The organism is Chitinophaga tropicalis (assembly GCF_009758205.1).
Classification (GTDB): Bacteria; Bacteroidota; Bacteroidia; order Chitinophagales; family Chitinophagaceae; genus Chitinophaga; species Chitinophaga tropicalis.
Genome location: NZ_WRXN01000012.1, coordinates 230,686 through 280,973, shown reverse-complemented (window position 1 = coordinate 280,973; position 50,288 = coordinate 230,686). Strand labels below are relative to the sequence as shown.

The 50,288-nt window shown below is 45.2% G+C and carries 37 protein-coding genes (1 of these 37 running past the window's edge); 20 read left to right on the top strand and 17 right to left on the bottom strand.

What is annotated here, in order from left to right; all coding sequences use genetic code 11:
- From GO493_RS23890 to GO493_RS23875, 4 genes are all read right to left on the bottom strand, one after another.
- A partial coding sequence (locus tag GO493_RS23890) for an IS256 family transposase (protein WP_198315818.1) occupies positions 1–622 on the bottom strand: 622 nt, incomplete at its 3' end.
- A 362-nt stretch (positions 623–984) separates the two neighbouring features.
- Entirely contained in the window at positions 985–1,407 is a 423-nt protein-coding gene (locus GO493_RS23885; RefSeq protein ID WP_157308751.1) for an ester cyclase, read from the bottom strand.
- A gap of 121 nt (positions 1,408–1,528) precedes the next feature.
- A complete protein-coding gene (locus GO493_RS23880; protein ID WP_157308750.1) occupies positions 1,529–2,452 on the bottom strand; it encodes a ClpXP adapter SpxH family protein in 924 nt (307 codons plus the stop codon).
- Positions 2,453–2,523: 71 nt separating this feature from the next.
- A complete protein-coding gene (locus tag GO493_RS23875) occupies positions 2,524–2,931 on the bottom strand; it encodes a nuclear transport factor 2 family protein (RefSeq protein ID WP_157308749.1) in 408 nt (135 codons plus the stop codon).
- Between the two features lie 64 nt (positions 2,932–2,995).
- On the opposite strand from GO493_RS23875, the gene GO493_RS23870 reads away from it, so the two are divergent.
- Positions 2,996–3,307, top strand: a complete 312-nt coding sequence (locus GO493_RS23870) for a winged helix-turn-helix transcriptional regulator (protein WP_157308748.1) — start codon at positions 2,996–2,998, stop codon at positions 3,305–3,307.
- Between the two features lie 67 nt (positions 3,308–3,374).
- Here the strand turns inward: GO493_RS23870 and sov are convergent, their stop codons facing one another.
- A complete protein-coding gene (gene sov, locus GO493_RS23865; protein ID WP_317165464.1) occupies positions 3,375–10,568 on the bottom strand; it encodes a T9SS outer membrane translocon Sov/SprA in 7,194 nt (2,397 codons plus the stop codon).
- A gap of 442 nt (positions 10,569–11,010) precedes the next feature.
- Here sov and GO493_RS23860 point away from each other — a divergent pair, with 442 nt between their 5' ends.
- Both GO493_RS23860 and GO493_RS23855 read left to right on the top strand, forming a co-directional pair.
- A complete protein-coding gene (locus tag GO493_RS23860) occupies positions 11,011–15,645 on the top strand; it encodes an MBG domain-containing protein (RefSeq protein ID WP_198315817.1) in 4,635 nt (1,544 codons plus the stop codon).
- A gap of 36 nt (positions 15,646–15,681) precedes the next feature.
- Positions 15,682–20,787: an MBG domain-containing protein gene (locus GO493_RS23855; protein WP_198315816.1), complete on the top strand. Its 5,106-nt coding sequence runs from the start codon at positions 15,682–15,684 to the stop codon at positions 20,785–20,787.
- A 72-nt stretch (positions 20,788–20,859) separates the two neighbouring features.
- Here the strand turns inward: GO493_RS23855 and GO493_RS23850 are convergent, their stop codons facing one another.
- Together GO493_RS23850 and GO493_RS23845 are read right to left on the bottom strand one after the other, a co-directional pair.
- On the bottom strand, positions 20,860–22,179 hold the full coding sequence (locus tag GO493_RS23850; RefSeq protein ID WP_157308745.1) for a hemolysin family protein: 1,320 nt from the start codon (positions 22,177–22,179) through the stop codon (positions 20,860–20,862).
- Between the two features lie 42 nt (positions 22,180–22,221).
- Positions 22,222–22,581, bottom strand: a complete 360-nt coding sequence (locus tag GO493_RS23845) for a winged helix-turn-helix transcriptional regulator (RefSeq protein ID WP_157308744.1) — start codon at positions 22,579–22,581, stop codon at positions 22,222–22,224.
- 97 nt (positions 22,582–22,678) lie between these two features.
- Between GO493_RS23845 and GO493_RS23840 the strand changes: the two genes are divergently transcribed.
- A complete protein-coding gene (locus GO493_RS23840; RefSeq protein WP_157308743.1) occupies positions 22,679–23,422 on the top strand; it encodes an SDR family NAD(P)-dependent oxidoreductase in 744 nt (247 codons plus the stop codon).
- A 77-nt stretch (positions 23,423–23,499) separates the two neighbouring features.
- The gene (locus GO493_RS23835) at positions 23,500–25,650 is read left to right on the top strand and encodes an alpha-galactosidase (RefSeq protein WP_157308742.1); all 2,151 of its coding nucleotides are present in this window, start codon (positions 23,500–23,502) and stop codon (positions 25,648–25,650) included.
- 1 nt (position 25,651) lies between these two features.
- Here GO493_RS23835 and GO493_RS23830 read toward each other — a convergent pair whose 3' ends face one another.
- A complete protein-coding gene (locus GO493_RS23830) occupies positions 25,652–26,014 on the bottom strand; it encodes a DUF1304 domain-containing protein (RefSeq protein WP_157308741.1) in 363 nt (120 codons plus the stop codon).
- Between the two features lie 26 nt (positions 26,015–26,040).
- Here GO493_RS23830 and GO493_RS23825 point away from each other — a divergent pair, with 26 nt between their 5' ends.
- The 3 genes from GO493_RS23825 (at position 26,041) to GO493_RS23815 (ending at position 32,320) form a co-directional block, all read left to right on the top strand.
- Positions 26,041–27,564: an OmpA family protein gene (locus GO493_RS23825; RefSeq protein ID WP_157308740.1), complete on the top strand. Its 1,524-nt coding sequence runs from the start codon at positions 26,041–26,043 to the stop codon at positions 27,562–27,564.
- Positions 27,565–27,765: 201 nt separating this feature from the next.
- Complete coding sequence (locus GO493_RS23820) at positions 27,766–30,894, top strand: SusC/RagA family TonB-linked outer membrane protein (protein WP_157308739.1); 3,129 nt, start codon at positions 27,766–27,768, stop codon at positions 30,892–30,894.
- 10 nt (positions 30,895–30,904) lie between these two features.
- Positions 30,905–32,320, top strand: coding sequence for a SusD/RagB family nutrient-binding outer membrane lipoprotein (locus GO493_RS23815; RefSeq protein WP_157308738.1), 1,416 nt, complete (start codon positions 30,905–30,907; stop codon positions 32,318–32,320).
- A 39-nt stretch (positions 32,321–32,359) separates the two neighbouring features.
- Here GO493_RS23815 and GO493_RS23810 read toward each other — a convergent pair whose 3' ends face one another.
- A complete protein-coding gene (locus tag GO493_RS23810; RefSeq protein ID WP_157308737.1) occupies positions 32,360–33,703 on the bottom strand; it encodes a sensor histidine kinase in 1,344 nt (447 codons plus the stop codon).
- A gap of 148 nt (positions 33,704–33,851) precedes the next feature.
- On the opposite strand from GO493_RS23810, the gene GO493_RS23805 reads away from it, so the two are divergent.
- From GO493_RS23805 to GO493_RS23790, 4 genes are all read left to right on the top strand, one after another.
- A complete protein-coding gene (locus tag GO493_RS23805; RefSeq protein ID WP_157308736.1) occupies positions 33,852–34,355 on the top strand; it encodes a DUF4251 domain-containing protein in 504 nt (167 codons plus the stop codon).
- Positions 34,356–34,449: 94 nt separating this feature from the next.
- A complete protein-coding gene (locus tag GO493_RS23800; protein ID WP_157308735.1) occupies positions 34,450–34,716 on the top strand; it encodes a hypothetical protein in 267 nt (88 codons plus the stop codon).
- Positions 34,717–34,828: 112 nt separating this feature from the next.
- Positions 34,829–35,233, top strand: coding sequence for a nuclear transport factor 2 family protein (locus GO493_RS23795; RefSeq protein WP_232539008.1), 405 nt, complete (start codon positions 34,829–34,831; stop codon positions 35,231–35,233).
- 128 nt (positions 35,234–35,361) lie between these two features.
- On the top strand, positions 35,362–35,817 hold the full coding sequence (locus tag GO493_RS23790) for a PA2169 family four-helix-bundle protein (protein WP_157308733.1): 456 nt from the start codon (positions 35,362–35,364) through the stop codon (positions 35,815–35,817).
- Positions 35,818–35,876: 59 nt separating this feature from the next.
- Here the strand turns inward: GO493_RS23790 and GO493_RS23785 are convergent, their stop codons facing one another.
- The 3 genes from GO493_RS23785 to GO493_RS23775 form a co-directional block, all read right to left on the bottom strand.
- Entirely contained in the window at positions 35,877–36,230 is a 354-nt protein-coding gene (locus GO493_RS23785; protein WP_157308732.1) for an Hpt domain-containing protein, read from the bottom strand.
- Positions 36,231–36,250: 20 nt separating this feature from the next.
- The gene (locus GO493_RS23780; RefSeq protein ID WP_157308731.1) at positions 36,251–37,609 is read right to left on the bottom strand and encodes a sigma-54-dependent transcriptional regulator; all 1,359 of its coding nucleotides are present in this window, start codon (positions 37,607–37,609) and stop codon (positions 36,251–36,253) included.
- Positions 37,610–37,749: 140 nt separating this feature from the next.
- Positions 37,750–38,451, bottom strand: coding sequence for a DUF6304 family protein (locus tag GO493_RS23775; RefSeq protein ID WP_157308730.1), 702 nt, complete (start codon positions 38,449–38,451; stop codon positions 37,750–37,752).
- A 297-nt stretch (positions 38,452–38,748) separates the two neighbouring features.
- Between GO493_RS23775 and GO493_RS23770 the strand changes: the two genes are divergently transcribed.
- The 7 genes from GO493_RS23770 to GO493_RS23740 all read left to right on the top strand — a co-directional run bounded on the left by GO493_RS23770 (position 38,749) and on the right by GO493_RS23740 (position 44,654).
- Complete coding sequence (locus GO493_RS23770; RefSeq protein WP_198315814.1) at positions 38,749–39,009, top strand: hypothetical protein; 261 nt, start codon at positions 38,749–38,751, stop codon at positions 39,007–39,009.
- Positions 39,010–39,229: 220 nt separating this feature from the next.
- A complete protein-coding gene (locus tag GO493_RS23765) occupies positions 39,230–39,559 on the top strand; it encodes an ArsR/SmtB family transcription factor (RefSeq protein ID WP_157308728.1) in 330 nt (109 codons plus the stop codon).
- Positions 39,560–39,615: 56 nt separating this feature from the next.
- Complete coding sequence (locus tag GO493_RS23760; RefSeq protein ID WP_157308727.1) at positions 39,616–40,458, top strand: arsenite methyltransferase; 843 nt, start codon at positions 39,616–39,618, stop codon at positions 40,456–40,458.
- A 25-nt stretch (positions 40,459–40,483) separates the two neighbouring features.
- Entirely contained in the window at positions 40,484–40,900 is a 417-nt protein-coding gene (locus GO493_RS23755) for an arsenate reductase ArsC (protein WP_157308726.1), read from the top strand.
- A 2-nt stretch (positions 40,901–40,902) separates the two neighbouring features.
- Positions 40,903–41,979 (top strand): ACR3 family arsenite efflux transporter, encoded by a 1,077-nt coding sequence (arsB, locus tag GO493_RS23750; RefSeq protein WP_157308725.1) that lies wholly within the window; start codon positions 40,903–40,905, stop codon positions 41,977–41,979.
- 203 nt (positions 41,980–42,182) lie between these two features.
- Complete coding sequence (locus tag GO493_RS23745; RefSeq protein ID WP_157308724.1) at positions 42,183–43,583, top strand: hypothetical protein; 1,401 nt, start codon at positions 42,183–42,185, stop codon at positions 43,581–43,583.
- A gap of 99 nt (positions 43,584–43,682) precedes the next feature.
- Complete coding sequence (locus tag GO493_RS23740) at positions 43,683–44,654, top strand: hypothetical protein (protein ID WP_157308723.1); 972 nt, start codon at positions 43,683–43,685, stop codon at positions 44,652–44,654.
- A gap of 103 nt (positions 44,655–44,757) precedes the next feature.
- Here GO493_RS23740 and GO493_RS23735 read toward each other — a convergent pair whose 3' ends face one another.
- From GO493_RS23735 to GO493_RS23715, 5 genes are all read right to left on the bottom strand, one after another.
- A complete protein-coding gene (locus tag GO493_RS23735) occupies positions 44,758–45,432 on the bottom strand; it encodes a hypothetical protein (RefSeq protein WP_157308722.1) in 675 nt (224 codons plus the stop codon).
- A gap of 177 nt (positions 45,433–45,609) precedes the next feature.
- Positions 45,610–46,044: a hypothetical protein gene (locus GO493_RS23730; protein ID WP_157308721.1), complete on the bottom strand. Its 435-nt coding sequence runs from the start codon at positions 46,042–46,044 to the stop codon at positions 45,610–45,612.
- Positions 46,045–46,048: 4 nt separating this feature from the next.
- On the bottom strand, positions 46,049–47,224 hold the full coding sequence (locus GO493_RS23725) for a glycosyltransferase family 4 protein (protein ID WP_198315813.1): 1,176 nt from the start codon (positions 47,222–47,224) through the stop codon (positions 46,049–46,051).
- Positions 47,225–47,339: 115 nt separating this feature from the next.
- Positions 47,340–47,765: a response regulator gene (locus tag GO493_RS23720; protein ID WP_157308719.1), complete on the bottom strand. Its 426-nt coding sequence runs from the start codon at positions 47,763–47,765 to the stop codon at positions 47,340–47,342.
- A 215-nt stretch (positions 47,766–47,980) separates the two neighbouring features.
- A complete protein-coding gene (locus GO493_RS23715) occupies positions 47,981–49,249 on the bottom strand; it encodes a DEAD/DEAH box helicase (RefSeq protein ID WP_198315812.1) in 1,269 nt (422 codons plus the stop codon).
- Positions 49,250–49,408: 159 nt separating this feature from the next.
- Between GO493_RS23715 and GO493_RS23710 the strand changes: the two genes are divergently transcribed.
- On the top strand, positions 49,409–50,288 hold the 5' portion of the coding sequence (locus tag GO493_RS23710; RefSeq protein ID WP_157308718.1) for a mechanosensitive ion channel family protein. Its footprint extends 185 nt past the window's final position; 880 of the gene's 1,065 nt are visible here — the first part of the coding sequence; it begins with the start codon at positions 49,409–49,411; its stop codon lies off the right edge, out of view.

Sequence of the window (50,288 nt, the reverse complement as noted above, 5' to 3'; positions counted from 1 at the left end):
CGGAAACATACATGCCTAGTAGATCTTTGCGTCCTTCAGTATTTATCCCTAAAATATTGTAAACGCAGCGGCTTCTCACGTGCCCATCCTCTTTTACCTTGTAGAACATAGCATCCAGCCAAACAATGCAGTAGATGGCCTCTAAGGGCCTGTTCTGCCATTCTTTTACAAGGGGAATAACCTTGTCTGTAATAGCTGAAAGGGTACCGGCTGATATGTCAGTATCATACATGTCTTTGATATGGGCGGAAATATCGCGAAAGCTCATTCCATGCCCATACATGCCAGTAATTTTATGTTCAAGACTTTCTGCAAGGATTGTTTCCCGCTTTTTGACAATTTGCGGATCGAATGTAGAAGACCGATCACGTGGTGTTTCAATATTAATGGTACCGTCTGCTGTTTTAAGCCGTTTGGGTGTATACCCATTTTTACGGTTACCATCTTCGCGCTGGACATCATCTAAATGCTCATCCAGCTCGCCTTCCATGGCCGCTTCCAGGAACTCCTTTAGCAAGGGCGCAAAGGCTCCATCCTTACCAAATAGAGACTTACCTGAGCGAAACTGTTCTAAGGCCTTTTTCTTGAGGCCGTCATAATCAAATTGATCATTCTTGCTCATAAAAAGAAACTTGTGTTAAAGGTCAGAAAATTATTTTTAACCTTTGACACAGTTCATTTTACAGTCTCTTAGCATTGGCAATCTTTCCATTGGTGGAACGGGGAAGGCGCGACAGCGCCTTCCCCCAATTTTAAGCTGTTGTCATTATATCTTCGATTCCATAATATGTAGTATCTGCTTTGTTGATAAAGTTAATGTTTTACTGAGTTCCTTAAAGTATTTTCTCTACTTGAAAATAATAATCAGAGGCTGCATCAAATTAGCTAATGCAGCCTCCTGAATATAGAAATGTTTTGTAAAGTACAACATACCTAAATAAAAAGACAATAGTCCTTTTTCTTACTGCCTGATGAACACTACCTTTATTTAAGGCCCAAGTCAATTAACATTTGTTCAACGTCTGCTGTGCTCCATCTTTCTATTAATAATCCATCCTCCCAACGTTGAAAGTCATGTGTTCGGAAACTGATTTTTTTGCCTGTTGCCGGCACACCCAGGTATTCACCAGAATGTGTACCGTACCATGTTACGCGGTGGGCGACAATATCACCTTCCGCTATTATGCTGTCATTGACAAATTTCAGATCGGGAAACGCAGCCTTAAAACCTGGTAAATAATTTTTTATTCCTTCTCTTGTCGGATCCATTCCTGGTAAAGGATCATGATTTATAAAATCAGGATGCACCAATTCATCCACGATATCAAAATTCCATTTGTTAAATGCTTCATCGTCAAATTTCCAGGAACGCTCTTTAAGTTCTTCAGTTGTCCACTTTTTTTTCATCTGATTTGAGTTAAACGTTATACAAATTATTCGTTCTAAAGATTTTCTCCAGCGGTAGTCAAACATCAATACAAACCTTTCAGGGCACGTGTATATTTATGTCACTATTGTCCAATCGCTATCAGGGATTGGCATTCCTAAATGTCCAAAGTGCTCCGTTTTTTGTTATCAATTTATCTAACTTCCCTTTGGTAGTTAATTCGTCCAGGATACTTTCACTTTCGTTTCTTGCCGCTCCTGTTAGTTCTGAAAATTCTTTCGCTGTCAGTGAAGAATACTTTGAGAATACAGAAAGCCAGGTTTTGTCATACTGGCTTTTTACAGTAGTTGGGTAAAGATTCAGTAAGGCATTTTCATAAAAACTGTATGGTCTTGAACCATAAACAATTTCAGTCTTTCCTGCTGTGTCAGCAAAAAATATTGTAGGGAAACCTTTTACTCCTAATTCTCTGCCTGATTGCAAATCTTTATTAAAAAGTTCTTTTGCTTCTCCTTCATAAGACTTTTTAAATTGGACAATGTTCAACCCAACATTCCTGGCAGCTAATTCCAGGTGCTCCCATTTTGTTATATTCTTTTTTTTCAGGAATACCATTTCTCTGATTTCACGAAGAAATAAAATTGCTTTTTCGTTGTCTTGTAGTTGGGCTGCCTTAAAGGCAATTGAAGGTGGATAAGAAGATGTTAATGGGTCTTCTAACCAAATATCGCCATCTATGGGCATATCATAATACATACTTACTTCATCCCAGTGGTGAGCAACATCAGCAGGTTTACTAATTCCTCCACTATTATAACTCCAATCAGGTAACAAACCACCCATTCTGTACTCTATTTCAATACTTCCCCCATATTCTAATTTAAGTTTCCGCAATTGAGGCTCTACGCCCCAACAGGAAGAGCAGATTGGGTCGGTGTAGTAAATAATCTTTATTGGCTTCCTTTCTGGCTTATAATTGTTACTATCAGCCGATCTCGTGTCGTGTGCAGGAAGTTCACAAATGCCATTTTCCGGATTGCACAATAAAGGGTTATTATTTTCCATTCTTTTTGTTTGAGCCTGACAAATTTTATGACCAAATAAGAGTATTGATATTAGAAGATAGCCGGATAGCTTCATCTTTGAAATAATTGGAATGAGAAGGCCGTATTTGAAAATTCTTCTAGTCGGGTTATTAAATTATTTTCAACAGTATAAACCTGTACCCATTTTTGTTCTAAGACTTCACTATTATTTTTTATTTTTTGCTTTTCACTGCCTAATACAACAACTGTATTTTGATCTGCAATCATCTTTGTTATCTGAAAATCCAGAATGTCAACATTATTCATAATGTTCATAATGAAGTTTACAGCACCTTCCTTGCCCTGATAAGTTCCGTTATATGGAATACCGTCTACTCCGTGATAAATCCAAACGGTGTCTTCTGATAATGTTTGTTTAAGAGATTCCAAATCACCTTTACCAAATGCTGTTAACATTTCTTGCACTACAGTAAGTGCTTTTACCGTTTCTTGTATCATAAATATTATTACTTTTGCGTAAAGTTCAGCGTAATAATTTACGCCTCCAATAAGTCACTTTTTTATGACTACTAAAAGAGCAATGGGAAAAAATGAAACTTGTCCTGCACAGGCCATCTTAAAACAATTGTCAGGCAAATGGAAGCCGGAAATTTTTCGTTTGGCTGTTGATGGCTCTTTACGTTTTAATAGTTTGTTGCGTCAAATTGAAGGGGCCAATAGGCAAACATTGTCTGTCGCTCTAAGAGAGTTGGAAGAAGTTGGCTTATTGCAAAAGGTTGTTATAAAGGAAAAACCCCTGCATATTGAATACTATCTCACCGAAAATGGAAAGACCTTAATTCCTTTCTTTAAGCAGTTAGAAAATTTGAAGTAGAGAACGCTTTCTAAGCATTAAGGCCCCGGATGTTTAAACACGAAGCCTGATTCTGAAATTATATACATCACTGCCCCAGCATAAACCTCAACGTCAACCCACCACTTGTGGTAATAGTGGGACTTGCTGTAGACAACACCGGTATGGTCTGCTTCCTCGTATAAAAGAATTTCAGGTTCATCCGCTTATTAAGCACATAATCAACAGAAGGCGCTATACTGATCACCTTTTGACCTGATGTAGGAACAGACACACTACCATCCAGCTGATGGTTAACAGACTTCTCATCACGATATCCTATATCCATACGCAGGTTCAGATCATTATCCAGCTTCCTGGAACCATCAGGCCCTATAGCAAAAGGCAGTATTAATCCTCTTATCCTGTAGCCGCCTCCGACGGTGATCTCACCTGTATGCGCTTCCACTAACTGGTAATCCGTCAGGTTAAGACTAAGAGAACGTGTGGTCCTGTATTCAATCCGCATATTCAGGTTATTCTTCAACGTCATATCAATACCCAGTAATGGCGACATCTGTTCCATCATGGTGATATTAGGCACCGTGTAATAAGGGACGTAGTTACCGGAGAGGGTATCAATAAAGCTGGGATTACCGAGCGACCATTTATCCAGGTACGTAGAAGTGCTGTTAAATGAATTCATACTGATATTGCTCACATAAGCATGCGTCAGTATCAGGCTTTGCACCAGGCTGCTGAAGGGCTCCAGCCTGCTCAAACCATCATAGGTAACCCGCCAGTTAGGCAGGGGGATAATGTTCCGGAAGGGATTGCTCCGCACTTTATCCAATCCCGAAGTAGCTATCAGCCCTATCTTCTCGGGATCTTTCCCCGTGTAGGCAGCAAGGAAAGAAGAGATCAGCACATTCTGTTCATACTTGCCATAACCATACATATAACTGGCATCGCCGGTATCATACACCGGCAGGTCAGGATCTTTTGTATAGGGGTTCTGATTCCAGTACCGCCTGGAAAGAATGGTACGGTAATTCCGGAAGTTGGTAAAAGCCTTTGCTAACCCACCCTTGCCAAAGAACGTTTTCAGCATAATGGAAGTGACCTGGAAACCTCCTGTTTCATAGGGATCAAGATGTTCATAGTTACCAGCACCGTAACGGTCTTTGAACAGTTCTGTATGTGTTTTTGAGAACGTTTTTGTGAGTGACAGATCAATCCGCAAACTGTTGACAGGTTCTAACTGTGCCTGTACATTGAGCGATTGTGAGAACTGCTGGCGGAACTGTGAGTTGAACAGCGTATCCCGGCTTATCAGTCCCTTACGTGCTTTTTCATCCAGCCATTTTGAATCCGGCTGATACCCGAATACAAATGCCAGCCCTGGCTGCATACTGCGCCAATTCATACCTAATGCCTGTGTACTGTCCATATACCCCGGTAAACTGGTATAGTTATTTTCGGAGTAGTTAATGCTGATCCTTTTAACAGCCAGCAACGGCTTCAGTAATCCTTTTACCAATGGAGATATTTCTGGTGGCGGAGGCTCCGCCGGTTTCTTTGCAGCAGCTGTATTCTTGCCTGGCGTTGATTTAGCCGGTTGCTGCGGATTGGCGGTGACCTGTTTCAGGAATTTTGATTTATTATAAAGATCACTCAGTTTGAACTCTGCTACTATGGTAGTGGCCTGCGAGTTCTCTATTGTATTACCCTGTATCCTGTTGGACAGAGAAGCGGCCGTCCACCGGTACTGGGCAGTATAGTTCACGGCAATGCTGGTCCAGTTCAGTAATGGCAGTTTGTTCATAGGAAGTGCATACGTGGCATTGAATGTCTGGAAGTAATTGGTGGTGCGTCCCAGCTTTTTCAGGTTAGACCATAAGCTGTCTTTCTTTGCCTGTGTATTGATACGCCCTTCAGGTTCATCTACCCTGGCATTGTTGACTGCTGTAAGGTCAAAGCTGAGATTGCGGGTAAGGTCCCATTTCAGCCCATAATAACGGTCAAAGTTAAAGTATTTGCTGTACGTTTCCCTGAGCTTATAATCACTTCCCACATTCCGCAACCGGGTGGCGCTGAACTGCCTGTTCAGATCTGCACGGAAGTTGACGGAAGACGGCAGCGGATTGAAATTGAAATCTCTTATCAACGCCAGCCAGGCTGATTTGCTTTTGAACAGTTTTTTAAATGGCTGTATGTATTTGCCTTGTGTACTATAGTTGTAACCCAGCACACCCCTGTTCTTTGTCAGCTCATAATTTTCTGTGATAGGGTTGTGCTGCCTGGTGCCGGTATAGGCATAGGTAAGGTCCAGGTTCTCAATACTCCAGGGTTTGAGCTTCTTTTTCCCGTTACTGAGTTTTCTCATGTTGGTCACATTCAGGCTGGTGATAGTGGTCACATCCTGCGCCTGCTGCCGGATAGAGTCCCGCTGCCGCTTGCTGGTAGCCATGTTGAGCTTGTCTTTCAGTTTGATGTCTGCATCAAAAGGATCATATTCCGGCAGACTATTGGATTTCGACTGACCAGCATAAACAGGTATAGCTATATTGGCTTTCTTTGGTAATAACTTACCCATATCCAGGCTAAGAGAAGCATCGTATTGTGTCAGGTTATCCTGGAACCGTTCATTCACACTCTGGTTTACAGCGCCATAACCGGCGGTATGCATATTGCCGCTAAGCGCCAGCGTACCAAGATCTGCCAATTGCAGGTTTAAACGGCCGGTGGCGGCATAACCACCTTTCTCGTCCATACCGCTCAGCCGTAGTTCATCAAACCATATCTCGCCACATTTGGGTGAACCATCATTCTGTGGATTGTATACCGCTATCATCATTGCTTCCACATTTCCCAGGTTGGGGTTGCCTATTACAGCAATGGTATTGCCGCCTGTCAGCGTTTTTTCATAAAGTGTAGTAGTGGATGCTCCTGCATTGTTCCGTGTCAGCTTCAGGTTGCTGAAGTCTGTGAGAAGAAGGTTCAGCTCATTTTCAGTGGGCCATATGGCAGTTTGCGATTTAGAGCCGAAGGCCGTTTTTTTCAACGGGATACGGTATTCATAGAAGTTCTCGGTAAAGTCGCTTCCCAGGCGGATAACGGCTTCCAGGTCGTTATCATTCAGGGAGGCCTCGTTATCTACTGCTTCAGCGTGAATGAACATCTGCAGTTTTTTATAGCGCCGGAGGTCCATTCCCAGGGTTTTGTAAACGGCTCTGCCTTTGCCGTCCTGCAGGTTGCACACCTGCATGGAAAGAGATTGCTCATTGAGAAGAAGGGTAGTGTTGCTGGTGCTGACGGTTGATGAACGTTGCAATCCCGGGGGCAGCACATATGGTACCGGTGTACGGGAAGCATTTTCTTCTATGTTCACGGCGGTAGTGTTGAAGGTAGTAGCCGTGCTGGTATTTACCATATCTCCTGCACCTGTCTGCAGTTCATAACGGTATTGCCTCCACTGGTTGCGTACCAGTCCGAGTTTGCCGAAGCGCAGTACTACAGAGTCCTGGAAGTTGGTCAGGAACATGCGCATGAAGCGAATGGACTTGAAATCGGTAATACCGCCAATGGCAGCGTTGTACTGATCAACAGGTATCTTAAACTGGTACCATGTTTCTGTGGATGTGCTGCCATTGGCCAGTGTAACGTTGGTGTTGATCTTATCTACAATGTAGTTGGCGCCTATTTCCATATTGGGCTGCATATGCACCCGGTACTGGAAATAAGCTTCCGTTTCATTCATGGTGTTATCATTGTTAAGATCTTCCGATTCAGGAGTATTCGTTGCCGCGGAAGAGTAAGTGGCATTGCCGCTGGTGGCGGGCGAGTTGCCTTCCGGCATGCTGAAACGTTTGTACCGGCGTTGTATAGACAGTTGTTCTGCATCATAATCATCGCCCCGGTAGTAGTGGTAATTATCGTTGGAGGGATCTGCAAGCGCTGCCTGGTAGACAGGGGAGTTAGCGCCGAAATTGTTCCTCAGCTGTGTAAGGTAAGCAGACCGGAATGCCGCTTCATCTGCACTGCCCAAGCCATCATATCCTACGTCCTGGTACTGCCTTACGGAAGCATCATTATCAAACGCCCTGGTCAGCTGTTGCTCATAGTTAGGCACTCTGCCCCAGCTGCTGGAGTCATAGTTGATAGTGGTTGACGGGCTTTTCAACCCGTTCTCAAAGAACTTGCGGGAATCTTTCAGCACATCTTCAGAAATACTGCCCAGGTTGAAATAGAGATCGCCGCCGGTACTGGTAGGTGCTTTAATGAACGGGTCCTGCAACCAGAATTCTATGTACTGTATATTGGAATTTTCAAAGTCGGTATTATCCAGCGAACGCATGATCCCTGCCCAGCGTTTTTTAGGCGATTTAAGCGTACCATTATCATTCAGCGCTGTTCTGTCAGTCTCGAAGTTATAAGGGCCGCGCTGGTCAGGATAATACGCCAGATCAAGCGTAGGCAGCTGGGTCTGGGAATACCCGGTTGAGATATTCGGGAAGATCTCCTGCTGATATACGATACGTACCCTGGGGTCTGACTGGTCATCGCGGGTGATGCCTGCAGGCAGTCCCGTGGTGGATGTGAGCTGCAGGGTAGGCTCTATAATATACCAGGCCAGCAATGCCCTGTTCTTGCCATAGCCCAGGGAGTCTATCTGGGTAGCTTCGGGGAACATTATTGCCCCAGTGCTGTCTGTTGCACCGGCAGGAGTGGAGGCCAGCACCCAGCTGGAGGAGGGGCTTTTCAGGTCATAGTTGCTTTGAGTGCCTTCAAAATCGTCTATGTATATCTGTCCCTCGCTGGTGCCGAAGTTGTTGATCAGCTTACTGTGACCGGGAAACAGGCGGGCGCCTTCTCCGCTCAGGCTGATCATGGACGGGGTTTTAGTACTGTAATAGGGCAGCTTGTCCAGCAGTCTTGTCAGGCCCTTCCATTCGGAATTGTAATTACCATCTAAGCCTACTACGGTATTGTTGATAGGATCTTCTCCATAGTTCACTTTATTGGTATACGGGCGTTCACTCATATGCACGATAGTAGAGCCGATATTCAGCTTGTCATTGATGGCATAATCCAGCCGGGTGCCGCTGTAGTTACGTACCTGCTGACCATAAAGCCCGCCGTTCTCGAAAGATACGTTGATAGTGTTACCGGAGCTGAGTATACCATCGTTGATGATCTTCACCCTGCCCAGGTTATAATCCACCACATAGTCAATATTCTCTGTCAGCGTTCTGCCGCCGGAGGTAACTGTTACGGAGCCTGAAGGAATATTGAAGGCGTTAAGAGATACTTCTGATGAGCTGCCGGCCTTGTATGAGCCTTTGAGCAGGAAGCGGTTCAGAGCGGTGAACTGTTCTGCCGCTGTTTTGGTAGAGTCATACAGCTGGGTGTAGAGGTATTGTTTTTCCAGGGCAGCATCTCCCCCGAAAGCTTTAGCCAGGTCTTTACCAAAGGGCTCCAGCACAGGAAAGATGATCCTGCCGTTGGAAGGATCTATGGTATAACCGCTCACGAAGTCAAACACACCGTCCGGTTGCGGGTCGTTATTATTATTGAGATTATCGAGGTTGACTATGGAGATGATAGGAGCCCCGCTCCAGCTGTCAACCGCGTCCGGGAGATAACGTCGTTGGCTGGATGCGCGACTGTCATTGCCCGGATCATTGTAATAGATGTCCATCGTAAAGTCAGTATTACTGACCTGGTAGGCGCCGGTGGAGTAGATGTTCTTCATCATCAGGTCCCATATGGGCAGGGCTGGACGGGCGGCGGTAGCCTTCAGCATTTTCAGGAAAAGGACCCTGCTGTTGGCGCTGTTGCTTTCATCAGGGGGGAGGTCCTGGGCAAAGTCGCCCACCTTATAGGTACGCCCGTTGTAGCTATACTCGTATGCTACTGCCAGCACCTGGTCTGAAGCCAGCTGGCTATTAAGTGATATATATCCCAGTTTTCTGTTGACGGTGTACTCTGTACTGTCCAGCTTGCGGGCATAGGTCTTCTCATAATCCTGTACAGGCGCCAATCCGGCCGCCTGCAGCCTGCTTACTACTGTGAATGGGTTCCTGGCGGCATCGTCATTGAGGTTGCTGTACAGGTTATTAATACCGTTGAAGGGTAATTTGCCTCCTGAGATTACCTGCACTGCACTGGTATTATAAGGATTGTATTCTGCCAGGTCCATCAGTGCTACTACGTTCCGTGTATTCGTGGTGGTGCCGGTCTTGTTGGTGACCCATACTTCCAGCCTGGTGATATTCACCATAGAGCGTACGGAGGGCAGGTTGCCCATTGCGTAGTTGAAAGTATCCCTGAAGAACTGCGCCATGAGGAAGTGACGGTTGTCGTCATAGGCGTTGGCTTTGATGGTATAAGACTGCGATTGTGAGCCTCCTTTCAGCGTCAATGTCTGTTTTTCTGATTTCTGGCTGGAGAGTACGCTGGTTATCATTAACCGGCCGAACTGCAATTGTGTTTTTATCCCAAAGAGGGATTGCATACCACTGATGAGGGAACTGCTTAGTGGGAAGCTTACGTTCCCTGCTTCTATCTTTTTGATGATCTCATCTGAATAACCGGTGTATTCCAGTTTGATCTGGTTCTCAAAATCGAAGGTGGATTGAGTGTTATAGTTGGTGATGATCTTCAGTTTGTCACCTATTTTACCGGTAACGTTCAGATTAATGTTCATATCCATGGCAAGTCCTCCGCTTCTGCGGGCCTGTTCGGTGAGGACGGGGTTATTGATGTACTGTCCGTCGTAACCCAGAGAGACCTCCAGGAACCCCTGGGGTTTGATATCTACTTTATTACCGCCAAAGAGGCGGTCAAAGAGGTTGTTGCTTTTTACCAGGGCAGGTTCATTGCCGGTGCGGTTTAAATTACCGAGGGTAGCGGCGCGTTTGCGGAAATATTCTTCTTCGCTTTTACGGGACTGGAGGTCATAAAAATCCTTAAAGCTCATAAGGGTAGGCTGACGGTAGTAGCTGTCGCCAATCTTTTCTGAAATGGTATACTGTCCGGTTACCGGGTCATATTCTACTGACTGTTTAATACCGGAAGGATCTTTCAGATCCATAGTATTCCTGGCTCCTTCAATCAATTGAGGGGCATGCCTGTCAGTGATAGGATATTTCAGGGTATCGGGCGTTGCTTTCACAGGTATAACAGAATCGCGCGTTATGGAGTGTACATAACGTCGCTGTATGTCTCCTGCGGCAGTACCAGCAATAAAAAGGCATATCATACCTGCAATGCCGGCAGGTTTTCTAAGGGATTTCTTCACGAGTTCTGTCTGGTAAGCAATAGTTCCTTGCTGACAGCACTGAGATTATAGGGAATGGCATGTATAGAAACGGGGGAGTGGAAAACGTATTGTCTGCAAACTACAGAGAGGAAGATTCCATAGATGAACGGGGAAGAAAAACCGGTATACCCGAATAGAAGCTCCCTCAAGAGATATGAGCCGGCGCAATTCTTCAAAACTACATGCCGGTGTCAATTAATTCATGTGTTAAGGAGGGCGGCTCGACGTGGTTGTTTATAACGTGTTGATTATAAATAACTCTCCTTTCTGTAGTGTAACATTTTGTAACATGTATACACTTTGTCGATACCTGTTATTGGCTTTTTATAAATCTCTTTTTGAGCTTTGGGCCGTTTCTGCCTATGCCTTTGGCCCCAGGTCAGAATATCTGTTTCTCAAAATCTTACAGCAAAGTTATCTGATGAAGAAAATTTTACTCTTCCTTTTATTTATAGGGTACAGCCTGACAGGTATAGCACAGCGTACCGGCCTTTTTTCTTATACTCCCTCTTCCGGGCCGGTGGGAACCTTAGTAACAATAACGGGTTTTAATCTGAGCTCTATTGTAAATGCGACTATTGGCGGAACAAACGCTATTATTATATCGAAGACAGACACCAGGCTGGTGGCTATGATCATGCCCGGGGCGGTAACAGGCAACCTGGTCCTTACAACAAATACCGGTGCAGTTCTTGGTGGCAGCTACTTCCCGGTTACTATAACTCCCACACCTGCTCCGAACATACAACAGGGTAATAAACTGGTTGGGACGGGGAATACCGGAGCTGCATATCAGGCTTATTCAGCCGCTATCAGCGCCGATGGTAATACTGCCATTGTGGGTGGATATGCGGATGACAATGGTAAGGGAGCGGCATGGGTCTTCACCAGGAGCGGAGAAACCTGGACACAGGAGGGTAGTAAGCTGGTAGGGACGGGGGCGACGGATGCCAGTACTGATCTGGGCTGGTCAGTTGCTATCAGCGCTGATGGGAATACTGCTTTAGTAGGCGGAATTGGTGATGGTAATACAGGAGCTACCTGGGTCTTTGTCAGAAGTGGAGGTGTCTGGACCCAGGAGGGTAGCAAACTGACAGGCACGAACGGGATCGGTTCGCAGCAGGGCGTTTCCGTATCTCTCAGTGCTGATGGGAATACTGCTTTAGTAGGTGGGCCTACTGATAATAATGGAAAGGGTGCTGCATGGGTATTTGTCAGAAGTGGAGGAGTCTGGACGCAACAGGGTAACAAACTGGTAGGTACGGGTAATGCCGGGGATGCAAATCAGGGCGCTGCTGTATCGCTCAGCGCTGATGGTAATACTGCCATACTGGGAGGAACGCAGGATAATGGTGGTATAGGGGCTGCATGGATATTCACCAGGAGTGGAAGCACCTGGACACAACAGGGGAATAAGCTGGTAGGTACGGGCAATACAGGAAATTCGGAACAGGGTACTTCTGTAGCGCTTAGCGCTAATGGTAATACAGCTATTATAGGTGGGATAAGTGACAATAACAGTGTAGGCGCTGCCTGGGTATTTGCCAGAAGTGGTAGTAGCTGGTCGCAGCAAGGCAGCAAACTTGCAGGGACAGATGCTGCTACGGGCTTTGGCTGGGAGGGGCGTTCTGTATCGCTTAGTGCTGATGGTAATACTGCCATTGTGGGAGGTTCGCAGGATAATGGTAATGAGGGAGGTGTATGGGTGTATACCCGGAGTGGAAGCACCTGGACGCAGAAGGGTAACAAGCGGGTAGGTACAGGTGGGGCCGGACCGGCGGCACAGGGTAACAGTGCAGCACTCAGTGCCGATGGTAATACTTTTATTTCAGGCGGATGGTTCGATGCCAGTGGCACTGGCGCTGCATGGATATTCAAATATGCCTCTGATAATGCCAATCTCTCTGCATTAACCCTCAGTTCAGGTACCTTATCACCTGTCTTTGACCCTGCTATTATTGCTTATACAGCAAGTGTAAACAATACAGTCAGCAGTATTACGGTTACGCCGGTACGGGAAGAAGCAAATGCTACTATAGAAGTACAGGTAAACGGTGGGGGATATGCAGCTGTGGAAAGTGGAAGTGCATCGGGGAATTTAGCGTTAAATACAGGCAGCAACACAATTGATATAAAGGTTACCGCTGCTGATGGTATCAATGTTAAGATATATACTGTTACAGTAACCAGGCTTGAAGAACAGGTCATCACATTTACAGCATTGGCAAACCATACCTATGGTGATCCTGATTTTATGCTGGCAGTAACAGGAGGCGCTTCCGGTAATCCCGTTACTTATACCAGCTCAGATATGACTGTTGCTACTATCAGCGGTAATACAGTAACTATTCTTGCAGCTGGTACCACCACTATCACGGCCAGCCAGGCAGGAGATGCAACTTACGATGCTGCTGCAGATGTAACACAGGTGCTGACTATAGATAGAAAGAACATCACCGTAACGGCAGATGCTAAAATCAAAAACTATGGAGATGCTGACCCTGTGCTCACTTACACTTTTTCACCTGCTCTTGTAACCGGAGATGCCTTCACTGGTATATTGGACAGAGCAGCGGGAGAAAACGTGGGTGCCTATGCTATCAATCAGAATACACTCGCGCTGAACAGCAATTATATATTGAACTATACCAGTTCGGATCTGACGATAGGTGCAAAAGCAGTTACCATCACTGCAGATGCCAAAAGCAAAACCTACGGCGATGCTGATCCTGCACTTACTTATACTTTCACACCAGCCCTGATAACAGGCGATGCCTTTACAGGTGTATTGAGCAGAACTACCGGAGAAAATGCAGGTACTTATACTATCAATCAAAACACACTCTCTTTAAATAGTAATTATGCCTTAAATTATATAGATGCAGATCTGACGATAGGTACAAAAGCAGTTACTGTTACAGCTGATGCTAAAAGTAAGACTTATGGAGACGCTGATCCGGCGCTCACATATACTTTCATCCCTGCCCTGATAGCAGGAGATGTGTTCACCGGTACATTAAGCAGAGCCGCTGGAGAAAATGTTGGTACTTATGCTATCAATCAGAATACACTCGCACTGAACAGCAACTATATATTGAACTATACCAGTGCCGATCTGACGATAGGTACAAAAACAGTTACTGTTACTGCTGATGCTCAAAACAAAACCTATGGCGATGCAGATCCTACATTTACTTATACTGTTACGCCGGCACTTGTAATGGGAGACTCGTTTACAGGAGTATTGGGCAGAACCGCCGGGGAGAATATTGGTACTTATGCTATTCATCAGAATACCCTTGCGTTAAATAGTAACTATGTATTGAACTATACCAGTGCTGATCTGACAATAGCTAAAAAGACAGTTGTTGTTACTGCTAATGCTCAAAGCAAAACCTACGGCGATGCTGATCCGGTGTTCACTTATATTGTTGCACCGGCTCTGGTAACAGGTGACGGCTTTACAGGTGCGTTGAGCAGAACCGCCGGAGAAAGTATTGGTACTTACAGTATCAATCAGAATTCCCTCTCGTTAAACAGCAACTATGTATTGAACTATGCCAGTGCAGATCTGACAATAGGCAAAAAGACAGTTGTTGTAACTGCTGATGCTCAAAACAAGATCTACGGCGATACTGATCCTGCACTCACTTACACTTTCGCACCGGCTCTTATAACAGGAGATGCGTTTACAGGCATATTGAGCCGAACTGTGGGAGAAAGTATTGGTACTTACAGCATCAATCAGAATACTCTCTCATTAAATAGCAACTATGTATTGAACTATGCCGGCGCTGATTTGACGATAGGAGCTAAGACAATTACCGTTACTGCAGACACTAAAAGCAAAACCTACGGCGATACTGATCCTGCGCTTACTTATACTTTCACGCCTGCTTTGATAACAGGAGATGCCTTCACCGGTACATTAAGCAGAACCGCCAGTGAAAACGTTGGTACATACAGTATCAACCAAAACACGTTGAGCCTGGGTCAGAATTACATATTAAATTATACAGCCGCTGATCTTACCATTAAGAAAAAGTCACTGACCATCTCAGCTGACGATAAGAATAAAGTATTCGGTACAGCAAACCCTATACTGAGTGCAACTTATACAGGATTTACCGGTACAGATAATGAGACTGTATTGAATACGCCTGTTGTATTAACTATTACAGCTGATATTAACTCTCCGGTAGGGACTTACCCTATCAGGGCAGGTGGGGCAACATCACAAAATTATGATATCAGCTTTGTGGATGGTACGCTGACCATCACCTCTTCTAATCAGCATATTGACTTCGAAGCGCTTGAAGATAAACTCTCTACAGATGGCACCTTTACATTAACGGCAACAGCTACGTCCGGGTTACCTGTTATCTATACCAGCAGTAACTCTGCTATAGCCAGGATCGTTAATGGCAACCAGGTGGAGATCCTGCACGCAGGAACCGTTATAATCACTGCCAGCCAGGATGGCAACGTCAATTACACGGCGGCCACACCGGTTTCTCAGCAACTGACAATCCTCGACAATCCTCTTCCGGTGATTGTGATTGAAAGCAATAAGGGAAGCAGCATCAGTAAAGGAGAAACAGTGCTGCTGACAGCTGGCGGAGCGAATACTTATCAATGGTTGGCAGCCAATGGCATTGTTAGCGGAGAGAACACCTCTGTACTGACCGTCCGCCCATCCGTCACTACTACTTACACTGTTACAGGCTCAAATCAATACGGCAGAAGCAGTACCCAGACATTTACCCTTGAGGTAAAAGACGACCTGGAGGCGACCGGAGCCACCAATATTCTCACTCCCAACGGTGATGGTATCAATGACTACTGGATTGTCAGGAACATAGATATGTTCCCTAACAACGAGGTGAAGATATTTGACCGTAGCGGCAGACTGGTATATACAAAGAAAGGCTATACCAACAACTGGGGAGCAACGGTAAATGGTAGTCCGCTGGCGGAAGGAACATATTACTACATCATTGATTTTGGTAATGGGGCTGGTATTAAGAAAGGCTTTATTACTATAGTCAGAAGATAAAGAGATCTCTTTTTATAAGTATTATAAAGTTATATGATGAAGAGAATTTTAATTTTCCTCTTATTTACAGGATGCAGCATAATAAGTACAGCAAAGCCTTTAGCGGGGCGGGCTGCACCTTCTATTGCTTCATTTACCCCGGCTTTAGGCCCGGTAGGTACATTGGTAACGATAACGGGGACTGATCTATCCGGTCTTACAGCACTAAGTATTGGAGGAAAAGCTGCGATTGCAGTCTCTAATACAGGCAGCAGCCTTGTAGCTATGGTCATGGCGGGAGCTGTAACAGGCAGCATATCTGTTACAACGGCTGCCGGTACAGCAACCAGCAGCAGTAATTTTATTATAACTATTTCGCCAGCGCCCAATGTACAGCAAGGTAGTAAACTGGTAGGTACGGGGAATGCAGGAACAGCACTACAGGGAACAGCTGTGGCTCTTAGTGCTGATGGTAATACTGCTGTTGTGGGCGGATATTCCGATAACAATGGAATGGGGGCGGCATGGATCTTCACCCGTAGCGGAGGGACCTGGTCCCAGCAGGGCAATAAGCTGGTCGGAACGGGGGCAACAGGAACTTATATCAGTCAGGGCCGGTCAGTTGGCATTAGCGCTGATGGTAACACCGTTATATTGGGCGGAATTACTGATAATGCCAATATGGGCGCTGCGTGGATATTTGTCAGGAATGGCACGACCTGGACCCAACAAGGTAACAAGCTGGTAGGTACCGGGAATACCGGAACTGCGTTTCAGGGGTATTCTGTGGCGCTCAGTGCTGATGGCAATACTGCCCTGGTAGGTGGAAAGTCTGATAACAGTGGTATAGGGGCTACGTGGGTATTTGTCAGGAGCGGTACTACCTGGTCGCAGCAGGGCAACAAACTGGTAGGCACCGGTGGTATTGGAAATCCGAATCAGGGAACTTCCGTATCGCTCAGTAGTGATGGTAATACTGCAATTGTGGGAGGAGAATCTGATAATAGTACTAAGGGGGCCGCATGGATATTTGTCAGAAGTGGTACTTCCTGGTCGCAGCAGGGCAGTAAACTGTTAGGTACGGGTAGTAGTGGAAATCCACATCAGGGACAGACTGTATCGATCAATGCTGATGGCAATACAGCTATTGTAGGTGGATTTGGTGATAATGGCGGTATTGGTGCTGCATGGGTATTTGTCAGAAGTGGTACTTCCTGGTCGCAGCAAGGCAGTAAACTTACAGCTACAGATATTTTAAGTCCCGGTTCCCTGGGCTATTCCGTATCACTCAGTGCTGATGGTAATACTGCAGTAGTAGGAGGAGCGACCGATAACTCCAGTGAAGGAGCTGCATGGGTATACACAAGAAGCGGAACTACCTGGACTCAGCAGGGTAACAAACGGGTTGGTACGGGTAATGTGGGAACAGCTACTCAGGGTATGTCTGTATCACTTAGCGCCGATGGAAATACCTTTATTTCAGGCGGTAATATGGATAATTCAAATATGGGCGCCACATGGGTATTCAGATATCTGTCTGATAATGCTGATCTGTCTGCATTGGCCCTTAGTTCGGGGACCTTATTGCCTGCCTTCAATTCAGGCACCACTGCTTATACAGCAAGTGTGGGCAATACTGTTGGTAGTATCACAGTTACGCCGGTGCAGGCAGAAGCGAATGCTACTGTAGCTGTACAGGTGAATGGGGGTGGATACACAAACGTGGCAGCAGGTAATGCCTCAGGCCCTTTGGCGCTGAATGTGGGTAGTAATACAATTGATGTAAAAGTTACTGCTGCCGATGGTACTACTGTTAAAATATACACCGTTACGGTAACGAGGCGTGAAACACAGACCATTACATTTACAGCCTTGTCAAACAGCACTTATGGTGATGATCCTTTCAACCTGCCGGCATATGGAGGGGCGTCAGGCAACCCTTTAACCTTTACCAGCTCCAATACTACTGTAGCTACCATCAGTAACGGCACTGTTACCATTCTTGCTGCAGGCACTACTACTATTACGGCCAGCCAGGCAGGCAATGCAAACTACGATGCCGCAGCAGATGTAATACGGACGCTGGTCGTAAATAAAAAGAGCATTACTGTAACAGCTAATGCTCAAAGCAAAACTTACGGTGATGCTGATCCGGCGCTTACATATACTTTCACTCCAGCTCTTGTAGCCGGAGATGCCTTTACGGGCACATTAAGCCGGGCAGCCGGAGAGAACATTGGTGCATACGCCATCAATCAAAATACCCTCGCTTTAAGCGGTAACTATATACTGAACTATACCGGTGCTGATCTGACGATAGGTACAAAAACAATTACTGTTACAGCCAACGCTCAAAGTAAAACATACGGTGATGCTGATCCTGTACTCACCTATACATTTACACCTGCCCTGGTAACAGGAGATGCCTTTACGGGCACATTGGGGAGGGCCGCCGGAGAGAATGCTGGCCTCTATACCATCATTAAGAATACCCTTACGTTGAATAGCAACTATGTGTTGAATTATACCGGTGCAAATTTAACCATCGGTAAAAAGACCATCACCGTCACAGCCGATGATCAGCGTAAAGGTTATGGTGATGCTGATCCCGTACTTACTTATACATTTACACCTGCGCTTGTGACCGGAGATGCGTTTACAGGCACATTGAAAAGAATGGCGGGAGAGAATATCGGTACTTACAATATCAAACAATACTCGCTTGCGTTAAACAGCAACTATATATTGGATTATTACGATGCTGATCTGACAATAACCCGGAGGATAATTGCAGTTACGGCAGATGCCAAAAGTAAAACTTATGGCGATGCTGATCCGGCGCTCACTTATACTTTCACACCGTCACTTTTAGCAGGAGATGGGTTTGCAGGTACATTAAGCAGGACCGCCGGAGAAAGCGTTGGTTCATACACCATTGATCAGAACACGCTCTCGTTAAATAGCAACTATACCCTGATCTATACCACCGATTTACTGACGATTGGAGCAAAAGCAATTACCGTTACTGCTGGTGCTAAAAGCAAAACCTACGGGGATACTGATCCGGCACTCACATATACTTTTACTCCTGCGCTTGTAACCGGAGATGCCTTCACCGGTACGTTAAGCAGGGCGGCCGGAGAAAATTTTGGTACTTACGCTATCAATCAAAGTACTCTTGCTTTAAGTAGTAATTATGACTTAAACTATATAAGTGCTGATTTAACAATAGGTAAAAAGACAGTTGCTGTAACTGCTAATGCTCAAAACAAGACCTACGGCGATGCTGATCCTGCGTTCACTTATACTGTTGCACCGGCTCTTATAACAGGTGACGCTTTTACCGGTACATTAAGCCGAACTGCCGGAGAGGGTGTTGGTACTTACGCAATCAATCAAAATACTCTTTCCTTAAACAATAACTATATATTGAACTATACCAGCGCTGATCTGACAATAGGTGAAAAGACAGTTGTTGTTACTGCTAATGCTCAAAGCAAAACCTACGGCGATGCTGATCCTGTGTTCACTTATACTGTTGCACCAGCTCTGGTAACAGGTGACGGCTTTACAGGTGCGTTGAGCAGAACCGCCGGAGAAAGTATTGGTACTTACGCTATCAATCAGAATTCCCTCTCGTTAAACAGCAACTATGTATTGAACTATGCCAGTGCAGATCTGACAATAGGCAAAAAGACAGTTGTTGTAACTGCTGATGCTCAAAACAAAACCTACGGCGATACTGATCCTGCACTCACTTACACTTTCGCACCGGCTCTTATAACAGGAGATGCGTTTACAGGCATATTGAGCCGAACTGTGGGAGAAAGTATTGGTACTTACAGCATCAATCGGAATACTCTCTCATTAAATAGTAACTATGTATTGAGCTACACTGGTGCTGATTTGACCATAGGGGCCAAAGTAATCACTGTTACAGCTAATGCTCAAAACAAAACCTACGGCGATACAGATCCTGCCCTTACTTATACATTCACACCAGCTTTGATAACAGGAGATGCCTTTGCCGGTACATTAAGCAGAACCGCCGGTGAAAACGTTGGTACATACAGTATCAACCAAAACACGTTGAGCCTGGGTCAGAATTACATATTAAATTATACAGCCGCTGATCTTACCATTAAGAAAAAGTCACTGACCATCTCAGCTGACGATAAGAATAAAGTATTCGGTACAGCAAACCCTATACTGAGTGCAACTTATACAGGATTTACCGGTACAGATAATGAGACTGTACTGAATACGCCTGTTGTATTAACTACTACAGCTGATATTAACTCTCCGGTAGGGACTTACCCTATCAGGGCAGGTGGGGCAACATCACAAAATTATGATATCAGCTTTGTGGATGGTACGCTGACCATCACCTCTTCTAATCAGCATATTGACTTCGAAGCGCTTGAAGATAAACTCTCTACAGATGGCACCTTTACATTAACGGCAACAGCTACGTCCGGGTTACCTGTTATCTATACCAGCAGTAACTCTGCTATAGCCAGGATCGTCAATGGCAACCAGGTGGAGATCCTGCAGGCAGGAACCGTTATAATCACTGCCAGCCAGGATGGCAACGTCAATTACACGGCGGCCACACCGGTTTCTCAGCAACTGACAATCCTCGACAATCCTCTTCCGGTGATTGTGATTGAAAGCAATAAAGGGAACAGCATCAGTAAAGGAGAAACAGTGCTGCTGACAGCTGGCGGAGCGAATACTTATCAATGGTTGGCAGCCAATGGCATTGTTAGCGGAGAGAACACCTCTGTACTGACCGTCCGCCCATCCGTCACTACTACTTACACTGTTACAGGCTCAAATCAATACGGCAGAAGCAGTACCCAGACATTTACCCTTGAGGTAAAAGACGACCTGGAGGCAGTTGGCGCTACTAATATTCTCACTCCCAATGGCGATGGTATCAATGACTACTGGATTGTCAGGAACATAGATATGTTCCCCAACAACGAGGTGAAGATATTTGACCGTAGCGGCAGACTGGTATATACAAAGAAAGGCTATACCAACAACTGGGGAGCAACGGTAAATGGTAGTCCGCTGGCGGAAGGAACATATTACTACATCATTGATTTTGGTAATGGGGCTGGTATTAAGAAAGGCTTTATTACTGTTATCAGGAGATAAACCTCCGGATCAGCAAAAAAAATGCTTTTGCCGTCAAATGGCAAAAGCATTTTTTTATTAAAAAAGAAGATCTTAATCCTTATCATCATCCTTATTTACATTACAGATATTCACTTTTGCAATGCGGTGCTGATCCATTTTCACCACTTCCAGTTTCAGATTTCTCCATTTCATGCTATCTCCGGCCTGTGGTATTTTTCCCAGTTTATCTAATATAAAACCGCCCAGTGTAACAAAATTAGTATCGTTGATACGCTGCGGGTCTGCATCAATTCCCATCAGCTCCAGGAACTCTACGAAAGGCAGCTGGCCATCCACAAGAATACTGCCATCCTCATTTCGGATAACCTCATACTCAAACTCGTTCGTTTCAGATATATCGCCCACCAGTGCGTCTACAATGTCGTTAATGGTAACAAGCCCTTTAATGGAGCCAAATTCATCTACAACCATTGCCTGGTATATTCTTTCTCTTTTAAAGAGCTCCAGCAGCTGATATGTACGGTTATGTACAGTTACTACCAGCAGTTTACGGCTGATGGACTCAAGGTTATTAATTACGCCATTGAAATTATCACTGAGCAGATCTTTCGAGTATACGAAACCGGTAGTATGGTCCAGGTCTCCTTTTGCAAGGGGATAGACGGTATGTTTTTTAGTAAGGATTTTAGCTTTATTCACCTCAGGAGCATCCATTACATCCAGCCATACAACCTCATTACGTGGTGTCATGAGAGTAGATACGTGGCGGTCGCCCAGGTTGAATACGTTTTGGATAAGCGCTTTTTCTGTTTCCTCAATAACACCTCCCTGGTGGCTTTCGGCAATGATCACACGTAATTCTTCTTCCGTGTGTATATCTTCATGTTCATGTACGGGGCGTATTCCTACCAGGCGGAGTATAATGTTCGCTAACCCGTTCAGGATCCAGATAAAGGGCCTGAATACAACGTAAAATAATTTCAGGGGAAGTGCAATGGTGAAGGTGGTAGGCACAGGTTTGCGGATGGCGAGTGATTTTGGCGCCAGCTCTCCGAACACGATATGAAGAATGGTGATAGAGAGGAAAGCTACAGGTAATGCCGCGTTATGTGCAACCTGCTCGTTCAGGTTCAGCCCCAATGCGTGGAAAATATTAAGGATGAGGGTGGTCATCACTTTTTCTCCCACCCAGCCAAGGCCCAGCGATGCCAGGGTGATACCCAACTGTGTAGCGGCAAGATAGCCGTCAAGGTTATTGATAATGCTTTTTGCCACCTGCGAGACCGTTTTACTGCGGCCTGCGTTTACTTCTATCTGCGATGACCGGACTTTAACGATCGCAAATTCTGCCGCAACGAAGAATCCGTTCAGCAGTACCAGGAAGATGGTAAAAAATATGTCCAACGCCATTTTAGTGTGTCTTAGTTTAAAAGAGTGATCTTTAAGATAGTATTAATTCCCGTTTTTTGGTCTATGTACATCCCCCCAGTCAGATATGATCTGTAACATGGGTTTAAGTGAATGCCCGTCATTGGTTAATTCGTACTCCACACGGGGAGGCACTTCTGCGTATACCAGCCTTTTGATCAGCCCGTCTTTCTCCAGTTCTCTTAATTGTAATACCAATATACGTTCTGAAACGTCCGGGATGCTTTTTTTCAGCTCGCTGTAGCGCAGTTTACCATTTTTCATCAGGATCCAGAGGATGTTTGGTTTCCATCTGCCACCTATCAGATCAAGGGTGTACGCCATCCCACAATTCAGGTTTATGTTATTCCTGTTCAATGTATTAGTTGAGCTTTCCTTTCTCATTACTTACATTTTTGTCAGTACTTAATAATAATGTCAGTACCTACAAAAGTACAGCTACCAACTTACTTTTGCAAAACAATTAACGAAAAACGTTATTATGAAACATCTTGAAAACAAAGTAGCATTAGTAACAGGTGGCAGCCGCGGTATGGGCGCCGCTATAGCAAAAAGGCTGGCAATGGCCGGAGCGGATGTTGTGATCACCTATGTAAAGTCTGCAACCCAGGCGGAAGAAGTAGTGGCAGCCATTAAAAAGGAAAGTGGCAGGAGAGCACTGGCTATCCAGGCAGATAATGCCTCACATGAAGCGGTAACAGCCGCAGTAGAACAGGCGGCAGCAGCATTTGGCAGGATAGATATACTGGTAAATAATGCGGGTGTTGGGCAGTTTAAGCTGTTGGTGGACCATACGGCTGAAGAATATGACCAGACAATGAATGTCAATGTAAAAGCTGTGTTCATGGCTACTATGGCGGCATTGAAGCATATAGGCAGCGGAGGGAGGATCATTACCATTGGCAGCAACATGGCGGACCGTGTAGCAATGCCGGGCGCCTCATTGTATGCTATGAGTAAATCAGCTCTTACCGGGTTTACCAAAGGTCTTGCCCGTGAACTGGGGCCCAGGGGAATTACAGTCAACCTCGTACAGCCTGGTCCTGTAGATACGGATATGAACCCTGCCACCGGTGCTCATGCAGATGAGGCCAGAACTATGATGGCATTGGGGCGTTATGGCAGTGTGGAAGAGATTGCCGGACTGGTAGAATACCTGGCGGGAAAGGAGAGTGGTTTTATAACCGGTACTTCACTGACCATTGATGGTGGGTATAATGTGTAGTTTAAGGGGGCGCAAGCCCCCCTTAAAAACTCAAAAAAAAGTAATAGCTTACCCCCTCATTCAAGGTCCTGAACGTTATGATCAAACCATCAGCTATTGCTCTTATTGCATTACTCATCCTATTCCGCGTCAACGCGCAGACACCCAGGCAGATAGCCGTCACCACAGACCACCTGGAATTACTCCTCACCGTCAATGAAAAAGGAAAGCTCTATCAAAGCTATCTTGGAGAAAAGCTCCGGCAAGGCGATGAAGCTGTTGTTCCTGCCGGTCGCCATGAAGCTTATATCCCTTCCGGCACCAATAACCTTTTCGAACCGGCTATAGGCGTCACTCATGCTGATGGCAATCCATCCCTGGAATTATTATTCAAGGAAGTAAAAACAGAACACGCTGATGGCAATGAGCATTCCACAACCATCACCCTGAAAGATCCGAAATATCCTTTCGAAGTATTGCTGCACATAGCAGCTTACAATAAAGAAGACATCTTCAAAAGCTGGACAGAGATACGCCACCAGGAAAAAACAGCGCTCACCCTTTCCAACTTCGCCTCTGCCATGCTGCATTTTGACGCGCCACGGTACTGGCTGACCAACTTCCATGGCGACTGGGCAGAAGAAATGAAGATGAAAGACAACGAACTGACCAGCGGCATCAAGATACTGGACACTAAGCTGGGGACCCGGGCAGATATGTACCAGGCGCCCTTCTTTTTTGTTTCACTGGGAAAACCTTCTGCTGAAAACGAGGGAGAGCTCATTGCCGGCACGCTGGCATGGACAGGGAACTTCCGCTTTGCCTTTGAAGTAGATGAGCAGAACTCCCTGCGCGTCATTGCCGGTATCAACAACTTCGCTTCTCAATACAAATTACCGCCGGGACAAACATTTACCACTCCTGCCTTTATCTTCACCTGGTCCAATACCGGCCGTGGCACCGCCAGCCGTAACTTTCACAGGTGGGGCAGTAAATACGGAGTGCTGAACGGAGATACACCGCGAATGGTGTTGCTGAACAACTGGGAAGCTACCTATTTTGATTTCAATGAAAGCAAACTGACATCACTGTTTGAAGAAGGACATAAACTGGGTGCAGATCTTTTCCTCCTGGACGATGGCTGGTTTGCCAATAAATTCCCCAGAAATAATGATGAAGCAGGGCTGGGCGACTGGGAAGAGAACAAAGCCAAGCTGCCTCACGGCATTGGCTATCTTGTTAAGGAGGCGGCCGCCAGGAAAATAAAATTTGGCATCTGGGTAGAACCGGAAATGGTGAACCCAAAAAGCGAGCTCTATGAGAAACATCCCGACTGGGTACTGAAACTGCCCAACAGGGATGAAGACTACTATCGTAATCAGCTGGTATTAGACCTTATCAACCCTAAAGTACAGGACTTTGTATTCGGTGTATTGGATAAAATGCTCACTGCCAACCCGGACATAGCTTATATTAAATGGGATTGTAACCGTATGATCACTAATGGTTGGTCTCCATACCTGAAAGACAATCAATCAGGTCTGTATATTGAATATACCAAAAGCCTGTACGAAGTGCTGAAGCGCTTACGTGCCAAATATCCTGCATTGCCCATCATGTTATGTTCCGGTGGCGGCGGACGGGTAGATTACGGCGCATTGCCGTATTTCACTGAGTTTTGGCCCAGCGATGATACCGATGGTTTTGAACGGGTATTTATTCAATGGGGATATTCTTATTTCTTTCCTTCCTTCACTATTGCCAGTCACGTAACAACATGGGGTAAACAATCCCTGAAGTTCCGTACAGATGTAGCTATGATGGGGCGTTTGGGCTATGATATTAACCTGGATAGATTTACACCGGAAGAATGGGCTTTCAGTCAGCAGGCGGTAGCAGATTACAAACGCCTTTACCCTGTAATTGCTCATGGCAGCCAGTACAGGCTTATCTCTCCTTATGATGAGAACAGGGCCGTATTGATGTATATAGATGAAACAAAGAACAAAGCCGTATTGTTCTCATATAACCTGCATACACGTTTTGGCGAATCTTTCACTGCTGTAAGACTGGAAGGACTGGATGCAGGAAAACGCTACAGGATACGGGAGATCAATCTTCCCGGGGGAAAAAGCTCCTGGGCAGGGCATGACGGGGTATATTCAGGAGATTATCTCATGAAGGTGGGATTACAGGTATCGCCGCGGGAGGCCTTATCCAGCTATGTACTGGAGCTGACAGCGGAATAATCTAAGAAAGCAGGATCAGTAAAAGTGTGATAAGTGCAGGCAGCGCCTGTACAAAGAATATCTTTTTACCTGCGGTCATGGCGCCATAAATGCCTGCAACGGCAATGCATATAAGAAAAAAGGTAGCAACATTGAGTGACCAGGCAGGATCGCTGATAAAGAAAGACCAGATAAGACCTGCAGCCAGGAAGCCGTTGTAGAGTCCCTGGTTGGCGGCCAGTGTTTTGGTAGGCTCAAAGAGATGGGCAGGCAGGCTTTTGAAGACTTTTGGGGCCCGGGTGGTCCATGCAAACATTTCCAGCCAGAGGATATAAAGGTGTTCACCGATACAGAAGCCAATCAGAAATTTAATAAAGAAGAACATAAGTAGTAATTTAGTAGTGGTTTTCGATGGACGAAGATATCAATAATTCCACGTGCATGCTGGCTTACATAACAAAAAGTATCCTGCTGGTATTGTGCTGTTGCTGTACATTACACATCGTTGCCCAGAACCTGGTGCCAAATGCATCTTTTGAGGACGTCAATATCTGTACTGAGTATACGGCACCCTGTGCGCCTGCGGCATGGGTGGCAGTGGCCCCTGAAATAGCAAAAATGAAGTACCTGTGTAATGGCACGGCGCTGCAGGGGCAGCATCATGTTGCATTATTGCAGGAGGGAAGGGACAATCCTGATACCAGGGTATATATACAGACCCGCCTGCTCTGTCCGCTGAAGCAGGGACATGCCTACCGGGTACGCTTTTACATGAATACAGAGAACTACCCTTTACGTGCAGGCATCCGTTTTGATACAGCCTTTATTTTCACCGAAAGCGCCGCCTGCCTGCAATGGCCGGCCAGTATGGAACTGACTGAGAACGATGTGCAGAAGAAACTTTGGCGGCTCAATCACCCGTGGTATATGCTGGAAAAGGTATATGTAGCCACTCAGCCAGCTACCCATCTTATTATCGGTAATTTCAGGGCCCCACAGCGCAAGGAAGGATACACCGGTTACAGCAATGCCCAGCTGATGATAGATAGTATCAGTATTAGTCCTGTTGATGGCCCAGCACCCTGCAGCAACAAGATAGATGTGATAAGCTTCCTGTATGCAGAGCATCACAGGCATACTATACCGGAGCTGTATGCACCGGGAAGGAATGTTGTGCAGCGGCTGGACGGAGGCAAAGGTTGTGATACCCTTATTCTGAAAGACGATCTTTTCACGGCAGACAGGACCAGCCTGAATACCCGCTATCGCCAGCAGATAGAGACCGCCCTTACTGCCTACCGCAGTGCAGGCCGTATGCGTATCCGCCTGGTAGGGCATGCCTGGCAGGATGCTTCTCCTGAATACAACCAGATCATTTCTGTAGATAAAGCCCGTGCAGTAGCTAGTTTCCTGGTATATAACCAGGGATATAGCTTTGACGACTTTGATATACAGGGAATGGGTAAAAGTCAGCCGAGATATGATACTACCGGTACCAGCAGGGGAGATAACAACCGGGTAGAGATGATCCTTTGCAGGCCGGCTATCGCAAAAGATAGCATACGTCCACGTCCTGTGCCCAGGCCAGATACCCTTATTATACCGGATATCCTTTTCCGGTTTAACAGCAGCGAGCTGAATATGACCTTCAACCATGCTTTGGATAGCCTCATCCAGAAAATTCCCCATAATGGCAGCATACAGCTGCAGGTAACAGGGCATACAGATAATTCCGGAACGCCGGAATATAATGCACAACTATCTCTCAGGCGTGCTAATGCAGTATCTAAGTATATGCAGGAACATGGGTTGGGGAATGATATCCGCCTCGTGAGTGGGGCGGGGGAAACTCAGCCGGTAGCCGATAACCGTACCGCAGAAGGGCGTAGAAAGAACCGCCGTGTAGAGATCATTATTTTTCATAGCCCGGATTAATCTCTTCACAATGCATTGAAAGAAATTTTTTTATATTTTGTTATAGAATAACAAAGTTATCAAGGTCATACCATCTGTTAAGGGAACTATGAACTCATGTAAAAGTTAACTTATTCCGTATTAAAGAAAGTAAAACCAAAATCCTGTAGCCTGCCTGCAAGGCAAGTGCTTTATGCATCATTCATCTAAAAAAAAGAGCTTATGAAAATTACTACCGGGCTGGTGCTAATACTGCTTTTAGCTGCCTGCCCCACCGTATTTGCACAAAAAGGGAGAGTTGTGCACGGACAGGTATCGGGCGGCGATACCCGGCAACCATTGGAAAGAGTAGCCGTGCTGGAAAAAGGGACCCGGAACCATGTCTTCACCAGCGCCTCGGGCGATTATTCAATTACACTTACCGGAGAGAATGCGACTCTCGTTTTCGCCTATGTTGGCTACGCTACGCAACAACTGCCTGTGGGGGAACAGACAACATTGAACGTCACCATGCAATCTTCATTGAAAGACCTGAATGAAGTAGTGGTAACCGCCTTCGGCGTAAAGAAGGAGAGACGTTCTCTTGGTTATGCCATTCAACAGGTAGATAATAAAGACCTGAACGTAAACCATCAGCCCAACGTAGTAAATGCCCTGCAGGGAAAAGTTGCCGGTGTACAGATATCCAGCGCCGGTGGTGGCCCCGGACAGGGATCGCGTATTATCATCAGAGGTATTAACTCTATTGCCGACAGGAACAACCAGCCATTGTTCATTGTAGATGGAGTGGAAATAGATAATACTACGGATACGACTACCGGCTCTGCCACCCGCGGACTAAGCAACCGCGCAGTAGACATCAACCCGGACGATATAGAAAGTGTATCTGTACTGAGAGGCGGCGCCGCTACTGCACTATATGGCATCCGCGCAGCCAACGGCGCTATACTGATCACAACAAAATCAGCCAAAGAAGGGAAACTACAGGTGAGCTATAATGGTATGTATGGGTTTGAGAACGTGAACAAGATCCCCGAAGTACAAATGAAATTTACACAAGGATACCTTGGAGTATATGACAGCACCAGCTTCTGGCCTACCTGGGGACCCACAGTAGAAGCAGCCAGGCAACAAGACCCCACACATCCTGCTAAACTATACAACAACTATAAACAGGCATTCAAAACCGGTATGCAGACAAGGCATACCATTAACCTGGGAGGTGGAACAGAACGTGCACGGCTGATGGGATCATTATCCTATTTTGATCAGAACGGGGTCATTCCTTTCAGTGACTTCACCAGCTACAATGGCCGGTTAAACGCCCAGTTCAAACTCAGTGATAAGATCAGCGCCGGAGCTGCATTGAACTATATCAATTCAGGCGGTACCAGGGCCAATGCTGACCGCTATGGAGAGCAGATCATTTACTGGTCGCCCAGGTGGGATATGAAAGACTATCTTAAACCAGATGGTACGCAACAGACCTACAGCAGTGGTACCAATAACCCTATATACACGCTGTATTCCAACAGGTACAAGGATAATGTGAACCGTACCATTGCCAGTGCGTTTATTACTTATACGCCTCTGAAATGGCTGAGCTTCAACTACCGTTTCGGGAACGACTTCTATACCACGGGTATCACACACCGGGCGCCGGGCCCTCTGGGACTGGTAGGAGAGGCGCCTAACCTGAACGACAACAGGTATGGTTTTATCAACGAGTACAATGGACGTAACCGTATCATCACATCTACGTTCATGACCAATATCACACATACTTTCAAGGAAAAGTTCTCTGTAGATCTGAAGCTGGGACATGACCTCCGCGATCAGCGCATCAGGCGTAACAGCGCAGAAGGAGATACACTGGTTGTACCTGACCTCTTCCTGTTAGGCAATGCAAAAAGAGTGATAGGCAAATCATATATCTATGATTACAGGAACTATGGATACTTTGCAGACCTCACCCTGGGCTTTAATAATTACCTGTTCCTGGAGCTTACAGGAAGAAATGACCTGACATCAACATTATCAAAAAATAATCGCAGCTATTTCTATCCTTCCGCCAGCCTCAGTTACATTTTCAGCGATATGTTCAAACTGCCTGTATGGTGGAGCAGTGGTAAGCTGAAGGTATCTTACGCCAAAATAGGTAAGGATGGCGATGCTTATGCCATTACCAACGGTTACCAGACCGGTACGGTGATAGGTTCTACTGTACCATTCTACCAGAGCAGGGTATTAGGCAATCCTAACCTGCGTCCGGAGTTCACACAAACTGCGGAGATAGGGGCAGAGCTGCGCTTCCTGGACAACAGACTGGGACTGGAAGCCGCGGTTTATCAACAGAAGAGTAAAGACCTGCTGGTGCCCGTAAACGTATCTACCACTACCGGTTTTGACAGGGCATATGTAAATGCCGGAGAGATCAGCAATAAGGGCCTGGAGCTGACATTATCTGCCATGCCTGTACGTACAAAGGATTTCAGCTGGGACTTCAGGATCAATTTTTCCACTAACAAGAACAGGGTAGTAAGGGTGAATGAAGCGCTGGGCGGTGAGATCATTATCTCCAGTCAGTCCGGTTATCTGAACTCTACCGTTACCAGCAAACTGGTGCCCGGCAAGGCATATGGTGCGCTGTATGGCCGTACCTACAAACGTTACTATAGCAATAAGCCGGACGATCCTACCGTACTGGAAAAAGATCTTCCCCTACTGATAGGCGCCAATGGTTTCCCTGTTCTGGACGATGCTTCTAACCAGCGTTACCTGGGCAGTGCCCTGCCTGAATGGATAGGCAGTACGCTGCATTCGTTCCGTTATAAGGACCTGTCACTCTCCATTCTGCTTGACGTACGCCAGGGACAATACAAATACAACCAGCTGGCCAATTTCCAGTCTGCATTCGGAGAATCCAAAATGACGGAGAACAGGGACCAGACCATTGTGTTTAAGGGTGTGCTGGCAGATGGTACTGCTAATACCAAAGCTGTTTACCTGGGCCAGGCAACCGGCCCTGATGGAGTGGATTACGGAGCCGGTTTTTACCGTAATGTCTACAGGGGCTCCAGTGAGAACTTCATTGAAAATGCCTCATGGGTAAGGCTGCGTACTGTTTCCCTGGCATATACCCTGCCGGGTAGCTGGCTGAGTACTACAAAGACTATCAGGAGCGCTACGGTATCTTTTACAGGAAACAATCTCTGGCTGAGCACAAAGTATACTGGATTTGATCCTGAAACCAGCTCTACCGGTGCCGGCAGTAATGCGTCTGACAGCTTTTCCGGGTTTACGTACCCTGCTACCAGGAGCTTTTTGTTCAGCCTGAATCTTCAATTCTAAACCAGACAACATGAAACTCAAACTATCTATTATAGCGCTGGCGGCAGGACTTGGTCTTTTTTTGTCGTCCTGTACCAAAGGTTACCTTGACGTTAACCAGACCAATCCCAACCTGACGGAAAAGCCGCCTATCAACGGTCTGCTGGCAGGTACAACATATTCTGCCGGCCTGAATGTCTTCAATGCCTCGAATTTTACTTCCTACTATGTGCAGCAGCTGGCATCGCCTAATGCCGGCAGTGGGTCTGATGTGTATGATGATGTAGACAGGAGCAGTACCTGGAGGGGAATCTATCTTAATCTTAACGATATTAAGCAAATGGAGGCCCTTGCGGTCAGTAAAAACGCTTATGAGCACCTTGGAGTAGGAAAGATCCTGGAAGCGATGAATATGAGCCTGCTAACCGATCTTTTTGGAGATGCACCATATTCTGAAGCATGGACAAATGGAGAGATACTGAAACCTAAGTATGACAAGGCACAGGCGCTTTATGATACCTGTCTCAGCCTGATAGACCAGGGCATTGCTTCTCTGAACCAGGCTGATCCGCAGGTAACGCTGGACGCCAGTTACGACCTGATCCATAACGGAGTGAAAAGCGCCTGGATCAAAACCGGCTATGCGCTTAAGGCAAGGTTGTTGAACAGGTTGAGCAAACTATCCTCTTACGATCCGGCTGCTATCCTGGCTGCCCTGGATAAGGCGTATGACAGTAACAGTGACGATGCGCAGGTGACGCGTTTCACGAATTTAAGTCCGTGGAATTCGGTAGCAAGGAATAATGCCGGCGGCCTGCTGGATGGCTGGCTGAGCGCTACTTTCATCAATGCCCTTGACGGAACAACTTACGGAGTATTCGACCCCCGTTTGCCACTGATCTCTGACACTACCCGTTACGGTGATTACCGGGGTACGGTGAATGGCGCCGGACGTGTAGGTACCGGTACTACCAGGGATGAGTGTTACCTGTCTGTAAACGGGTTTTATTCCCGCAGCGGCGCCCCGCTGATCCTGCTCAGCTATGCAGAGATGAAGTTTATAGAAGCAGAAGCAACCTTTTCTACTGATAAGGCCCGTTCTTACCAGGCTTACCTGGATGGTATAGCAGCCAATATGGATAAGCTGGGCGTGAGTGCGGTCAACAAAGCTGCTTACCTGGCTAACCCGGTAGTGGCAGTGGGAGCAGGGGCGTTTACCAAAACCCTGATCTTCAAAGAAAAGTACGTAGCTACTTTCCTGCATCCTGAAACGTGGACGGATGCACGCAGATCAGATTACCAGTACAAAGATTTTGTATTGCCGAAGAATGCGTTGCTGTCAACATTTATCAGAAGGGTGGGATATCCTGCTTCAGAGGTGAGCACTAATCCTGGTAGTATCCCGGAAGTGAATTCACTGGCAGATCATCTGTGGTGGGATCAATAAAACTTTTTTCAGGGGGGCTGCGGCTCCCCTGAAACTATCTCAGGCAGACAGCTTATTCCCTGCCACCGCCTGGCTGATCGGTATGGCCGCAGAGAAAGTGGTCCCTTTCCCCGGATAACTTTCAAAGGAAAGCTCGCCTTCCTGTAAACTGAGCAGCTCTTTGCAAAGCACCAGCCCCAGACCTATCCCTTTTTCATTATTGGTGCCGAAGGTAGAATGTGTTTTCAGTGTAAAAAGTTCATCCTGCTGAGTTGCATCTATGCCTATACCATTATCTGCCACCATGATCCGGCATATATTATCCTCTGTTTTCAGATAAATACGTATCAGGCCTCCCTCGGGAGTAAATTTGATAGCATTGTTCACCAGGTTGCGGATAATCAGTTCCAGCATGTTATTATCGGCCGTTACATAGACAGAAGGATCTATATTGGAAGCTATACTGACTGATTTCTTATCTGCCAGCATTTTCTGCAGTGTAAGCACTCTTTCCACCACGTCGTACACATGAACGGATGATAATCTTACTCCCCGGCCATCCATCTGCAGCTTTGACCAGGTAAGCAGGTTGGTCAGCATATTGGAGGTGTTCTTTGTCAGGGTAAGCAGTTCATCGCCAAGCATCTTTTTATCTTCTTCAGACAGTTCGTATTCTGCTATCAGGTGAAGGGTGGTGATGATGGAATTGAGCGGACTTTGCAGATCGTGAGCAATGATGGAGAACAGTTTATCTTTTTTCTGGTTCAGCTGTTCAAGATTGGTATTCTGCAGATCAATTTTATCAGCGCGGTCTTCGGCGTTCCTTTTTTCCCTTTCATAATTATTCCGGAGATAATTGGTGATCAGGTATATACAGGTAAGTGTGATCAGGTAGCTGGAAAGAATATCTATGTACCTGTTCTGGGCGTTGCGGTAATTGTCAGCGATCCATGAAGGATGCAGGTATTCTTTTGTGAGCAGTGCCAGGGGGATAAGCAGGTGCAGCATAGCCCATATCCAGTGCTGATGCCGGGGACTGAAAGCTATGATGAGATTGAATGTCAGAAAGAAGAGCAGCAGGGCAGGGCCATGACTGCCGGAGTTCAGGTAAAAAGTTGCGGTAAGGGTAATGTAACTGATAAGGACATAAGCCAGCATGCTTATGTTGTATATTTTCCTGTATCGGGATAGATAAAAGCAAAAGATCTGAAGCGCCAGTAATACAGCCACAATAATCCACACGGCCGTCAGGCCGAGCCACATATTGAAGGGTAATAAGATAGTCAGCAGGATCATTGTGATCACACTGATCGAGTTAAATGCACGATTCTCCAGTGTAAAGAATGCAGGATCGCCTACAAGCTCTTCCCAGAGGTCGGTAGCTTTACGTAGAATTTTACGCAAAATGGTGGTTTAATAGTGAATGCTGATTTACTATGAGTTACGCAAAGGTCGCCTTTTAAGCCATAACTTGACATAGCACTTAGATGTTATAACACAAAGTTGACTAAAAATGGAACGATCTTAGCTCATCAATTAAAAAAAATAGGTTATGAAAAACAGTCAAAAGGGTATTATAGCAGCATTGTTGCTGTCTATTTTATTGTTTAATAACGGATTATACGCGCAGAAAAAAGATAATGATAAGAAGGCGGTTATACGTCAGCTGGTAGAGAACAGGAATTATGTTTTCAGAGTACAGACGGTACAGCCTATGCAGCCATCTCCTAACAGGCAGATCACTTCCGACTATGATCTGAAGATATCGCCAGACACGGTGATCAGCTATCTGCCTTATTTTGGCCGGGCTTATGTGGCGCCGATAGATCCCAGTCAGGGAGGTATCAAATTTACTTCGACAAAATTTGAATATACATCCAAAGAGCGCAAGAAAGGCGGTTGGGATATCCTGATCAAACCGCAGGATACACAGGAAGCCAGGCAATTGATGCTCACGGTTTCAGATAATGGTTATGCCACTTTGCAGGTATTAAGCACTAACAGGCAGCCTATTTCCTATGGAGGGTATATTGATGAGAAGAAAGGTAAAAGATAACTTAAAGATATCTGAAGAATAAGTTAAAGTTATCTGTTTCCTGGCATGGAGGAATAATTGTTGTTCTTTAAAGACTGAACCAAAAATTTTTACCATGTCAAAGAAGAACAGAGAAGGCGTTAAACATTCTATCCAGGAACTGGCTACAGGCAATTACAAAAGCTATCCTGATGAATATGGTGTAGCGGGAACAGTGGCTGTTGATAATGTGAGATCATTGGCTAAAGGTTACTGGGATAGCCGGGAATATAAAGAGATAGAGCGTGATGAGCGCCTGGGTATTCAGCTGGAAGATTATCAGCAATGGACGCAGGAAGCACTGGTGGCTTTCAGAAAGCAATATGGCAGCTCAATGAACTAAGCTTTTTTCAGGCTGGCCGCAGGCCAGCCTTTTTTTTTGTTTAATTCTCCCTATATTTAAGCAATAAGACCACTTTATGAAACTTTATTGTTTATTACTCGCATTTTGTACCATGTCTATCCTATCATTTGCCCAGACCAAAGACGAAAAGACCATAGCCGACCAGGTAGAGTCATTAAGAAAAGCAATGCAGGATGCTGATAAGGCAACACTGGAAAAACTGACTGACGATAAGCTCAGCTATGGTCACTCCGGTGGGAAAATAGAAGATAAAGCTGCTTTTGTATCCAACATTGTAGGTGGTAACTCTGATTTTATCACTCTCGCTTTCACAGATCAGAAAATAACCATTGTTGGCAATACTGCTCTTGTTCGTCATACCCTGACTGCCGAAACCAATGACGGGGGTAAACCTGGAAATGTGCACCTGCATGTTTTGCTGATATGGGCCAAAGAGGGTAATCAGTGGAAACTGCTGGGAAGACAGGCGGTGAAGGTCCCTGTTCCCGCTACCTGAGCCCGTCCGTTAATTTACACATAATGATGATTCCTTTGCTAGTATTTCTACGGATATGTTTCATACCTGTAGGAGAAATGCTGTGGCATAATTTTTTGGCCTGTTCAGGTAACCAAAAAGTTTATTTTATGCAAGCAACACTGGAAACCATTGAAACACTGAATGATCTGATACAGATCAATAATGACCGTATTGCAGGCTATGAAAAGGCATTGGAAGATTTGAAAGCAGAAGATTCAGACCTGAAGGCACTGTTCTCTTCTATGATCAGTGAAAGTCATGAAATACGTCTTGCACTTGGAACAGAAGTAAATGTATTGGGTGGAGATATGGATCATTCAACTACTACTGCCGGTAAGATATACCGCGCCTGGATGGATGTGAAGGCCGTATTTACAGGACGTACCCGCGAATCTATCCTGGCTAATTGCGAAGCGGGGGAAGATGCTGCGCAACGGGCATACAGAATGGCACTGGATGAAGAAGAACTGCCGGCATACCTGCGTGAAATGATCAGCGAGCAACAGATGACTTTAAAAGCCTCTCATGATCAGATCAAGGCATTACGTGATGCAAACAGGTAAATTTTTAATTTCTTCGAAAAAAAGAATTGCTTTTGCCGCAGGTAAAAGCAATTCTTTTTTTATTCGTCAGTCTCAGGCAACTCCTGCAGATCTTTCTGCATCAAAGGCCTGATATTCTGTAAGATTGTACCTAGCCTGACTACGCTGGCATCTACTGCAGCATTCCATTTGTCATGCTTTGACAGCAATTCCAGTTCTTTCGCAGCACCTTTCACTTCAAGGTTGAGTATGCTGGGTTTCATTTTATGAATAGTCTTTTTCAGCTCTTCCATATTCCTGTTATGCCGCTCTCTGTCAAGGTCTGCAATATATTCATCCAGTGAGCTGATGAATATGCCGATCATCTTCCTGATAAAGGAATTGCTGTTGTTCGCTATTTTATACAGGTATGTATAAGAATATTGCTTATGCACGGTATCCGGTAATTGAGGTGTTAAGCGCCTTCTATTTCTCCCGTCTGTAACATTTTGTAAATAGTAGATTTACCAATGTCCAGTTTTTCCGCTACAAGCAGCACGTTATCATCGTAGCGTTTAAGATAGTTCCGTATAATGAGCCGGGTATATTCCCGGAGGGTAAGTTCTGTATTCAGTACAGCATCAACATTCTGGCTGTTGCCGGAAAGGAAGGTAATATCTTCCGGTTCTATTATATTGTTCTCTGACATTACAGCTGCCAGTTCAACTACAGATTTCAGCTCACGTACATTGCCCGGGTAGCTGTAATCAAGCAGTTTCTCACGGGCGGCGGGAGAGACCCTGACCTCCGGTATCTTGTTTTCCTTGCAGTAGGCTGTGAGAAAGTGCTGGGTGATCAGCAGTATATCTTCTCTGCGTTCTCTCAGCGGAGGAAGGTTAATAGGGAGACCAACTATACGGTAGTAAAGGTCTTCCCGGAAATTACCTTTCTTCACTTCTTCCGAGAGGTTCTTATGTGTAGCCACTACCAGCCGGAAATCCAGTTTTATCTTGCTGGTGCCGCCCAGGCGTGTCAATTCCTTTTCCTGCAGTACTCTGAGCAGTTTACTCTGTATGTTCAGGTCCATTTCTCCTATTTCGTCCAGGAAAAGCGTGCCGCTGCCTGCTTCTTCAAAACGGCCGGATTTCCTGTTGAGTGCGCCGGTAAATGCGCCTTTTTCATAGCCGAACAGCTCACTTTCCACAAGGTCTTTTGGTATAGCTGCCATGTTTACAGGTATGAAGGGGTGTCCGCTCCTGGAGGAGTTGTAATGTACGGCTCTTGCTACCAGTTCTTTACCTGTTCCGGTCTCGCCGGCAATGGATACGTTGATGAGTGAGCCGGCCGCTTTATCTATTAACTTGAAAACGGCCTGCAGGGCAGGGCTTTTACCGATAATAGAATGAGAGTAGTCGTATTTTGTTTTAAGTTCAGCTTTCAGCTCGGATATTTCATTATGAAGGGATTGTTTTTCCCTTAGCCTTATGATAGCTCTCCAGAGCAGTTGTTGTGTGTTTTCATCTTTGATGAGATAATCTTCTGCGCCCATTTTTAAGAGGTTGACGGCTGTAGTGATCCTTTCCTGGGCGCTGATAATGATAACCGGTAAATTGGGGTAGGCCTGCTTTATTTTGCCGTATAGCTCTTCTCCGGTCATATCAGGGAGGCCAAAATCGATGGTAACGAGATCTGGTTTGCGATGTAACTGTGCAAGGCATTCCTTGCCCGTACCGAAAAGGGTGACATCGTAATCGGGGTTTTGACTGAGGTAATGATGTAAAAGCCCACCATACCATTTGTCATCTTCAACAATGAAAATCTTGAAATCGAGCATTCATGGAATTTTATGTTAATTTAGGAAATTTTCCAATTATTGGAGAAAACGGTGGTGCATCAGTTTGAATTTAATTTTACTGAAGGCAAGTTACTGTTTTAGCAGGAGGGCTTTCTCCAGATATGAGCAGTGTATAAATATCAGCCACGGTAACCGGTTCCTGGTTTCCTTATTTCAAATTTATCACAACAGTATATTTCCTGTACCTGCCTGTAATCTGCTGGTAAATCCATATAATCGTCTTTGCTGTTCACTTTAAGATATGCCTCTTTTTGATTTACATAACATTGCATTGTTCCAAAGCTACTTTGTCCTATGTATGAATAATCGCCGTACAAACAACCATAACAATTCTTAAAGCTATACCTGTCTGTTAGCTGCGCTTTGATCTGATCAAAGGCCACTTCGAAAAAATCTCCTTCGCCTGAGAATTGCCATTCATTTATAAATAGGGTCAGTTGTACTTTTTCAGATTCAATTCCACTCTGAGGTTGAGGCCGTGCTTTGCCTAATGAATAGTTAACTGAAAGCCTGGCATCGATATCTGTATTCTTCCTTCTGTCAATAAGTACCTGGTTTATAGAAAACTCAAAAGAACAGTTGCATAATGTTTCCTGGATCGTATCTGTGTTATAAACTGGTATTGGATAGAACGAAAATCTTTCAAGTTGTTTTTGGGGATGGTTTGCTTTGTCAACTATTGCCAGGTCTGAAAATTCTGAGCCGGAAAATCTTACACCGTCAATATCAACATGCAGGGTCTTAAAATCATTTTCAATTGTAACTTCTGCGGGGCCAAGGCTATCTGTATAGGTTCCTTTGTATTTCACTGTTGGGTTCATTCAATAATGATAATATTTGCAGGTTAAAAGTAATAAAAGTTGTGTGAACAGGCTGAACAAAATATACAGATTGAACAGAATGGTGTTTGATTGGATAAAACAGGGGTGTTATTTTTGTTTTATCAAAACAGTCGCTACAAAGAAAAGTTGAAAGAGTTCAGACAAGCACTGTAATGGATATACTCAAGGCAATGTATTGCGTGGGGTCCTTGTCCGTCGTGTCATCCCTTCTTTCAACGGGTTCTTTGTAGGCGGCAAGGGATCCCACGTTTTTTGTTAACCAAAAAAATTGTCAGTATGTCTACAGTAAAATTGTTTAGTAACACCACTTACGCTTCACAACCTCCCATCAATTTAATTAATCAGTTTTTGTCATGTTATGATGATATTGAAGATGTGAGAAGAGTTATGCAGGAGATCGTTGATACAGCTATGACCAGCCCACAGGCAGATAGCTGGACTACAGAAGAACGGGCAGATGCTATTTTCTTCTGTAAGTTGATGACGCAGATGGCAGAAGCGGTAATGAAAATTTATATGCCATACGTACTCGCATAGAATTAAAGGCCGGTTTCGGTCTTTTTCTTTTTATAGCTACAGGAAGAAATCGTTGTTTAATAATATTATGAGAAAAGTATTAAAAGAAGTGATCCTGGTGGCAAACCTGGTATCGCATTTTGCGATACCTTCCAAAAAGCAGGAAAATATTTTAAGAAATTTGAAGTGTTTTTTTTGAGATTGAATTATATATCGTAATATTGCGATGGGAATTTAAGGTATGGGAGCTACAAAAACTGAACTATTTACAGAACAACAGAATGAACTGGCTTCAATGGCTAAGGCGCTGGCTCACCCTGCCCGGATTGCAATATTGCAGTACCTGGTTAAGAAAAATGCCTGTGTATGCGGGGATATTGTCGATGAACTGGGACTGGCCCAGGCAACAACCTCCCAACATCTTAAAGAATTGAAGAATGCCGGTATTATTCAGGGAACAATTGATGGGCCGAGCGTTTGTTATTGTATCGATCCTAAAGTATGGCTGAAGTATAAAGAACTGTTCAACAGCTTCTTTAAAAATGTAACTATCGATAACAACTGTTGTTGATTTTTTTTGCTTTAATATATCGCAATATTGCGATTTAATAATTAAAACTCTCTTTTATGTCTACCGATCAGGAACTGAAAGAACTTGTAAAACAGAAATACAGTGAAATTGCTTTACAGGACAAAGAAACCAACCAGGCTTCCTGCTGTGGTTCCGGCTGCTGCTCAGCAGAGGTGTATAACATTATGAGTGAAGATTATTCAAAGATGGAAGGCTATAACCCTGACGCTGATCTCGGATTAGGTTGTGGCCTGCCTACTCAGTTTGCCCGGATTAAAAAGGGAGACACCGTAATAGACCTGGGCTCCGGTGCTGGCAATGACTGTTTCATTGCCCGTCAGGAAACAGGGGAGACAGGAAAGGTCATTGGTATAGACTTTACCCCTGCTATGATTGAAAAAGCTCGTGCCAATGCAGAAAAGTTAAATTATAACAACGTCGAATTCCGGCAGGGAGATATTGAAAAGATGCCTGTAACGGCTAATGTTGCAGATGTGATAGTAAGCAACTGTGTATTAAACCTGGTACCCAATAAAGATGGTGTTCTCAAAGAGGTTTTCCGGGTATTGAAACCCGGTGGGCATTTCAGTATTTCGGATATCGTACTGGAAGGAGATCTGCCTCCTATCATTCAGCAGGCTGCGGAAATGTATGCAGGCTGTGTATCTGGCGCCATTCAGAAAAAATCATACCTGGAGCTGATAAACAGTAACGGATTTGTCAATATCACTTTACAGAAAGAGAAAGCCATTTTTATACCGGACGATATTCTGTCAAACTACCTGCCACAGAATGAAATAAGCCAGTTCAGGAACAGCAATACAGGGATCTATAGTATTACCGTTTACGCTGAAAAACCACAGGCATCAGCTTGTTGCGCACCCGGTTGTTGCGATTAAAAATCAGACACACTCAAAAGTTGATATGAAAAAGATATTGGTACTTTGTACAGGCAACAGTTGCCGCAGCCAGATAGCTGAAGGCTATTTAAGACATTTCGCAGCAGGAAAAGCTGAAGTGTATAGCGCAGGGGTTGAAACACATGGCGTAAATCCCCGTGCTATCGCTATCATGAAGGAAGATGGTATCGATATTTCAGGTCATACTTCCAATCATATTGACGAATATCGTGGTATTGACTTTGACTACGTGATCACCGTTTGTGACAATGCTAAAGAACGTTGTCCGTATTTCCCTACTACGGCTCAGAAGTTTCATTATAACTTCCCGGACCCGGCAAAAGCCACAGGCACAGAACCAGAAATTATGGATCAGTTCAGGGTGGTACGTGAGATGATCAGGCAATATAGTAGTAATTTCATTCTTCATCACATTTCCTGATTATGAGCGCAGGCAACTGTAATCCTGTTATAGAAAGAAAGCGCCTCAGCTTTTTAGACCGTTACCTCACGCTGTGGATATTTCTTGCGATGGCGATCGGTGTGGCTATTGGCTATATCATACCTGGTATATCAACATTCATTAACTCTTTTTCATCTGGTACCACCAATGTTCCGTTAGCAGTAGGATTAATCCTCATGATGTATCCGCCTTTGGCAAAAGTGCGTTATGAACAGATGGGAAAGGTCTTTAAAGATGCAAAGATATTAGGTGTATCCCTGTTGCTCAACTGGGTAATAGGGCCTGTACTGATGTTCCTTTTGGCGCTCTTGTTCCTGCATGGCTATCCCGAATACATGGTAGGGCTGATCCTAATAGGTCTTGCGCGTTGTATTGCTATGGTGATTGTATGGAACGAGCTGGCAGACGGTAACAGGGAATACGCAGCGGGATTAGTTGCTTTAAATAGCATATTCCAGGTATTGTTATACAGTATTTATGCCTACGTTTTCATTACTATTTTGCCACCTTTTTTTGGTTATAAAGGGTTGTCTGTCAACATAACGATCGGCCAGATAGCAGAAAGTGTTGCTATCTACTTAGGTATCCCTTTTGCCGCTGGAATTATCAGCCGGTATATATTGCTAAACCTGAAAGGGGAACAATGGTATCAGGAGAAATTCATCCCTTTTATTTCTCCTGTTACCTTAATAGCACTTCTCTTTACTATAATCGTAATGTTCAGTCTGAAGGGTGGATTGATAGTACAAATACCCTTTGATGTACTACGGATTGCCCTGCCCCTGGTAATATATTTTGCCATTATGTTCCTGGCAAGCTTCCTCATGGGAAAGGCCCTTGGGGCGGATTATTCACAAAATGCTGCTATCTCCTTTACCGCTGCCGGGAACAACTTTGAACTGGCCATAGCTGTAGCTATCGGAGTATTTGGTATTAATTCAGGACAAGCCTTTGCTGGTGTGATTGGGCCATTAGTAGAGGTGCCTGCTCTGATCCTGCTTGTAAATGTAGCGTTCTGGTTACGGAAGAAATATTATATTAAAACACGAATAGTCTGACTCGGGGCAGCTTGCTTTGATATACTTTTACAAACTGCTTTTACGTATTTCCTCAAAAGACAAAATTCAGCCAACATCTAACCATCCCCCTCAAATACGGGAAAAAAACCGGCCCCCTCTGACAATTTCCCCGTTGTCCCCCAGAAACAAACAACTGAACTTTATACCGTCATTCATTTCTTCAACTATTAATCCCAATGATCATGTACACTATTTACTTAAGAAGCCTTTGTTTGCTGGCACTCTCACTTTCTCTGCTGCCACAGGACGGTTTTTCGCAGAATTCTACTGTCACCGTTGATTTTAAAACAAAGCAGATTGACTTTTCCACCAGGAAGTTGAATAAGCGTGATGCGGTACAGCTCAGGGTTATCAATTATAACCCTAACCTGTATAAATTATCTGTAGTAGATATTGATACGCTGGATATTATACCACCCAATAACGGAACATTACTTTCAAACTTTCTGAACAACAACAACCTGGCAGACCTGGTAGCAAACCTTTCCTCTGCTGTAAGTGTTGTACCTGCTCTGGCGGGAGGGAAGGCACTTGTAGCAGCAGTAGGCGGAAAGAAGAAGACTACCCCTACTGTATTGGAAATCCAATCCGATGAAATAGACGCTATCCTGCAACAAAAACGCGAGATAGATAAGATCAACCAGGATGCAGAGGACTTATTGTATAACCTCCAGCGCAAATTCCGGATTAAAATGGAACCGGTTATCAGTTGCGCAGAAGGAGAGATAGCATCCGAAAAGACGATTGCCGACATTGAGCGGAAGATGGAGGATCTCAGGAAACAGTTGATTAACAAGCAACATGCTATTGAAGAAGATGCCTTCAACTACATTAAAAAAGTCACTCCCCACTATACAGCTATGCAAAAGGATGCAGGACTGAAATTGAATGATACCCTGATCAGGGGCTCATATGCACGGATGACCACAGCTTTGACAGCTGCACAATCTAATGTCAGCCTGCAGGCTCAGGATAAGCTCATCACCCAACTAAAACAGCTGCAGCTTTCTTCAACAGGCTGTTATACCTCACTACCGCTTTACCTGTTTGACGACCGGAAAAAGATCACCATCGAATTTAAGCCAAGAGCAGACAGCCTGGGACTGCCGCCTTACAAAACCACATTTTTCCTGCCCTGGGTACCGAGACAGGTATGGGGTGTAAGTGCCGGCATTTACACCGGCGGCCTTTTCAACGAAACATATGCCACGAAAGAAAATGAAGATTCCTCTTTTTCTGTTATGAAAGAAAAACATTCCGGGAAAGCTGAATTTGGCATCAATGCCCTGGCTTATACCGGCTGGAACCTGACAAAAGAAAAATGCAATTACCTGGGCGTAGCCTTCGGAGCAGGAATGTCTGTGGCTGATAAACCCAAGCCCAGGATCTTATTGGGAGCATCTTTCATAACAGGAGACAAGAACAGGCTGATGATAACCGGAGGTGTAATAGGTGGTTTTGTAAGCCGTTTGTCTTCAGCATATTCAACCGACCGCAAATATGTCACTAATCCCGGTACGGTTACCCGGGACGTGATCCGGCCGGGATGGTTCATTTCATTGAATTATAGCTTCATCAATTAAAGGGGCCCGGGAGGTAATACGCCTCCCGGAATATACAAACCAGTTGGTATTGACTGGCTCCCTCCGGGAATTTAATTTACAATAGCTAAATCCATAATCATGAAATATGCTCTCGTTATACTGATGCTGTTTTTCTCGGGAAGAGTATTTGCAGATAACCTGGCACAGGATAGTACCACTAAAGCAGCAACAGACTCCACTACTAATAAGAAAATGAAAGATACTACCAATAAAAAGACAGACACCACTGCTCAGAAAGCTTCCACAGCCTTGCTCAAAACGCTGAAAGCCCAGCAGGAGCACACAAAGAAACTGTATGAGAATAAAGCGGCTTCTCCCCGCTGGGGCTTGATAATAGGATTCTTACTGGTAGCAGGACCGGGATTATGGTTACTGTTCCGTACTCCCCTTTGCCGGGACCTGAGCTATGACCCTCAGACCAGCGCTTTAAGACCGGAAAAAGAAAGGCCTTTCAGCTATGCCAAGGTACAGTTGCTATGGTGGACCAGTATCATACTTTCCTGTTTCCTGGCCTTTTATATCTATACCGGTATATTGCCGGCATTTACTTCTACTATTGCTATCCTGTTGGGGGGGGGGCTGGCAGTAGCCCTGTTTGGAAAGGTCATTGATAATTCCCAGACAGAAGCCAATAAGGATGCCGTTCCTGTCAGGCACCAGGATGTTGGACCAGCCAAAGGTCTATTGATAGATATTCTTTCGGACGATGGTGGAATAAGTATACACCGGTTCCAGTCTATAGTGTTCACTATTATTTTCGGAATTGCTTTCGTTGTGGCGTTTATTAAGAATATTCATAATGAGCTGTTTCCCTTCCTGGACTTTGAGGACTGGCAGCTGACATTAATGGGGATAAGCGCTTCGGCTTACCTGGGATTTAAAATGAATGAAAATAATGCCGGAACGAAAACCGGCAGAGAGGTGGAGGCTGTGAAGAATAGTAAAGGTAATACAACAACCAGAGGTATTACAAATGAAAGCAAGGCAGGGCAGGAGTCTGCAGCTTTCCTGGAAATGAAGGAAGATCTGGAGAGGAAGGGGCTGGTGTGACGGGATACTGCTATCTGTACTATAAAAGTTAATGATTGATGATGGCCATCATCAATCATTAACTTAATTTGGTAACCAATAAGCCAAATGATAAATTATAAAGTCATTTATTTTTCAACCGCTCATATACTTTCTCAAAAACAACCGGATAATTGGCAAAGTATTCCAGCCCGTCATTTTTAGCATACTCCCTGTACCAATCAAAACTATTCCTGATAAAATTGCACAGGTCCTCAAAGTTCGGATTACCTGCAAGCCTGGCAATAGCTATCCGTTTGAATATTAAACCCTCAATACCCAGCATGGAATGCACATTTTCATTATAGGGAAAAGAGGTATTGATAAAAGCATCCAGTTTTTTTATGTCACTGAATGTTGCCAGATCAGGTAACAGATGGCTGGTCAATAGATCTGTCAGGATGTCCTGCACATCATTAAGAGCGTGTTCTGTATAGGGAAATTGTAATGAATCACCGCCAACATGAAATGTAGCAGGGTTCTCCGTATCCTGGTAATGAACATTGACCAGAGGCGCCAGGTCCTGCCATACCTGCTCAACAGCATCTATACGCTTAAATAATGTAAGATTAAAAGTAAACAGGTCACTGTGATAACGAATGCTGGGTAAGGTGGTATAGTCATACCCTGATCTACTTCTCTTTACGCACTTAAATATCTGAGTACCTTCTTCCCGTTTTATCAGGAAGTCATGATCAATTAAGATCCCGGCTACTACTTCATTAACCCTGTTTTGGATTGTTGTCCTCGTTAGTTGCATAGTTATTTAAATATCTATAAAGAAATATATCGTTGTCCCTAAAATAAAGGCGCCTTCGATCTGAAGGCGCCCCTCTCATCTGGCATAGGGATTTATACGATAACCCGATTTTTTTAAATTAAACCCAGCTCCTTGTCATAACACTTCTCATTTGCACCGGAGCTGGGAGATGGCTTTCTATAAGTTGGCAGATCTGTTCGTTTTAAAAAGATCATCCCGGCCCTTCTCTATCACTGACAGCAACGGCACCAGGGCCGGGATGAGTGTTCTCTGTTCATCTACAATTATGGCTTCTTTAGTGTTTCTCAGACAGACATCCTGCGGCCCCTTCAAGCTACCAGACCAGACAGCAACCGTATCCGGGGCCGGGATGAATGTTTCATATACTCTACACACCTTTTTTAAGAACTTTTCAGAAAGACATGCCCCGGCCCCTTCTGGAACCCGGCTGACAGCAACTGCACCGGGGCCGGGATAAATGTCTGCATACTCAACACAATGTTCACATGAAACCTCAAAAATCTTTAACAAGCATCCCCAGGCCCCCTTTCCGTACTTCCAGCCAGCATCTTCATGGGGCCGGGATGAATGTTTGCATCTCTCATCACACAATATCTTAGTTAAGGGAATTATTAATGTAGTCCTGTAATGCTGCAGGGTAAAGCAATACTTCTGCAAGCTGTTCCTTTTTCCTGCCAGGAGTGAACACATTACCTTCCAGGAAAATATCTTCTACCTGTTGTTTGAACACCTGAGGTTTGAACTGGGAAGCTACCAGTTGAGCAGCACAGCTCATATCGGCGTACAACGGTTTGTTATGTAGCAGCTGTTCAACGTGACGGCGTACTTGTTCCAGGTAATGACCACTGATACGATATCCGTTCCATCCATGCGCTACCAGCTCGTTAGCGCCTCCTGCAAGCGGTACTATTACCGGCCTGCCATAACTCATGGCCTGAAGAATGCTGATGTCGAATATATCCTGGTAATGCTCCGTCTGTGACAGGTTCAACACTACAGCCGCACGTTGATAGAAGGGGTGAAGGTTAATCTGCGGACCATACACTATCACATTATCAGGGATCAACCGCAGGCCAAAGAATTCTTTTCTTTCCTTCCTGCTGGCATTGAGCACCAGCTCAAACCTTGTGGAAGGCATCAGTCCAGCCAGCTGCAGCAGCTCCATCACACCACTTTCATGGCCCGGAGAAGCTATCATCAGCACAGTCTTACGTGATCCGTGATTGGTATGCAGTAAGGCCTCCTGTACAAAAGACTCAGGCAAACAGCTATGAATAATATGATGCGTTGACTTCGGAAAATTCATCTGTGTCTTTACATAACGGGAGCCGAATATCACATGTGTAGCCATCTGTTGTGCCATATACAGCAGGAACTTACGCATGTAAGCAGGATGTACCGCTGTTTCGTGAATGTGATAAGTGATCGGCGCGTTCTTCAGCCTGCCGGCCCATGCTGCGCCAAACGGCAGCAGTGTATTGATGTACACGCTATCGCCCGGTTCAATCAGCCCCAAAACTTTCCTGAAAATAAGCAGCTGTGCCAACAGGAAACTGAAGAAAGTGCGCCATTTGTCCCCCCGTTCGTAATTTCTTATATAGTGATACTGAATACCGGGTACGTCTGTAAGGAACCCTGGAGTATCGTTGGTGCGCGTTGTAATAAGATGTACAGTCATACCTTTTTCAGCTAATGCTTCGAGCGACTGCCGAAATATTAATGAACTACCGCTTCGGTCATCTTTCAGGTGTATTGCGATCATCTTTTTCATAAAAAAAGTATTTAGCAGATCATAGGTAAAGGGATAAACAGGGCCTGTTGCAGGTGTAGGCTTACCGGCATTGGTTATGAAAAAAGCAATATTTTTTTTGGGAGCAACGGCTTTCTCAGAAGATAAACCCCCTTCCATTCCGTCGTCGTTTTTGCAGATAATCTTTTACTACGTATAACTTATTTAATGTTGTGGTGATATGTTCAAGTACATGTTCGTCTTTAATAATATAGTCAAATGCGCCGTTTTTGAGTGATTCCGCAGCAACTTCCGGTTCCTGGCTTGCACTGGCGAAGATGACAAAGATGTTGGTGTTGAAACGTTTGATCTGCTTTAAAATATCCAGTCCGTTCATATCTCCCAGATCATAATCCAGCAGTACGATGTCAGGCTTATCAGTCAGTTGTACCAGGAAGTCCCCTCCGTTCTGGAACGAACTGATGTGTTCGTAACCCTGTCCCCGGAGGTGTTTTTCGTATGACGCCAGACAGAACGGATCGTCATCTACTATATAAATCCTGCTGTCGTACTTGTTTGCCATAATCGTTGTTTGATTAGTAAGAAACCATTTGAGTGCCAGAAAATGGCATGGTGCCAGATCGGCCACAGTGGCTGATTTAGGAATTGGCATGGTACGGAAAGCGTCTAGTTTCAGGAAAGATTTTCCAGAAAATGGAAAAATGGGGGCCATTTCCAAAAAAGACAGCCCGCACCGAAGGTGCGGGCTGTCTTTTTTGCCCTGATATGTTTATATGATTACTTCGGCTTCGAACTATTTCGACGATTATTCTGCTGATTACGATTTCCTCCGGGACGAGGGCCTCCCGGTCTCTTCTTCCCGTTACGGTGCCCGCCACCGGAACGATGCAATTTCGGCGCATATTCCGGAACAGGCCCCAGCTGTTGAGGAACTTCAGACTTGGTAACAGGTTTTCCCAGGACTTCCTCTATACGCGCAAACTTCCGCTGCTCTTTATCACTCACAATAGTATAGGCAGTACCATCAGTAGCGGCACGGGCAGTACGGCCAATACGGTGAATATAATCTTCCGCGTCATTAGGAACATCATAGTTGATCACCAGGTCAATATCTTCAATATCAATACCGCGGCTCAGGATGTCTGTCGCCACCAGCATTTTCAGCTTTTTATTCTTAAAATCCATCAGCACCTGTTCCCGTTGCTCCTGCTCCAGGTCGGAGTGGATCTGTTCTACAGAGAATTTTGCCCGCTGCAGGTCATGGCAGAGTTGTTTTACCTGCTGCTTACGGGAGCAGAAGATAATGATATTGCCAAACTCCTTCTTTTGCAGGAGATGCTTGATCAGCGGCGTTTTCTGCTCTTCAAATACAATGAAGGCCTCCTGTACTATCTTTTCCGGGGGCTTGGAGATGGCAATATTGATCTCTTCCGGGTTATGCAGGATCTTCAGCGCCAGTTTCCTGATCTTATCCGGCATAGTGGCAGAGAACAGAAGATTTTGCCGCTGTTTGGGCAGAAAAGAAGTGATCTTAATAATATCATCATTAAAGCCCATGTCCAGCATACGGTCTGCTTCGTCCAGTACCAGGTATTTTACTGCATCCAGCTTTACATAACCCATATTGAGATGAGCTATCATACGGCCGGGTGTGCATACCACAATATCTACTCCGGAGGTCAGTGCTTTTTTCTCGGCAGAGAAAAGGGCGCCGTTGCTGCCGCCGTAAACGGCGATAGAGCTGACGGAAGTAAAATAAGACATGCCTTCCAGCGTCTGTGCTATCTGAACAGCCAGTTCGCGTGTAGGTACTATAATCAGTGAGTTGATCTTATTGGTATCATGGGGCTCAGTGATCAGGCGGTGAAGGATGGGGAGCAGGAAGGCGGCGGTTTTTCCGGTACCGGTCTGGGCGCAGGCCAGGATATCTTTCCCGTCAATGATAGGAGGGATCACCTTTTCCTGCACAGGGGTGGCCGTTGTATAACCCATTGCATCTATGCCATCCAATACCCGGTCATCCAGGTCAAATTCATCAAAATACAAAATGCTTATATGGTTTTGATCAGTTAATATTTAGCTAAAGATACATAATTGTAGTTAGTACACATATGGTGACAGAGCAGCAGTTTTAATTTTTAACCGGCCGTATGCCATACGGTATGTTCTTTGCGGAGTCTGCAAGATATCATAAAATAACCCATAATGCCCGAAGATTTACAGAAAAGCCTGCGCCTGCCACCGTTCTTATGGAATATTTTACTGGGATGCGCCGCACTGCTGGCGGGATTGATCATCAAATACCTGCTTGCAGTATTCCTGAAGTTCACCGCCCGTAAAGTGACTGATTACTCCCTGGTCCGTTCTATCGTTTTCCGGCTGGGAAAGCCTATCAACTATTTTCTGCCCCTGCTGCTGTTTAATATGGCGCTTCCGCTGATGGAACTGCCGTCCAGATCATTGAACTTCCTCAGCAGAGTTACAGAAATAGGCCTGATCATCACGTTCGGATTTACATTGACAGGCCTGGTGAAGGTTTTTGAAGATTATATGTATCACCAGTATGACCTGAAAAAAGAAGATAACCTGAGGGAGCGGAAATTGCGTACACAACTGCAGTTTGTAAGAAAACTGGCTGTCAGCACCATTATGGTCCTCACACTTTGTGCCGTTTTGTTAAGTTTTGACAACCTGCGGAAAATCGGCGCCGGTTTGCTGACAGGTGTAGGCGTTGGTGGTATTATCGTGGGATTTGCTGCACAACGCTCTCTTGGTAATTTCCTGGCAGGTATGCAGATCGCTTTTACCCAGCCTATCAGGATAGATGACGTGCTGGTAGTGGAAGGAGAGTGGGGCCGCGTGGAAGAGATCACGCTGACTTACGTGGTACTGGGCATATGGGACCAGCGCAAGCTGATCCTGCCTATCAACTATTTTATTGAAAAACCTTTCCAGAACTGGACCCGTACAGGTTCTGCGATTCTTGGTACCGCCTTTATATACCTGGACTATACTGCTCCCTTTGATGCCCTGCGGCTGGAATTTGACCGGTTGCTGAAAGACCAGCCCCTGTGGGACGGCCGGG

What these genes read in the sequence shown, in the direction of transcription:
- GO493_RS23825 (WP_157308740.1), top strand. Translation starts at nt 26,041, where the DNA reads ATGGACGAAGATATCAATAATTCCACGTGCATGCTGGCTTACATAACA.
- GO493_RS23720 (WP_157308719.1), bottom strand. Translation starts at nt 47,765, where the DNA reads ATGGCAAACAAGTACGACAGCAGGATTTATATAGTAGATGACGATCCG.
- GO493_RS23875 (WP_157308749.1), bottom strand. Translation starts at nt 2,931, where the DNA reads ATGATACAAGAAACGGTAAAAGCACTTACTGTAGTGCAAGAAATGTTA.
- GO493_RS23775 (WP_157308730.1), bottom strand. Translation starts at nt 38,451, where the DNA reads ATGAACCCAACAGTGAAATACAAAGGAACCTATACAGATAGCCTTGGC.
- GO493_RS23740 (WP_157308723.1), top strand. Translation starts at nt 43,683, where the DNA reads ATGAAATATGCTCTCGTTATACTGATGCTGTTTTTCTCGGGAAGAGTA.
- arsB (WP_157308725.1), top strand. Translation starts at nt 40,903, where the DNA reads ATGAGCGCAGGCAACTGTAATCCTGTTATAGAAAGAAAGCGCCTCAGC.
- GO493_RS23790 (WP_157308733.1), top strand. Translation starts at nt 35,362, where the DNA reads ATGCAAGCAACACTGGAAACCATTGAAACACTGAATGATCTGATACAG.
- GO493_RS23760 (WP_157308727.1), top strand. Translation starts at nt 39,616, where the DNA reads ATGTCTACCGATCAGGAACTGAAAGAACTTGTAAAACAGAAATACAGT.
- GO493_RS23820 (WP_157308739.1), top strand. Translation starts at nt 27,766, where the DNA reads ATGAAAATTACTACCGGGCTGGTGCTAATACTGCTTTTAGCTGCCTGC.
- GO493_RS23800 (WP_157308735.1), top strand. Translation starts at nt 34,450, where the DNA reads ATGTCAAAGAAGAACAGAGAAGGCGTTAAACATTCTATCCAGGAACTG.
- GO493_RS23815 (WP_157308738.1), top strand. Translation starts at nt 30,905, where the DNA reads ATGAAACTCAAACTATCTATTATAGCGCTGGCGGCAGGACTTGGTCTT.
- GO493_RS23850 (WP_157308745.1), bottom strand. Translation starts at nt 22,179, where the DNA reads ATGGCGTTGGACATATTTTTTACCATCTTCCTGGTACTGCTGAACGGA.
- GO493_RS23885 (WP_157308751.1), bottom strand. Translation starts at nt 1,407, where the DNA reads ATGAAAAAAAAGTGGACAACTGAAGAACTTAAAGAGCGTTCCTGGAAA.
- GO493_RS23755 (WP_157308726.1), top strand. Translation starts at nt 40,484, where the DNA reads ATGAAAAAGATATTGGTACTTTGTACAGGCAACAGTTGCCGCAGCCAG.
- GO493_RS23870 (WP_157308748.1), top strand. Translation starts at nt 2,996, where the DNA reads ATGACTACTAAAAGAGCAATGGGAAAAAATGAAACTTGTCCTGCACAG.
- GO493_RS23805 (WP_157308736.1), top strand. Translation starts at nt 33,852, where the DNA reads ATGAAAAACAGTCAAAAGGGTATTATAGCAGCATTGTTGCTGTCTATT.
- GO493_RS23845 (WP_157308744.1), bottom strand. Translation starts at nt 22,581, where the DNA reads ATGAGAAAGGAAAGCTCAACTAATACATTGAACAGGAATAACATAAAC.
- GO493_RS23880 (WP_157308750.1), bottom strand. Translation starts at nt 2,452, where the DNA reads ATGGAAAATAATAACCCTTTATTGTGCAATCCGGAAAATGGCATTTGT.
- GO493_RS23770 (WP_198315814.1), top strand. Translation starts at nt 38,749, where the DNA reads ATGTCTACAGTAAAATTGTTTAGTAACACCACTTACGCTTCACAACCT.
- GO493_RS23830 (WP_157308741.1), bottom strand. Translation starts at nt 26,014, where the DNA reads ATGTTCTTCTTTATTAAATTTCTGATTGGCTTCTGTATCGGTGAACAC.
- GO493_RS23840 (WP_157308743.1), top strand. Translation starts at nt 22,679, where the DNA reads ATGAAACATCTTGAAAACAAAGTAGCATTAGTAACAGGTGGCAGCCGC.
- GO493_RS23855 (WP_198315816.1), top strand. Translation starts at nt 15,682, where the DNA reads ATGAAGAGAATTTTAATTTTCCTCTTATTTACAGGATGCAGCATAATA.
- GO493_RS23725 (WP_198315813.1), bottom strand. Translation starts at nt 47,224, where the DNA reads ATGAAAAAGATGATCGCAATACACCTGAAAGATGACCGAAGCGGTAGT.
- GO493_RS23745 (WP_157308724.1), top strand. Translation starts at nt 42,183, where the DNA reads ATGTACACTATTTACTTAAGAAGCCTTTGTTTGCTGGCACTCTCACTT.
- GO493_RS23735 (WP_157308722.1), bottom strand. Translation starts at nt 45,432, where the DNA reads ATGCAACTAACGAGGACAACAATCCAAAACAGGGTTAATGAAGTAGTA.
- GO493_RS23780 (WP_157308731.1), bottom strand. Translation starts at nt 37,609, where the DNA reads ATGCTCGATTTCAAGATTTTCATTGTTGAAGATGACAAATGGTATGGT.
- GO493_RS23765 (WP_157308728.1), top strand. Translation starts at nt 39,230, where the DNA reads ATGGGAGCTACAAAAACTGAACTATTTACAGAACAACAGAATGAACTG.
- GO493_RS23860 (WP_198315817.1), top strand. Translation starts at nt 11,011, where the DNA reads ATGAAGAAAATTTTACTCTTCCTTTTATTTATAGGGTACAGCCTGACA.
- GO493_RS23835 (WP_157308742.1), top strand. Translation starts at nt 23,500, where the DNA reads ATGATCAAACCATCAGCTATTGCTCTTATTGCATTACTCATCCTATTC.
- GO493_RS23795 (WP_232539008.1), top strand. Translation starts at nt 34,829, where the DNA reads ATGTCTATCCTATCATTTGCCCAGACCAAAGACGAAAAGACCATAGCC.